This is a genomic window from Kitasatospora sp. NPDC088548 (assembly GCF_044753005.1).
Taxonomy (GTDB): Bacteria; Actinomycetota; Actinomycetes; order Streptomycetales; family Streptomycetaceae; genus Kitasatospora.
Genome location: NZ_JBIVMI010000002.1, coordinates 473,168 through 529,944, shown reverse-complemented (window position 1 = coordinate 529,944; position 56,777 = coordinate 473,168). Strand labels below are relative to the sequence as shown.

General features: G+C 72.2%; 49 protein-coding genes and 4 pseudogenes (1 of these 53 cut by a window edge). 37 read left to right on the top strand and 16 right to left on the bottom strand.

Annotation, left to right across the window (positions count from 1 at the left end; genetic code table 11):
* The 3 genes from ACIP82_RS05235 to ACIP82_RS05225 form a co-directional block, all read right to left on the bottom strand.
* Positions 1–68, bottom strand: partial view of a universal stress protein gene (locus ACIP82_RS05235; RefSeq protein WP_400651052.1) — the start only. The gene continues 793 nt to the left of window position 1, outside the view; only the first 68 of its 861 coding nucleotides appear in the window; its start codon is at positions 66–68; its stop codon lies off the left edge, out of view.
* Positions 65–535, bottom strand: a complete 471-nt coding sequence (locus ACIP82_RS05230; protein WP_400651049.1) for a hypothetical protein — start codon at positions 533–535, stop codon at positions 65–67. Before ACIP82_RS05230 ends, ACIP82_RS05235 begins: the two co-directional genes overlap by 4 nt.
* A 63-nt stretch (positions 536–598) precedes the next feature.
* Positions 599–3,022, bottom strand: a complete 2,424-nt coding sequence (locus ACIP82_RS05225; protein ID WP_400651046.1) for a glycoside hydrolase family 65 protein — start codon at positions 3,020–3,022, stop codon at positions 599–601.
* A gap of 199 nt (positions 3,023–3,221) precedes the next feature.
* Here ACIP82_RS05225 and ACIP82_RS05220 point away from each other — a divergent pair, with 199 nt between their 5' ends.
* Together ACIP82_RS05220 and ACIP82_RS05215 are read left to right on the top strand one after the other, a co-directional pair.
* On the top strand, positions 3,222–3,923 hold the full coding sequence (locus ACIP82_RS05220; protein ID WP_400651043.1) for a response regulator: 702 nt from the start codon (positions 3,222–3,224) through the stop codon (positions 3,921–3,923).
* A 146-nt stretch (positions 3,924–4,069) separates the two neighbouring features.
* Positions 4,070–5,053 (top strand): Acg family FMN-binding oxidoreductase, encoded by a 984-nt coding sequence (locus ACIP82_RS05215; RefSeq protein ID WP_400651040.1) that lies wholly within the window; start codon positions 4,070–4,072, stop codon positions 5,051–5,053.
* Here the strand turns inward: ACIP82_RS05215 and ACIP82_RS05210 are convergent.
* Complete coding sequence (locus tag ACIP82_RS05210; protein WP_400651038.1) at positions 5,050–6,759, bottom strand: GAF domain-containing protein; 1,710 nt, start codon at positions 6,757–6,759, stop codon at positions 5,050–5,052. The two genes, ACIP82_RS05215 and ACIP82_RS05210, sit on opposite strands and share 4 nt — an antisense overlap.
* A 215-nt stretch (positions 6,760–6,974) precedes the next feature.
* Between ACIP82_RS05210 and ACIP82_RS05205 the strand changes: the two genes are divergently transcribed.
* Positions 6,975–7,160, top strand: coding sequence for a hypothetical protein (locus ACIP82_RS05205; RefSeq protein WP_400651035.1), 186 nt, complete (start codon positions 6,975–6,977; stop codon positions 7,158–7,160).
* A 30-nt stretch (positions 7,161–7,190) separates the two neighbouring features.
* Positions 7,191–7,892 carry a pyridoxamine 5'-phosphate oxidase family protein gene (locus tag ACIP82_RS05200; protein WP_400651032.1) on the top strand — a complete coding sequence of 234 codons (702 nt, stop codon included), beginning with the start codon at positions 7,191–7,193 and terminating at the stop codon, positions 7,890–7,892.
* Positions 7,893–8,043: 151 nt separating this feature from the next.
* Here ACIP82_RS05200 and ACIP82_RS05195 read toward each other — a convergent pair whose 3' ends face one another.
* On the bottom strand, positions 8,044–8,565 hold the full coding sequence (locus ACIP82_RS05195; protein ID WP_400651031.1) for a hydrogenase maturation protease: 522 nt from the start codon (positions 8,563–8,565) through the stop codon (positions 8,044–8,046).
* Between the two features lie 176 nt (positions 8,566–8,741).
* Between ACIP82_RS05195 and ACIP82_RS05190 the strand changes: the two genes are divergently transcribed.
* The 5 genes from ACIP82_RS05190 to ACIP82_RS05170 are packed head-to-tail and all read left to right on the top strand — an operon-like array spanning position 8,742 to position 13,326.
* Entirely contained in the window at positions 8,742–9,896 is a 1,155-nt protein-coding gene (locus ACIP82_RS05190; RefSeq protein ID WP_400651028.1) for a 4Fe-4S dicluster domain-containing protein, read from the top strand.
* A complete protein-coding gene (locus tag ACIP82_RS05185) occupies positions 9,893–10,354 on the top strand; it encodes a Crp/Fnr family transcriptional regulator (protein WP_400651026.1) in 462 nt (153 codons plus the stop codon). The genes ACIP82_RS05190 and ACIP82_RS05185 overlap by 4 nt, the downstream gene beginning before the upstream one ends.
* Positions 10,351–11,166, top strand: coding sequence for an FAD/NAD(P)-binding protein (locus ACIP82_RS05180; protein WP_400651024.1), 816 nt, complete (start codon positions 10,351–10,353; stop codon positions 11,164–11,166). The genes ACIP82_RS05185 and ACIP82_RS05180 overlap by 4 nt, the downstream gene beginning before the upstream one ends.
* Before the next feature lies 1 nt (position 11,167).
* Positions 11,168–11,950, top strand: a complete 783-nt coding sequence (locus ACIP82_RS05175) for an oxidoreductase (RefSeq protein ID WP_400651022.1) — start codon at positions 11,168–11,170, stop codon at positions 11,948–11,950.
* Positions 11,947–13,326 (top strand): Ni/Fe hydrogenase subunit alpha, encoded by a 1,380-nt coding sequence (locus ACIP82_RS05170; protein WP_400651019.1) that lies wholly within the window; start codon positions 11,947–11,949, stop codon positions 13,324–13,326. Before ACIP82_RS05175 ends, ACIP82_RS05170 begins: the two co-directional genes overlap by 4 nt.
* A gap of 39 nt (positions 13,327–13,365) precedes the next feature.
* Here the strand turns inward: ACIP82_RS05170 and ACIP82_RS05165 are convergent, their stop codons facing one another.
* Both ACIP82_RS05165 and ACIP82_RS05160 read right to left on the bottom strand, forming a co-directional pair.
* The gene (locus ACIP82_RS05165) at positions 13,366–13,809 is read right to left on the bottom strand and encodes a universal stress protein (protein ID WP_400651016.1); all 444 of its coding nucleotides are present in this window, start codon (positions 13,807–13,809) and stop codon (positions 13,366–13,368) included.
* Positions 13,810–14,221: 412 nt separating this feature from the next.
* Positions 14,222–14,272: pseudogene (locus tag ACIP82_RS05160) on the bottom strand (hypothetical protein); the annotation flags it as partial.
* Positions 14,273–14,711: 439 nt separating this feature from the next.
* Between ACIP82_RS05160 and ACIP82_RS05155 the strand changes: the two are divergent.
* Positions 14,712–15,596 carry an HAD family hydrolase gene (locus ACIP82_RS05155; protein WP_400651014.1) on the top strand — a complete coding sequence of 295 codons (885 nt, stop codon included), beginning with the start codon at positions 14,712–14,714 and terminating at the stop codon, positions 15,594–15,596.
* A gap of 93 nt (positions 15,597–15,689) precedes the next feature.
* On the opposite strand, the pseudogene ACIP82_RS05150 reads toward ACIP82_RS05155, so the two are convergent.
* Positions 15,690–15,902: pseudogene (locus ACIP82_RS05150) on the bottom strand (MBL fold metallo-hydrolase); the annotation flags it as partial.
* An 81-nt stretch (positions 15,903–15,983) separates the two neighbouring features.
* Here ACIP82_RS05150 and ACIP82_RS05145 point away from each other — a divergent pair.
* The 7 genes from ACIP82_RS05145 to ACIP82_RS05115 all read left to right on the top strand — a co-directional run bounded on the left by ACIP82_RS05145 (position 15,984) and on the right by ACIP82_RS05115 (position 22,092).
* Positions 15,984–16,679, top strand: coding sequence for a CBS domain-containing protein (locus tag ACIP82_RS05145; RefSeq protein ID WP_400651011.1), 696 nt, complete (start codon positions 15,984–15,986; stop codon positions 16,677–16,679).
* 219 nt (positions 16,680–16,898) lie between these two features.
* A complete protein-coding gene (locus tag ACIP82_RS05140; RefSeq protein ID WP_363612828.1) occupies positions 16,899–17,144 on the top strand; it encodes a hypothetical protein in 246 nt (81 codons plus the stop codon).
* Positions 17,145–17,146: 2 nt separating this feature from the next.
* Positions 17,147–17,602, top strand: coding sequence for a CBS domain-containing protein (locus tag ACIP82_RS05135; RefSeq protein WP_400651007.1), 456 nt, complete (start codon positions 17,147–17,149; stop codon positions 17,600–17,602).
* Positions 17,603–17,620: 18 nt separating this feature from the next.
* Entirely contained in the window at positions 17,621–18,223 is a 603-nt protein-coding gene (locus tag ACIP82_RS05130; RefSeq protein ID WP_400651004.1) for a CBS domain-containing protein, read from the top strand.
* A gap of 243 nt (positions 18,224–18,466) precedes the next feature.
* Positions 18,467–19,333, top strand: coding sequence for a universal stress protein (locus ACIP82_RS05125; RefSeq protein WP_400651001.1), 867 nt, complete (start codon positions 18,467–18,469; stop codon positions 19,331–19,333).
* A 295-nt stretch (positions 19,334–19,628) separates the two neighbouring features.
* Positions 19,629–21,563: an ATP-dependent zinc metalloprotease FtsH gene (gene ftsH / locus ACIP82_RS05120; protein ID WP_400650998.1), complete on the top strand. Its 1,935-nt coding sequence runs from the start codon at positions 19,629–19,631 to the stop codon at positions 21,561–21,563.
* Positions 21,564–21,711: 148 nt separating this feature from the next.
* Positions 21,712–22,092: a universal stress protein gene (locus ACIP82_RS05115; protein ID WP_400650995.1), complete on the top strand. Its 381-nt coding sequence runs from the start codon at positions 21,712–21,714 to the stop codon at positions 22,090–22,092.
* 175 nt (positions 22,093–22,267) lie between these two features.
* Here the strand turns inward: ACIP82_RS05115 and ACIP82_RS05110 are convergent, their stop codons facing one another.
* The 3 genes from ACIP82_RS05110 to ACIP82_RS05100 form a co-directional block, all read right to left on the bottom strand.
* Entirely contained in the window at positions 22,268–22,762 is a 495-nt protein-coding gene (locus ACIP82_RS05110) for a universal stress protein (RefSeq protein WP_363612838.1), read from the bottom strand.
* Between the two features lie 564 nt (positions 22,763–23,326).
* A complete protein-coding gene (locus ACIP82_RS05105; RefSeq protein ID WP_400650992.1) occupies positions 23,327–23,728 on the bottom strand; it encodes a hypothetical protein in 402 nt (133 codons plus the stop codon).
* A 320-nt stretch (positions 23,729–24,048) separates the two neighbouring features.
* The gene (locus ACIP82_RS05100; RefSeq protein WP_400650991.1) at positions 24,049–24,915 is read right to left on the bottom strand and encodes a universal stress protein; all 867 of its coding nucleotides are present in this window, start codon (positions 24,913–24,915) and stop codon (positions 24,049–24,051) included.
* A gap of 347 nt (positions 24,916–25,262) precedes the next feature.
* Between ACIP82_RS05100 and ACIP82_RS05095 the strand changes: the two genes are divergently transcribed.
* The gene (locus tag ACIP82_RS05095) at positions 25,263–25,901 is read left to right on the top strand and encodes a PhoU domain-containing protein (protein WP_400650988.1); all 639 of its coding nucleotides are present in this window, start codon (positions 25,263–25,265) and stop codon (positions 25,899–25,901) included.
* Positions 25,902–26,027: 126 nt separating this feature from the next.
* Here the strand turns inward: ACIP82_RS05095 and ACIP82_RS05090 are convergent, their stop codons facing one another.
* Complete coding sequence (locus tag ACIP82_RS05090) at positions 26,028–27,188, bottom strand: NAD(P) transhydrogenase subunit alpha (RefSeq protein ID WP_363612846.1); 1,161 nt, start codon at positions 27,186–27,188, stop codon at positions 26,028–26,030.
* A gap of 116 nt (positions 27,189–27,304) precedes the next feature.
* On the opposite strand from ACIP82_RS05090, the gene ACIP82_RS05085 reads away from it, so the two are divergent.
* The gene (locus ACIP82_RS05085; RefSeq protein ID WP_400650986.1) at positions 27,305–30,928 is read left to right on the top strand and encodes a hydantoinase B/oxoprolinase family protein; all 3,624 of its coding nucleotides are present in this window, start codon (positions 27,305–27,307) and stop codon (positions 30,926–30,928) included.
* 129 nt (positions 30,929–31,057) lie between these two features.
* Complete coding sequence (locus ACIP82_RS05080) at positions 31,058–31,234, top strand: universal stress protein (protein ID WP_400651156.1); 177 nt, start codon at positions 31,058–31,060, stop codon at positions 31,232–31,234.
* 36 nt (positions 31,235–31,270) lie between these two features.
* Here ACIP82_RS05080 and ACIP82_RS05075 read toward each other — a convergent pair whose 3' ends face one another.
* Positions 31,271–31,873: a DJ-1/PfpI family protein gene (locus tag ACIP82_RS05075; RefSeq protein WP_400650983.1), complete on the bottom strand. Its 603-nt coding sequence runs from the start codon at positions 31,871–31,873 to the stop codon at positions 31,271–31,273.
* A gap of 341 nt (positions 31,874–32,214) precedes the next feature.
* On the opposite strand from ACIP82_RS05075, the gene ACIP82_RS05070 reads away from it, so the two are divergent.
* From ACIP82_RS05070 to ACIP82_RS05005, 14 genes and pseudogenes are all read left to right on the top strand, one after another.
* Positions 32,215–33,591: a condensation domain-containing protein gene (locus tag ACIP82_RS05070; protein WP_400650981.1), complete on the top strand. Its 1,377-nt coding sequence runs from the start codon at positions 32,215–32,217 to the stop codon at positions 33,589–33,591.
* The gene (locus ACIP82_RS05065) at positions 33,588–35,504 is read left to right on the top strand and encodes an ATP-binding cassette domain-containing protein (protein WP_400650978.1); all 1,917 of its coding nucleotides are present in this window, start codon (positions 33,588–33,590) and stop codon (positions 35,502–35,504) included. Before ACIP82_RS05070 ends, ACIP82_RS05065 begins: the two co-directional genes overlap by 4 nt.
* Entirely contained in the window at positions 35,501–37,393 is a 1,893-nt protein-coding gene (locus ACIP82_RS05060) for an ATP-binding cassette domain-containing protein (protein WP_400650976.1), read from the top strand. Before ACIP82_RS05065 ends, ACIP82_RS05060 begins: the two co-directional genes overlap by 4 nt.
* 13 nt (positions 37,394–37,406) lie before the next feature.
* Positions 37,407–38,804, top strand: coding sequence for a hypothetical protein (locus ACIP82_RS05055; protein WP_400650974.1), 1,398 nt, complete (start codon positions 37,407–37,409; stop codon positions 38,802–38,804).
* Positions 38,801–40,243, top strand: a complete 1,443-nt coding sequence (locus tag ACIP82_RS05050; RefSeq protein ID WP_400650971.1) for a class I adenylate-forming enzyme family protein — start codon at positions 38,801–38,803, stop codon at positions 40,241–40,243. Before ACIP82_RS05055 ends, ACIP82_RS05050 begins: the two co-directional genes overlap by 4 nt.
* 133 nt (positions 40,244–40,376) lie before the next feature.
* On the top strand, positions 40,377–40,658 hold the full coding sequence (locus ACIP82_RS05045) for an acyl carrier protein (RefSeq protein WP_400650968.1): 282 nt from the start codon (positions 40,377–40,379) through the stop codon (positions 40,656–40,658).
* Positions 40,648–41,370, top strand: a complete 723-nt coding sequence (locus ACIP82_RS05040) for a dihydrodipicolinate reductase C-terminal domain-containing protein (protein ID WP_400650966.1) — start codon at positions 40,648–40,650, stop codon at positions 41,368–41,370. The genes ACIP82_RS05045 and ACIP82_RS05040 overlap by 11 nt, the downstream gene beginning before the upstream one ends.
* Positions 41,351–42,127: a class II aldolase/adducin family protein gene (locus ACIP82_RS05035; protein WP_400650963.1), complete on the top strand. Its 777-nt coding sequence runs from the start codon at positions 41,351–41,353 to the stop codon at positions 42,125–42,127. Before ACIP82_RS05040 ends, ACIP82_RS05035 begins: the two co-directional genes overlap by 20 nt.
* On the top strand, positions 42,121–43,260 hold the full coding sequence (locus tag ACIP82_RS05030) for an acyl-CoA dehydrogenase family protein (protein ID WP_400650961.1): 1,140 nt from the start codon (positions 42,121–42,123) through the stop codon (positions 43,258–43,260). The genes ACIP82_RS05035 and ACIP82_RS05030 overlap by 7 nt, the downstream gene beginning before the upstream one ends.
* 49 nt (positions 43,261–43,309) lie before the next feature.
* Positions 43,310–44,506, top strand: a complete 1,197-nt coding sequence (locus ACIP82_RS05025; RefSeq protein ID WP_400650959.1) for an LLM class flavin-dependent oxidoreductase — start codon at positions 43,310–43,312, stop codon at positions 44,504–44,506.
* Between the two features lie 453 nt (positions 44,507–44,959).
* The gene (locus ACIP82_RS05020; RefSeq protein WP_400650957.1) at positions 44,960–45,268 is read left to right on the top strand and encodes a hypothetical protein; all 309 of its coding nucleotides are present in this window, start codon (positions 44,960–44,962) and stop codon (positions 45,266–45,268) included.
* Between the two features lie 235 nt (positions 45,269–45,503).
* Positions 45,504–49,766, top strand: coding sequence for a hypothetical protein (locus ACIP82_RS05015; RefSeq protein WP_400650954.1), 4,263 nt, complete (start codon positions 45,504–45,506; stop codon positions 49,764–49,766).
* A 213-nt stretch (positions 49,767–49,979) separates the two neighbouring features.
* A pseudogene (locus tag ACIP82_RS05010) lies at positions 49,980–50,588 on the top strand (transposase); the annotation flags it as partial.
* Positions 50,589–50,734: 146 nt separating this feature from the next.
* Positions 50,735–50,893: pseudogene (locus tag ACIP82_RS05005) on the top strand (group II intron maturase-specific domain-containing protein); the annotation flags it as partial.
* On the opposite strand, the gene ACIP82_RS05000 reads toward ACIP82_RS05005, so the two are convergent.
* The 3 genes from ACIP82_RS05000 to ACIP82_RS04990 all read right to left on the bottom strand — a co-directional run bounded on the left by ACIP82_RS05000 (position 50,886) and on the right by ACIP82_RS04990 (position 52,829).
* Positions 50,886–51,590: a transposase gene (locus ACIP82_RS05000; protein WP_400651154.1), complete on the bottom strand. Its 705-nt coding sequence runs from the start codon at positions 51,588–51,590 to the stop codon at positions 50,886–50,888. The pseudogene ACIP82_RS05005 and the gene ACIP82_RS05000 overlap by 8 nt on opposite strands.
* A gap of 178 nt (positions 51,591–51,768) precedes the next feature.
* Positions 51,769–51,966 carry a DUF397 domain-containing protein gene (locus tag ACIP82_RS04995; protein WP_400650951.1) on the bottom strand — a complete coding sequence of 66 codons (198 nt, stop codon included), beginning with the start codon at positions 51,964–51,966 and terminating at the stop codon, positions 51,769–51,771.
* Between the two features lie 11 nt (positions 51,967–51,977).
* The gene (locus tag ACIP82_RS04990; RefSeq protein WP_400650948.1) at positions 51,978–52,829 is read right to left on the bottom strand and encodes a helix-turn-helix domain-containing protein; all 852 of its coding nucleotides are present in this window, start codon (positions 52,827–52,829) and stop codon (positions 51,978–51,980) included.
* Between the two features lie 148 nt (positions 52,830–52,977).
* Here ACIP82_RS04990 and ACIP82_RS04985 point away from each other — a divergent pair, with 148 nt between their 5' ends.
* From ACIP82_RS04985 to ACIP82_RS04975, 3 genes are all read left to right on the top strand, one after another.
* Complete coding sequence (locus ACIP82_RS04985; protein WP_400650946.1) at positions 52,978–53,331, top strand: hypothetical protein; 354 nt, start codon at positions 52,978–52,980, stop codon at positions 53,329–53,331.
* 83 nt (positions 53,332–53,414) lie between these two features.
* Entirely contained in the window at positions 53,415–55,292 is a 1,878-nt protein-coding gene (locus tag ACIP82_RS04980) for a DUF4357 domain-containing protein (RefSeq protein WP_400650944.1), read from the top strand.
* On the top strand, positions 55,289–56,494 hold the full coding sequence (locus ACIP82_RS04975; RefSeq protein ID WP_400650942.1) for an McrC family protein: 1,206 nt from the start codon (positions 55,289–55,291) through the stop codon (positions 56,492–56,494). Before ACIP82_RS04980 ends, ACIP82_RS04975 begins: the two co-directional genes overlap by 4 nt.
* Positions 56,495–56,777: the final 283 nt, after the last annotated feature.

The window sequence follows — 56,777 nt, the reverse complement described above, 5'->3', positions numbered from 1 at the left end:
ACCATCCTCCCCGGGGTGAGGGTGTCCACGCCGAGGACGACCGGGCGGCGCTCGCTGGCGGATGTCATGGCTCCTCCACCGGATCGGCCGGCCGGTCCGTGACGACCGGCCCTGCTCCCACGGTAGGGAGACCGGGGCGTTCGGTGCGAGGGCCGTCCGGCCCCATGCGGGAGGGCCGGACCGCACGGGGCACCGGTTGTCCGGCCCGCAGCCGGTTCTCGATCAGCCGCCGGACGTCGCCGGTGTGCCGGCGCAGACGGCCGGAGACGGCCACGGCCGGCGGCTGCGGAGCGTTGATCCGACGTGCACCGGCGGGGAGCCGGGCCAGGTCGGTCTCGAAAGCGGCCCGGGCCCGGGCGAGCGGAGGCCGTGCGGCGGTCCGCTCACCGCCCGACATCACCGTCTCCAGCAGCGGGATGGTGTCCTCGGGCGCGGGCTCGTCCCGCAGTGCGACCGTGTCGGTGCACCCCGGCCCGCGATACACCTGCTCGGCCCCGGGCATCACCGCCAGTGGCGGACCGGACGAGTACGGCATCGACCGGCTGGTCCACGCCGGCGCACCGCACGTCGTACGGTGGACTGCTCCGGTCCGGCCGGCTCACAGACTGAAGGTGTGTCGCTCACCGGGCCGGACGATGGTCGGCGCTCCCCGGAACCGGATCTGGACGGGCTCCTGGCGGCTCTGCCGCAGGCTCACCGTCACCGCCCGCCGGTCGGTGGCGATCACCACACCCCAGTGGCCGCGGTAGCGGAGTTCCAGCTCCAGGCGGCCAAGGGCGGACGGCAGACGGGGATCGAGCCAGAGTGCGTCCTCGCGGATCTCCAGGCCGGTGTAGCAGCGTTGCAGCAGGTCGACCGCGCCGGCCATCGCGCCGAGATGGATGCCCTCGGCGGTGGTGCCGCCCTGGGCGTCCCGGAGGTCGGCCACCAGGGCGTCGCGGAAGTACCGCCAGGAGGCGCGGCGGTCGGAGCGGGTGAGCACCCAGGCATGCACCACGGAGCTGAGCGTCGAGCCGTGGACGGTACGCCGCAGGTAGTACCCGGTGGTGCGGCGCAGCAGCTCGTGCCCGGCAGGGTAGCCGAGCCGCCGGAGCAGGTCGCGGACCTCGCGGGCGGAGAACAGGTACCAGAGCATCAGCACGTCCGCCTGCTTGGACACCCGGTAGCGGTTGACGGTGTCGCCCTCGGCCTCCAGGATCCGGTCGAGCCGGCGCAGGTCGGGGTAGCGGTGCCGGTAGGCCGTCCAGTCGAGTTCGTCGAGCCGTTGGTAACCGTCGAACTGGCTGAGCACCCCGTCGTGGAAGGGGACGTGCAGACGCCGCCCGACGTCCTGCCAGCGGTCGAGCTCGGCGCTGTCCAGCGCCAGTCGTTCCAGCAGTTCGTCGCGGCGGTACTCCGGGAGGATCCGTACGGTGTCCAGGGCGCGGGCCAGCACCCAGGAGGCCAGCACATTGGTGTAGGCGTTGTCGTCCAGGCCGGGACCGGCCGCCCACGGGTAGGCGTCGTGGTACTCGTCCGGGCCGAGCACACCGCGGATCGAATAGCGTTTCCGCCGGGGGTCGTAGGTGGCGGTCGAGCACCAGAACCGGGCGATCTCCAACAGCATCTCGGCTCCGGCCTCGGAGAGGAAGTCCATGTCACCGGTGGCCTGGTAGTACTGCCAGACGTTGTAGGCGACCGCCGAGCCGACGTGCCGCTGGAGGTGGCTGCGGTCGGGCAGCCAGCGGCCGGAGAGCGGGTTCAGGTGCAGCCGCTGGGACTCCTCGCGGCCGTCGCTCGCGCTCTGCCACGGGTACATGGCGCCGCGCAGTCCTGCTTCGCGGGCGCTCTGCCGGGCGGCGCCCAGCCGCCGGTGGCGATAACGCAGGACGGCCCGGGCGAGTTCGGGGAAGCGCGGGTTGAGCAGTTGGAGGACGAACAGTTCGTCCCAGAAGACGTGGCCCCGGTACGCCTCGCCGTGCAGCCCGCGGGCCGGGATGCCGACGTCGAGGTCGGCGGAGTGCTCGGAGTACGTCTGGAGCAGGTGGAACAGGTTCAGGTGCAGCGGGCCGGCGCCGTCGAAGTCCGCCTCGATCCGGCAGCGGCCCCACAACTCCGCCCAGCGCACGGAGTGTTCGGTCAGCAGCCGGTCGAAGGCGGCGGCCTGCGCGGCCAGGAGCCGGGAGGCGGGCAGGGGCGCCTCGATCGCCGGGTCGCGGGAGGTGTGGACCGCGACGGTCTTCTCGATCGTCACCGGGCGGTTCCGCCGGATCTCCACCGCGAGGGTCTGGGCCGCCCGGCCGTCCCGGAACTCCTCGGTGCGGTGGGCCGGGACGGGCGCGCCGCCCGCGTGGTGCAGGCGGGTGCGGGCCGCGAGCGCGATGTGCAGCGGCGACCCGATGGCGGCGACCTCCAGCCAGAGCAGACCGTCCTCGTCCACGCCCTGGCCGACGGGGAGGAGGTGGCGGTCGGCCAGGCCGCGGTAGCGCGCGACTCCGGTGTTGGTGACGGTGCCGTCCAGCTCCGAGCGGATCTCCACCGGACCGGACCAGTTCTCCGCCGTCAGCGTGCACTGCAGGACGAGCAGGTGCGGTTGCGCCTGGCTGGCGATCCGCCGCTGGACAAGCCGGGTCCGGCGCCCGCCGGAGTCCACCACCAGGGCGGTCCGGGTCAGGACACCGCGCCGGAGGTCGAGCTCCAGGGCCTGCTCGGCGGGCGGGCCGGTGAACCACGTGCCGCCGACGGGGCGGAAGGTCAGGGGCAGCCAGTTCGGGGTGTTGATCAGGTCCTCGTTGGTGACCACCCGGCCCGCGACCGTCGAGGCGGCGCGGTCGTAGCAGCCGGCCAGGTAGGTGCCCGGGTAGTGGACGCAGTCGGCGACCGACTCGGGTGCGGCGCCCCGGCTGACGAGGTAGCCGTTGCCGACCGCGCAGAGGACCTCCCGCAGCCCCTCCTCGGCCGGGTCGAAGCCCTGGTAGCACAGGGTCCACGGATCGGGCATCGCGGCGTTGGCCGCCGTCGTCGTGGCGGTGTCCGGTTCCACGCGCGGCCTCCGTGCTGTCGGCGTCCTTCCAGTCTGCGCAACGGGCCGTCGGGCCGCTCCCCGGCCGAGCCGCTCGTCCACCGTTCTCGGTACCCGGTCGGGGCGGAGCCGGACGGCCGGTCCTTCTCCTCCGGTGCGCTGCGGTGGTCCGGCGCGCAGAATCGGTGGGGAGAGGACACCAACACCCGGGGAGCCGGCGATGGACGTGACCGAGCCCGTGCAACCCGCCGAGTCCGCGGGGCCCGTGCGGGTGTTCCTGCTGGACGACCACGAGGTGGTCCGGCGTGGGGTGCGCGATCTGCTGGAAGCGGAAACCGACATCGAGGTCGTCGGTGAGGCGGGCAGCTGCGCGCAGGCGCTCGCCCGTATCCCGGCGCTGCGGCCGCAGGTCGCCGTCCTCGACGTCCGTCTGCCGGACGGTGACGGGGTCACCGTCTGCCGGGAGCTGCGCGACCGGATGCCGGATCTGGTCTGCCTGATGCTGACGTCCTTCGACGACGACGACGCCCTGCTGGACGCGATCATGGCGGGTGCCGCAGGCTATGTGCTGAAGCAGGTCAAGGGCGCCGACCTCGTGGGCGCGGTGCGGACGGTGGCCTCCGGTCAGTCCATGCTCGATCCGGCGACCACGCGCAAGCTCATGGAGAGTCTGCGCCACCACGAGGAGGCCGACACCGGGACGGTCCTGTCCCAGCTGACCCCGCGTGAGCGGGAGATCCTCGCCCTGGTGGGGGAGGGCAAGACCAATCGGCAGATCGGCCAGGAGCTCTACCTGGCCGAGAAGACCGTCAAGAACCACGTCTCGCGGCTGCTCGCCAAGCTGGGCGTGGAACGGCGTCTCCAGGCGGCGGTGCTCGCGGCCCACGCCGACCCGGAACACCGGTCCGACCGTTCGCGCTGAGGCCGACCGGCCCCGCCGACAGAGCCGGTCGGCCCAAGCGCGGAGCCGGGTCCGGGCAGCACGGTGGGGATGAGGCAACCGCCGGGGGACACCGTGCCCCGGCGGCGGACCGCCCTCCTGCTGACGGCACACCCCGGGAGACCGCCATGTCCACGCTCGCCCTCGACGCCACCGCCCTGGAGAAACTGGTCTCCGCCGCGGTCGCCGCCCCCTCGATCCACAACAGCCAGCCCTGGCACTTCCGGCTCCAGCCCGAAACCTCGATCCTGGAGGTGCGCGCCGTGCGGGAGCGTGCCGTACCGGCCGCGGACCCCCAGGGGCGGGCGATGCACATCTCCGTCGGCGCGGCGGTACTCAATCTGCGGGTCGCCGCCCGCCACCTCGGCTGGGCACCCGTGGTGCGCCTGCTGCCCGACCCCGCCGAACCGGACCTGTTCGCCGGCGTCCGGCTGGACGAGGCGTCCCCCGTGCGGCTCCCCGGCACCGAGGAGCTGTACGACGCGATCTGGCACCGCCACTCCATCCGTACCCCGTTCACCGGACGGCCCGTCCCGGCGGACGTCCTGGACCAGTTGGTGGCGGCCGCGCGGGTGGAGGGGGCCACGCTCCAGCTGCCCGACCGGCAGGAGACGGCCCGGCTGCTGGAGATCACCACCGAGGCCGAGCGCCGCAGCACCACCGACCCCGCGCAGCGGGCCGAGAGCCGTAGCTGGATCCGGAGCGGGGACCAGCCGCCGTACGGAATCCCGGTCCGCGCGCTGGGCCCGCAGGACCGGGCCGGCCGGCTGCCGATGCGGGACTTCTCCGCCATCCGTCCCACCGAGCACCAACCGTTCGCGTCGTTCGAACGCGAGCCGCGCATCGCGGTGCTCACCACCGAGCACGACCGCCCCGAGGACTGGCTGCGCACCGGGCTCGCCCTGGAGCACGTCCTGCTGACCGCCACCGTGCACGGTGTCCGGGCCTCGCTCCTGCACCAGGCGATGGAGTGGCCGCACCTGCGCTGGACCACCAGGGAGCCGCACCAGCGGCCGGGGCACGTGCAGATGCTGGTCCGGCTCGGCTACGGCCCCGAGGGCGCGCCCACGCCCCGTCTGGCGGCCGCCGATGTCCTGGACCGGGAAACCTAGGGCAGCGGGACGCGCCAGGCCAGTTCGGTGCCGCCGCCGGGCCGTGCCCGGGCGCTGAACGTGCCGCCGAGCTCGACGGCCCGTTCGGCCAGATTGGCCAGCCCGCTGCGTCGACCGTCCTCGGGGAGGCCCACGCCGTTGTCCGTGACGGTGAGTGTCAGGTCGGATCCTGCCGTCAGCGACACGTCGACCGCGCTCGCGACGGCATGCCGGGCGGCGTTGGACAGCGCCTCCTCCAGCACGGCGACCGTGCCCTCCGCGATCAGCGGTGGCACCGCGACGTCGAGCAGACCGGCCATCCGCAGACCCGGCGCGAAGCCGAGAGTCCGCGCCGCACGCTCGACCACCTGGACCACCTGGGAACGAAGCCCCTTCGACGCGGGGCCGGCTTCGCGGGCGCGCAGGCCGAAGATGGTGGCCCGGATGGTCTTCGCGGTCTCGTCGAGGTCGTCGATCGCCCGCAGGACCCGGTCGGCGGCCTCCGGGTGGTCGATGAAGCGGACGGCACCCTGGAGGGTCATCCCGGTGGCGAACAGCCGCTGGATGGCAAGGTCGTGCAGGTCGCGGGCGATCCTGTCGCGCTCCTGGAGCAGCCCGACCTGTTCGGAGTCCCGACGCCGCTCACCCAGCTCCATGGCCACCGCAGCCTGGCCCGCGAAGCCCAGCAACGGCCCGGACTCGTCCTCACCGAACACGGGCGATCCTGTCGCGCGGGCCAGCATCAGCACCCCGCGCACCCCGTGCCCCGCAATGCCGATCGGTACCGCGACGGCGGGTCCCAAGCCCTCCCAACGCGGCGGACCGACGGTGATCCTCGGGTCGTTCCGTACATCGCAGCTCACCACGAGCCCGCCGGTCCGGGCGGCGGCGCCGACGAAGGAGCCGTCCAGCGGGAGGACCAGGTCGCGGTGCTGCTGTTCCCCGAGTCCGACGGCGGTCCGCACCTTCAGGTCGTCGGAGCCGGGCAGTGGCAGCGCGACCACCGCGAGGTCGGCGCCGGCGATCCCGGCCGCCCGGGCGAGCAGCAGGTCGAGCACCTGCTGCTCGGAACTTCCGGACAGCAGACTGCTGGTGATCTCCGCGTTGGCCGTCAGCCAGCGCTCGCGCAGCCTGGTCTGCGTGTACAGACGGGCGTTGTCGATCGCGACCCCGGCGGCCACGGCCAGAGTGGCGAGCACCGACTCGTCCTCGGCGTCGAACTCGCCGCCGCCCCGCTTCTCGGTCAGGTAGAGGTTGCCGAACACCTTGTCCCTGACCCGGATCGGCACCCCGAGGAAGCTCCGCATCGGCGGATGGTCGGCCGGGAACCCGTAGGACGACGGATGGTCCGAGATCCGGCCGAGCCGCAGTGGCACCGGGTTGCGGATCAGCTCGCCCAGGACCCCGTGACCGGACGGCAGCGCTCCGATCCGCTTCACCTGTTGGTCGGTCATACCGACCGGGATGAACTGGGAGAGCCGCTGGTCCTCACCGATCACCCCGAGTGCGCCGTACCCGGCGTCCACCAGGGTGACCGCCGCCTCGACGATGTGCTGCAGCGCCTGGGTCAGTTCCAGCTCCCGGCCCACCGCCAGGACCGCCTCCAGCAGGCTGTGCACCCGGTCCCGGGTGCCGCGCGCGGCGTTCAGCCTGGTCTGGAGCTCGTCCAGCAGGTCGTCCAGACGCAGGTGCGGCAGAGGAGTCGAACTCTCCGCTTCGCTGCCCACCGGTTCCTCCGAGACTCGCCGGGTGCCACTGCCCAGACTAGACGCGGCGGCCCGGGCGCGTCGTGTCCCGCTGGGCCACCAGGGCCCATCGGCCCCAGCCGCCGGCCCCGCCCGGCCCATGGCGATCACCCGTCGCCCGAGGAACGCTGGAGGGGAGGACGGGACGGCACCGCAGCCGTCGCGCTCCGGCAAGGTGCGACAGGAGTGACCAGGCCATGAAGGCGCTGACCTACCACGGACCGGGCCGTCGGACCTGGGGCGACGTCCCCGACCCCGCGGTGCGCGACCCCATCGAGGCGGTCGGCGTCCCCGCATCCTTCGAGCTGTGCACCCGCGCCTACGACATCTTCGCCGACGCGGGCACCGACGGCGCCCTCAAGGTCGCGCTCTTCCGGACGTGAAACCGACACCGGCGAGCCAAGGAGCACACGGTGAACCAGAACCTCCACAACGAAGCCGTCCGCCGCGTCGATCCCGCAGCCGTCGCGCGCAGGGTCGCCGATCGCTGTTCCCAACTCGGCCTGACCGATGAGGTGCTGGCGAACCAGGCGGCCATGGCGCCGCGCTACCTCAAGTACCTTCTGGAGACCGGACCGGACTTCGACCCGGGTGGCTTCCTGCGGATCGCCGCCGCCCTGCGGCTCACCTACCAGGAACTGGTCGAGGGGCGCGCCGACGCCCCGCCGGGACAGCCGGACGCCGGGCCGCGTCCGCTGCTGGTCCACCTCACCACCGCCGAGTGCTGGGACAGGGTCGGTACCCACGGTGTGGGCCGGATCGCCCTGCCCGTCGAACCGGGCCCCGCGGTCTTCCCGGTCAACTACACCGTGGACGCCGCGACGATCGTCTACCGGACAGCCGCACAAGGCGCCGCGGCGCCGGACGACGGAGCCTCGGTAGCGTTCCAGGTCGACCGGATCGACGATCACCTGAGCCAGGGCTGGAGCGTCCTCATCCTCGGCAGAGCCGAGCACGTCGACGACCCCGACACCGTCCGTCACCTGCGGCGGCTGCCCGGCACCACGCCGTGGGCCGGCGGCGACCGACCGCTCTGGGTACGCGTCCGCACGGAGAAGATCACCGGCCGCCGGGTCGGCAGCGGCAGGTCGCCGACCCTAGCGGGCGACTTCTGACGCGCTGATTCGAAACGTCCGGGGAGACGTGGCGACCACCAGGGCGGGAACGGCAGCCCGGCAACGGGCGATCGGGGACGGCTCTCCGGTTACGGCCGACGCCGCCCCGGGCGCCGGTTCGCTCAGGCCTCAGGGATGGTTCGCCCAGGTCTCAGGGACGGACAGCGCCGTCCCGCGCCGTCGAGGGGGGCACCCGGCACAGCGCGATCTCCGCCGCGATCCGTTCGGCCAGCGGTGCCACGACGGCCGCGACCGGTGCCGACAGACCGGTGCCCAAACTGCCGTCGGCTCCTTCGACGGCGTAGACGACGAGCCGCCGGGGGAGGCGGCCCAGCACCCGGGCGAGTTCGACGGCTTCGCCGAGACCGAGGCCGTGGGAGCTCGTCGCGCCGCCCGGCGTCCGCCGCGCACCCTCCAGCGCCAGACGGTGCACCCGGCCGGGACGCCCGGGGTGCGCGTGTGCGGCGTCCACCACGACGGCGAGCTCGGCGCCCTCCCACAGGGTGATCAGCCGGGCGGGGTCGCCGTCGCACACGCGCAGGACGGTCCCGCCCGGCAGGGGCCGCTGTTCGGCCCGCTTCGCCAGCCGGGCGACGACGGCCCAGCCCACACCGTCGTCGTGGCGGTACTCGTTTCCGACGCCGATGACGGCGATCCGTGCGGTGACATCCATGCGCTTCGCTCTCCCCGCCCGTCGTGGCCCTCAGCCGCGCCACGGTCGTACGGGGGCCGTACGGGTCACGGACACCGCCACCTGGACCACACCGGGTCCGCCGGTCGCTGCCCGGCGCACATACTGGCGAGGACGGCTGCCTGCCGGGACGGCGTGATCTGTGCGGGGAGGTTGACATGGCGGACGGCGCCGTGGTGACGGACAGGGACGGGCTGAACACACTGATCGCGGTCCTCGCCGGGCGCGGTCGCACGGTCGTCGGTCCGACGGTCCGCGACGGGGCGGTCGTCCTCGCCGAGCTCTCCGGTGGCGACGAGCTCCCCTACGGCTGGGGGGTCGAGCTGGAGGCCGGGACGTACCGGCTGCGGGCCCGCGAGGACGGCGCCGCGTTCGCGCACAGCGCCGGCCCGCAGTCCTGGAAGACGTTCCTGCACCCGCCACGGGAGCGGCAGTGGACGGCGGACCGGGATGCCGACGGCGGGCTGGTGGTGACCGAGGACCGGACACCACCGCCGTCGTACGCGTTCCTCGGCGTACGCCCCTGCGATCTGCGGGCCATCGCGATCCAGGACCGGGTGCTGACCGGCGGGAGGCACCGCGATCCGGCCTACCGTGGCCGCCGGGAGCGGGCGTTCCTGGTGGCGGTGGAGTGCACCGAACCGGGGGCGACCTGTTTCTGTGTGTCCATGGGGACCGGGCCGGCCGTCGGGCCGGGCTACGACCTGGCGTTGACCGAGGTGATCGATGCCGAAGGCCACCGCTTCCTGGTGCGGGCCGGGAGCGAGGAGGGGGAGTCGGTCCTGGCCGAGCTGCCATGCCGCCCCGCCGATCAGGCCACCCGGTCGGCCGCCCGCGAGCGGGTCGCCGGGGCGGCCGACCGGATGGGCCGCAGCATGCCGCCGGTGGACCTGCAGGCGCTGATGCGCGGAACCCTCACGGCCGAGCGCTGGGACGACGTCGCGGCACGCTGCCTGACCTGCGGCAACTGCACGATGGTCTGCCCGACCTGCTTCTGTACCACGGCCGAGGACGTCACCGACCTGACCGGTGACCACGCCGAGCGGTGGCGCCGTTGGGAGTCCTGCTTCGACCTGGACTTCTCCCATCTTCAGGCGGGGCCGGTCCGTGACACCCCGCGCAGTCGCTACCGGCAGTGGGCCACCCACAAACTCGGCACCTGGTACGACCAGTTCGGCAGTTCGGGCTGCGTCGGCTGCGGTCGCTGCATCGTGTGGTGCCCGGTGGGCATCGACATCACCGAGGAGGCCCACGCGCTGCACCGGGAACGGGACGGCGGGGCCCCCCGGGCGGGGGCGGAGGGTCCTTCGTGACCGCGGACCGCCACGGCTTCCTCGACGCCCTGCGGCCCGGTCACCGCGACCGCCTGCTGGCCCTCTCCTACGAGGTCTCCTACCCCGCGGGCACCCGGATCTTCGAGGAGGACGGCGTTGCCGACCGGTTCTGGATCATCCGTTCCGGGCTCGTCGCCCTCGACGTCCACGTTCCGGGCCGGCGCGAGGCCGTCGTGGAGACCCTCGGCGACGGCGATCTGCTCGGCTGGTCCTGGTTGTTCGAGCCGTACCGCTGGCATCTCGGTGCGCTGACCCGCGGGATCGTGCTGGCGTCCGAGTTCGACGCGCAGCGCGTCCGCGACGCGTGCCAGGAGGAACCGGCGTTCGGTCTGGCGGTGACGAACTGTGTCGCACAGGTGATCGCCCGGCGGCTGAAGGCCACCCGAACCCGGCTGCTGGACCTCTACGGGCTTCCCGGAGACGGCGGGGCACGATGACCAGAGCGGCGGCGCCTCCCGTCCCGTACCGGGTGGTGGCACGGGACGCCGAGACGCCGGACACCGCCACCATCGTCCTGGAGCCGGTCGGGCCGCCCCTTCAGCCCTTCGCCCCGGGACAGTTCGCGATGGTGTACGCCTTCGGCGCCGGTGACATCCCGCTGTCGGTCTGCGGGATCGACGGGCACCGGCTGAGCCACACCGTCCGCGCGGTCGGGGCGGTCTCCGCCGCGCTGCACGGCCTGCGACCCGGTGAGACGATCGGGGTGCGCGGCCCGTTCGGCACGGGCTGGGAGCTGCCCGCCGCGGCCGGGCTCGATCTGTTGGTGGTCGCCGGCGGCATCGGTCTGGCACCGCTGCGCCCACTCGTACGCGCCGCGCTCACCGAACCCGGGGGGTACGGACGGCTGAACGTCCTGATCGGGGCGCGCACACCCCGCGAGCTGCTCTACCCGGAGGAGGTACGCGACTGGCGGTCGGCCACGAGGGTTCTGACCGCCGTCGACCGCCCCGACACGCGGTGGCAGGGTGAGGTCGGGGTCGTCACGACCCTGCTCGACCGGGCCGCCTTCGACCCCGGGGCCGCGGCGGCGTTCGTCTGCGGCCCCGAGCCGATGATCCGGGCCACCGCCGGCGAACTGGTGCACCGCGGCGTCGCCCCGGACCGGATTCAGGTCTCCCTCGAACGGAACATGCACTGCGGAACCGGCCACTGCGGGCACTGCCAGCTCGGACCGCTCCTGCTCTGTCGCGACGGCCCCGTCGTCGACTGGACCCGTGGCCGACCCCTTCTCATGGTCCGGGAGCTGTGACATGACCGCCGGCGACCGCCCGAAGCTCGCCGTGTGGAAGTTCGCCTCCTGTGACGGCTGCCAGCTCACGCTGCTGGACTGCGAGGACGAACTCCTCGCGATCGCCGAGAAGGTGGAGATCTCCCACTTCCTGGAAGCGTCCAGCGCGACCGACCCCGGCCCGTACGACCTGTCGCTGGTCGAGGGTTCGGTCACCACCCAGCAGGACGTCGACCGGATCCAGCACATCCGCGCCGTCTCACGACGCCTGGTGACCATCGGCGCCTGCGCGACCGCCGGCGGTGTCCAGGCGCTTCGGAACTACGCGGACATCGCCGAGTTCCGGGCCGTCGTCTACGCGAGGCCGGACTACATCGAGACGCTCGCCACCTCCACACCCATCAGCGCCCATGTCACCGTCGACTTCGAACTGCGCGGCTGCCCCATCGACCGCGGCCAACTCGTCGAGGTCATCACCGCCTACCTGGCCGGGCGCAAGCCGGACGTACCCGCGCACAGCGTCTGCTTCGAGTGCAAGCAGCGCGGCACGGTCTGCGTGACCGTGGCCCACGGCACACCCTGCCTCGGCCCGGTCACCCACGCCGGATGCGGAGCGATCTGCCCGACCTACGGGCGCGGCTGCTACGGCTGCTTCGGCCCGGCCGACTCGACCAACTTCCCCTCCTTCATCCCCCTGTTGCGCCGCGACGGCATGGACACCCTCGACATCGTGCGAGTGCTGCGCACCTTCAACACCGCCGCTCCCGAGTTCGACGCGGCCTCCCGGAAGGAACCGGAACGGTGACCCACCGCGGCTCCAGGGTCCTGCACGTCGGATCGCTCGCCCGGGTCGAGGGCGAGACCGCGCTGCACCTGCGCATGGACGGCGAAGAGGTCGCCGAGGCCCGACTGGCGATCTACGAACCTCCGCGCTTCTTCGAGGCGTTCCTGCGCGGACGTTCCTACACCGAGCCGCCCGACATCACCTCCCGGATCTGCGGGATCTGTCCGGTCGCCTACCAGCTGAGCGCCTGCCGGGCCGTCGAGGACGCCTGCGGCGCCGTCGTCGACGGGCAACTGGCGGCCTTGCGGCGGCTGCTCTACTGCGGCGAGTGGATCGAGAGCCAGACGCTGCACATCCACCTCCTGCACGCACCCGACTTCCTCGGCCGCGACAGCGTCATCGACCTGGCCCGTACCCACCGCGCGGACGTCGAACGCGGCCTGCGGCTCAAGCAGGCCGGAAACGCGATCATGGAGATGCTCGGCGGCCGGGCGATCCACCCGGTCAACGTCCGCCTCGGCGGCTTCCACCGCACCCCGACCGCGGCCGAACTACGGCCGCTGGCCGAGCGGTTGCGCCGAGCCCGGGACGACGCGCAGCAGACGGTGCGCTGGGTGGCCGGCTTCGAGTTCCCCGACGCAGGCTGCGACCACGACCTCCTCGCGCTGGCCCGACCCGGCAGCTACGCCATCGAGTCGGGCACCCCGACGGTCATGGCCGCCCCCCGAGCCGCCGGGCTGCCCGCGGGATCCGACCGCAGGCTGCCCACCCGGAGCTTCGAGGTCCACGAGTTCGGCGAGCATGTGGTCGAGAGCCAGGTGTCCCACTCCACCGCCCTCCACTCCCTGCTGGACGGTCGTCGCCATCTCACCGGTTCGCTCGCCCGGTACGCGATCAGTGGCCGCTGGCTCTCCCCGATCGCCCTCCAGGCCGCCTGGGACGCCGGGCTCGGCGACCCCCGCCGGGGCACGGTCTGCCGCAACCCGTTCCGCAGCATCGTCGTCCGGGCGGTCGAGGTGCTCTACGCGGTCGACGAGGCGCTGTGCCTCATCGAGGCCTACGATCCCCCGCCGCGTCCGTACGTCGACGTGCCGGTGCGAGCCGCCACCGGTCACGGAGCCACCGAAGCGCCGCGAGGGCTGCTCTACCACCGCTACGCCATCGACGGCGAAGGGAACGTCACCGAAGCCGCCCTGGTCCCGCCGACCGCGCAGAACCAGGGTGCGATCGAGGAGGACCTGCGCCATGTGGTGCAGGAACGCCTGCGAGCCGGCGCCGCCACCGACGAAGAGCTGACCGCCCTTTGCGAACGGGCGATCCGCAACCACGACCCGTGCATCTCGTGCTCGGCCCACTTCCTCGACCTCACCGTCGAGCGCGTCGGAAAGGGCTCCTGACGTCCCCACGCCGTTCGAGCCCGGGCCTGGAGCGCGCGGTCACCTCGGGTCGCCGCGGACGACAACGACCGGGCACGAGGCGTGCTGCACACAGTGCTGGCCCACCGACCCGAGCAGGGCTCCGGCGAACCCGCCGTGGCCCCGGCTGCCCACCACGAGCAGCTCGGCCCCACGGGACCTCTCCACCAGGATCTCGGCGGCATTGCCGAGTACGGCGCTCTCCCGGATCTCCACCGGCCGGTCGTCGCCGACCGCTTCGGCGACCGCCTGGGCCAGTACCTTCTCGGCGGCATGGCCGAGCTCCCGGTTCACCGACGTCGGGGCGCGCCCGTACATCGGAGGGAGGAGCCAGCAGAGCACCGCCTCCACCTCGGCGCCGGTCAACCGGGCCTGGCCGACCGCCCACCGCAGCGCCTGCCGGGACGACGGCGACCCGTCCACCCCGGCCACGATCCGGCGTGTCGCCGGGATGTTCCGGTCCATCGTGTACCTCGCCTCCCGACCGCGCGCCGGGCGCCGTGCCGCTGTGCGGCGGGGGCCTGCCCGGGGCCGTTGTGAACCCTCTCCCGTCCAACTCTCCGCCCCGCCTCGGCTTCGCGCACGACCGTTCGGGCCTCCCCGAGCGGGGGGACGAGGCCGGCCGGCCGCCGGGCTCCCGATCACCGGCGACCGCACCCCAGACGACGAACGGGAACGGGGCCACGACGGCCGGCTGGGCGGGGCCGGGCGCCGCCGTCCCGAAGACGCGGTGCAGGGGCGGCAGGTGGACGATCGCGGCGGCGAAGGCGAGTGCGAAGCCGATGCCGCCGAGCAGCCGGGGGTTGCTGACGGCCGCGAGGACGGCCGCGAGTGCCAGCAGCAGGGCGAATGGGTGGGTGAACTGCTGCGCGAGCTCGCGGGGCCAACGCGGCCCGCCACGCCGCGAGAGGGTGTCGGGGCCGTACACCGCCCGGCGCCGGGCGGCCTCGCGTCCGGACAGACCCCGGGGTGACGTGCGCGGATCCCGGAAGAGAAACGCGACGGGCTCGCGCGGATCGTGAGCCTCCGAGCGGTCGGGCGACTTTCGGGCCCTGTACCGAACCGTAGGCACCGGCCGGTGCCGGGAGACAGGGCCGGCGGCCCCGGGAACGAGGCGAGCGGCCCTGCCCGGGCACCGGCATCCCTGCGGCAGCAGGCACGGCGCTACGGCCGGGATCACCCAGGAGACCGGTGACGAGTCGCGCTCCCCGGAGCAGGGGCAACGCCGGCCGGACCGTCCGCGGGTCTCAGCGGCCCACTATTCGGGGCCGGCCGGCCCTGGCCGGGGGGAGTCTCGGCGGCGGACGGTTGAGATGTACCCGTTCGGAGTACCCCATCGTCGTCGGACCGGACCGAGGGAGCCCGAGATGTCCACCGCCCAGTACCGGCCCTCCACCGTCGAGGCCCCGCCGGCCGACGGCGCGGTCACGGGGTCGCTCGGCGCGGAGCAGCACGAGCCCGGGACGGATGCCGACCGGGCGTCGGTCCGGCTGGCACCGTGCCTGGTGGGTGCCGTCGTCCTCGACGCGGACCGTGTCCTGACCGACTCCCAGCCGCTGCGCGTCATCGCCTGGCAGGACACCCTCGACGCCTATCTGGCCCAGTACGCGCACGTCACCGGCCGTCCGCAAGGCACCCTCGACGCCACGTCGGACCTGCCCGCCCACCTCACCGGTCGGCTCGACACGGACATCGCCGCCGCACTTCTGGCCGCACGCCCGGTGGCCGCCGACCTGGCGGCCCAGCACCTCGGCCCGTCAGACGAGGACCTGCTGCGCCTGCTGGTCCGCCACGAGGACCAGCGCTTCGAGGAGCTCCTGCGCTCCCAGGGCGCACCGCCGCGCACCGGCGCCGTCCGGTTGCTGCTCGCCCTGCGCGCCGCCGGTATCCGAACGGCGGCGGTCTCCACCAGCCTGCGCGGCGAGCTCCTGCTGCGCCGTGCCGGGCTGGCGGACCTGGTGGACCTCTGCGTGGATGCCGGGGATGCGGCGCACTACGGGCTCGCCGGACCACCCGACCCGGGCCTGTACGAGCTGGCGATGAGACTGTTGCGGACCGCACCGGAGCGCTCGGTGCTGCTGGTCGGCACGCCCCTGGGCACGGCGGCCGGTATGCGGGCCGGCTTCGGCCGCACGGCTGCGGTGACCTTCGCCCACGACACGGTCGCCTTCGAAGGCGAGGAGCCGCCGGTGCCGTGGCCGGGCCCGGAGCCGCTCGTGTGCGGACTGGGCGCGGTCACGGTGGCCGAGTAGCGGATGGGCCTACGACGATCACGGTGTTCCGGGTCGGGCAGCAGTCGGCGCAGGTGGTGGACGACACGCCCGCCGGTGGCCATGCCGGAGGCGGAGACGGGCATGGGTGAGGACCACCGCCCGGACGTCGGCCGGGCCGAGCGGTAGCGGGCGCCAGTTGCGGCGGCGAAGTCCGGCCAGGCCCTGGAACAGGCCGCAGTCGACCATGATCCGGGCGTGGCCGGTCTCCACCAGGAACTTGCCGCCGGTAACCGTTCCGACACCGCCGAGGGAGGTGAGCAGGCCTGGCCGGGTCGGCCCGGGCAGCGGGGCCGAACGGCCCTGTGTCCGGGCCCGCCCGGGGTTGGACAGTGAAGGCGGAGCACCGCTCGCGAAGGAGTGAGGACCATGCAGCACCGCACCGTCCAGGACGTGATGACCCGGGAGGTCGTCACCGCCAGGCCCGACACGTCGTTCAAGGAGGTCGCGGCGCTCTTCCACCGTAACGACATCACCGCGATCCCCGTTCTCGACGACCAGGGCCGCCCGCTCGGCATGGTTTCCGAGGCCGACCTGATCCGCAAGGAGGCCGTGCTCCCGGACCCGGAAGGCCGCTTCCCGGGCCGCTGGCTGGACGCCCACGACCGGGCCCGCGCGGAGGCCGAGACCGCCGGCGGACTGATGACCAGCCCGCCCGTCACCGCGCGGCCCGGCTGGTCCGTGCCGGAGGCCGCCCGTGCCATGGACAAGCACAAGGTCAAGCGGCTGCCCGTGGTCGACGAGGTCGGCAGGCTGGTCGGCATCGTGAGCCGCCGGGACCTGCTCCAGGTGTTCCTCCGCCACGACGCGGCGATCCGCGAGGAGATCACGCACGACGTGCTCGGCCAGACGCTCTGGCTCGCCCCCGGCGACATCCAGGTCGCCGTCCACGAGGGCGTGGTGACCCTCACCGGGCGGGTGCCCCGCCGGAGCCTGGTCCCGATCACCGAGCAGCTGTGCCGAGCGGTGGACGGTGTGGTGGCCGTGCACCAGACGCTCGACTGGACGGACGATGACACCGGCGTCGCCATGGAGCACCCGCACGCCTACCGCGCGGACCGGTGACGCCTCACCGGCCCTCACCGGTGGACGATCGCGGTGGAAGCCGCCTCGGTGGCGGCAGCGGCCCCGAACGGGCGGAGTCCCGTGAACTCCAGCGCATCACCGAGGTACTCGACCCGCCAGGGCCGACCGGCCCACCCGCCCGGTACCGGCCAGCCCTGGCCGCAACGCCGGGCGTGGCGCTTCCCTGGAAGACGAGAAGCATTCCGAGGGAGGCGCACCATGCCGCAGACCGAGGTCCCCTTCGAGCAGAGCCTGATGCACACCCGGAGCGGCCGTACGATCGCGATCTCCCGGTACGCCCCGGAAGTCCTGCCGTTGGACCAGGGCCGCATCGTCCTGGAAACCGCCTGTGAGCCGTACGACCGTGACGCGGTCTGGATCCTGTTGACCCCCGGCGAGGCCGGGGACCTGGCGTCGCTGCTGGTGCGGCAGGCCGCGGCCGTGTCGATCGCCCCGGAGCGGTAGCGATGCGGATCGCTGACGTGATGATCACCCCGCCGGTCACGGTGCTGCCACGGGCGACCGCACGGCAGGCAGCGCGCCGGATGGAGACCGAGGCCGTCGGCTGCGTGCTGGTCGTCGGTGACGACACCTTGCACGGCGTCGTCACCGACCGGGACCTGGCCGTCCGGGTACTGTCCACGGGCACCGACCCGGAGACGCCGGTGTCGGAGTTCATGTCCGCACCTGCCGTCACGGTCGACGCGACCGACGATCTGGAAGCCGCCTACCGGGTCTTCCGCCGTGCCGGGGTCAGGCGTCTGCCGGTACTCGACGGACGACAACGCCCGGTCGGCCTGCTGGCCGTCGACGACCTCTTTCTGGACGTCCTGCAACGCCTGTCGGACCTGCTGGGTCCGGTCTCCTGGAGCGCTCTCCGGGAGGGCGGCACCGGTCCGGGCAGTGCGGGCGTACCCGGCTGACACCTTACGGAGCACACCATGACACACCAGTGGAACACCGTCGGCGAGGTGATGACCCACGCCGTCGTCGCCGTCGGCCGCGACGCGACCTTCCGAGAGGTCCTGGACACACTCCAGCGGTGGAAGGTCAGCGCGGTACCGGTCCTGGCCGGCGACGGCCGGGTGATCGGCGTGGTCTCCGAGGCCGACCTGCTGACCACTCGGGACCGGGAACCCGAGCGCGGCACCGCGTTCACCGCCGGGCAGATGATGTCGGAACCGGCCGTCACGGTGCACGCCGACAGCCCGACGGCGGAGGCCGCCCGGGCCATGGCCCGCGGCCATCTCAAGCGGCTCCCCGTGGTGGACGACGAAGGCTTCCTGATCGGCATCGTCAGCCGCAGCGACCTGCTCAAGATTCACCTCCGGACCGACGAGGAGCTCGCCGACCAGGTGAAACTTGAGATTCTCGCGGTCCTCCACCCCGAACAGGCGTCGGCGGTCGGCGTCAGGGCGGTGGAGGGCCGGATCGTTCTGACCGGCACCCTGCCGGATGCCTCCGTGCTTCCCTTGCTGGAACGTCTGGTCCGGGCCGTGCCCGGAGTGGTGGACGTCGATGTCAGGGCCGTCGCCCCCGTCTGACGCCCCCGGCGGGCAACCGGGCGCTTCGCCGTGGCGGTGCCCACACCGGCGCGTGCCTGTTCTGCGGCTGACCGGACCACTCGGAGCACTCCGCCCCGACCGATGGCGGGCAGGCACGGGGCACGCGAGTCTGGATGGTAGGAGCCGTTGGCATGAGCGGCCCCGGACCGGCGACGTGGGCCCGTCGGCTCAGGAAAACCGGGCACTACGACGTTTCGCCGCGACGATCTGGCAGGAGGAGCGATGAATGATCCGGTGATTGTGGGAGTGGACGGTTCCGGACGGAGCCTGCGCGCCCTCGTGTGGGCGGGAAACGAGGCGGTACTGCACGGCTGTCCGTTGCACATCGTGCATGTGCTGCCCGGCTGGGAGTTCGACGCCCCGTTCTTCCCGCCCGGACGCTCGCAGGGCCTCAGCCGACGGGGTGCGGGCATCCTGAAGGAGGCGGAGGCGATCATCAAGGAGAGCCATCCCGGTCTGGAGGTGGGGTCGGCCCAGTTCCCCGGTTCCCCCGCCGAGATCCTCCGCGCGATGTCCGAGCAGGCGCACAGTGTGGTGCTCGGCGCCCGGGGGGAGGGCGGTTTCTGGAACCTGCTGGTCGGTTCGGTCGGTCTGCAGGTCGCCGGGCACGCGGCGGGCCCGGTGGTGGTGGTCGGGCAGATCACCACGGGCCATCGCAGAGTGGTTGTCGGCACCGACGGTTCCCCGCATTCCGACAGCGCCCTGGAGTTCGGATTCGAGGAGGCGTCGCTGCGTGGGGCGCGTCTCCAGGTGTTGCGGGCGTGGAGCATGCCGAATCCGGCCGGCACCGACGGGGCCGAGGTCGACCCGGACGAGGAGGAGGCCCGGCAGCGGAGCGAAGTGGACGAACAGCTCGGCGACCTCGTCCAGCGGTTCCCCGATGTCGAGGTCGAGCGTGACGTGGTCCGCGGAGGAGCCGCGCCACTGCTGGTCCGTGCCTCCGACCGGGCCGATCTCGCGGTCGTCGGCTCGCGTGGCCGGGGCGGCTTCCACGGTCTTGCTCTCGGATCCGTCAGCCACGCTCTCCTGCACTACGGCATCTGCCCCGTGGCTGTCGTGCGCCCCCGCCCCCACAAGGTGCGGGAGTGACGGAGCGTCTGCGACAGGTTCAGGGCGACCCGATCGCCCGCTGACGTCCACCCGAGGGCTCCGGGTGGTGGGAGGTTCCACCGTCCAGCCCTGCCCGGGGCGCCGGCCGAGAGGTCGCTCCGGCGGCCGACCCGCGCTTGCACCCGCAGGATCGTCCTCCCGTGCCGGGTCGGCGTACGGACCCGGCAACGGTGACCGGATGTCCCGGGCCGGTGGGCCGACCGGCTCCGCCCGTCGCCCGCGCCGTCGACGGACCATGGGACGGGAGGCTCGAATGCATCGGATGATCGCACGCATGCTGGTTCCCGTTCTGCACGCGGCCGGAAAGTCCGGACCCGGGCCCGTGCGGCGGCCGTCGAAGCCTGGGCCGCCGACATCGGCGCCGCAGTCGCCGGGCTGGCGGCGATGGCTGCTGCCGGCCGTCCTCGCCGTCACGGTGCTGGCCCTCCTGCTGACGCACAGCCGTCCCGGAACAGAACCCCGTTACGCCTACAGCGACTTCGCGGGCAGGGTGGACGCAGGCCAGGTCAAGACGGTCGACATCACCGACAAGGGCGCGATCACCGGCACGCTGAAGGACGGGACGAGGTTCACCACCCAGATCCCGACCGCACTGGACAACAGTCAGCTCACCAGACAGCTGCAGACCCAGCACGTCGCGATCACCGCGACCCAGAGCGGAGGCGGCTCGATCCTGTCGACCCTGTTCGTCTTCCTGCCGTTGATCGTCATCGCCGCGCTCTTCCTCTGGTCGGGGCGTGCGGTCTCAAGGACGATGACCGGTGGTCTGAGCGCGATCGGGCGGTCACGGGCGAAGATCATCGAGGCGGAACGGCCGAGTACCCGGTTCATCGATGTCGCGGGCTACGAGGGCGTCAAGCAGGAGGTCAGCGAGGTCGTGGACTTCCTGCGCAGCCCCGAGCGGTACGCCGCAGCCGGGGCCAAGGGACCCCGTGGCGTGATCATGGTCGGCCCGCCCGGCACCGGCAAGACCCTGCTCGCCCGCGCGGTCGCCGGAGAGGCCGAGGTCCCCTTCCTCTCGGTGACCGGCTCGGCTTTCGTCGAGATGTTCGTCGGCGTCGGGGCCTCCCGGGTCCGGGACCTGTTCGACGATGCCCGCAAGCGAGCCCCGTCGATCATCTTCATCGACGAGATCGACGCGGTCGGCGGTCGGCGCGGCGGCGGTAGCAGGCTGGGCGGCAACGACGAACGGGAGCAGACCCTCAACCAGCTGCTCGCCGAGATGGACGGCTTCGACCAGGGCACCGGCATCGTCGTCCTGGCCGCCACCAATCGCCCGGACGCGCTCGACCCGGCGCTGCTGCGGCCCGGCCGGTTCGACCGCCAGGTCACCGTGCCGCTGCCCAGCCAGGCCGAGCGGGCCGCGATCCTCGCGGTCCACGTCCACGGCAAGACGCTGGCCCCCGATGTCGACCTCGACCGCATCGCCCGCGGCACCCCCGGTTTCTCCGGCGCCGACCTGGCCAACCTGGTGAACGAGGCCGCCATCAACGCGGTACGCGCCGAGCGCGCCACCATCAGCGCGCAGGACCTCGACACCGCCCGCGACCGGGTGCTCCTCGGCCGCCGCGAGTCCTCCAACGCGCTGCTCCCGGAGGAACGCCGCTCGGTCGCCGTCCACGAGTCCGGGCACGCCCTGATGGCCGCGTTGTGCGCACACGCGGACCCGGTCGCCAAGGTGACCATCCTGCCCGCCGGCGTCACCCTCGGTGCCACCGAGCAGCTGCCCGAGGCGGAGCGGCACCTGTACAGCGAGAGCTACCTGACCGACCTGCTCACCGTCAAGCTCGGCGGCCGGGCCGCGGAACTGGTGGTCTTCGGGGAGGGATCGACCGGCGCGGCGAACGATCTGGCCAACGCCACCGCGCTCGCCACCCGGATGGTCCGCGAGTTCGGCCTGTCCAGCGAACTCGGGCCGGTGGGATACGCCATCACCACCCCGCAGCACCTCGGCGAGAGCCCGGAGGACCTGCTGCGCCGGCCCTACTCGGAGCAGACCCAGCGCACGGTCGACCAGGAGGTGGCCCGGCTGCTCCGGGAGGCCGAGGCACGGGCGGTCGGGCTGCTGCGCGGTCACCGCCGCGAGCTGGAGGAGCTGGCCGGGCTGCTGGTGGAGCAGGAGACCGTGGACGGCAAGGTCGTTCTCGGCATCGTGAACGGGAGCCCACGGCCGGCGCAGCCCCGCCGGCCGCAGGAAGGTCGGAGGTGACGGGCGGAGCGTCGACGGAGCAACGCCCGCAGTACTCGGTCCGCACGCAGGACCACCATGAGGGAGCGGCGCCCGCTGCCCGAGCCCCGGATTCCGCGAGACTCCCCTCGGGCGGCCCACGAGGGACCCTCGGCAGCCGTACGACGAGGTGCTCGCCTTCGCCTTCGAGGAGGCCTCGGTGTGTTCGGTGCCACTGCGGGTGGTCCATGCCTGGAGCCCGCCGGGTGGCAGGGCACACCTGTCCTTCGGAAGCGGCGGCGGTGAGGAGAAGGACTTGGCGGCTGCCGAGGAGCGGGCCCTCGCGCAGATGCCGGCACCCTGGCGCGAGCGCTGTCCGAACGTGGAGGTCGCGACAGCTTTGGTGTCCGGCAGTCCGGAGGTCGCTCTGGTGGAGTCGGCGTCGCGGGCCGGGCTCCTGGTGGTCGGCCGCCACGTCCGGCGCGTGCCCGTCGGACCGCACCTGGGTGCGGTCGCACATGCGGCGATCCACCATGCGCTCTGCCCCGTCGCGGTCGTGCCGTTCAGCTGACCTGACGCCGGGTTCTGCCGGTCGTTCGACCGGACCGGCATCCGCGCCGCGGTTGCCGGATCTGCCGGTCAACCGGTTGACCGGCGTCCCTGGTCCACAGGCCGCCGCGGCCGGCGGTGCCGATCGGACGGCCTTCCCCGGTCCGGGCGGTCCGCGGGTGGCGTGGTGCGCCGATTCACGCAGCCGAGGCCTCGGGCGCGGGCGGCACGACGACGACGGGAACGTGGGCGTGGTGGATGACCTCGGTGCTGGTCGAGCCGAGCGCGAGGCGACCCCAGATGCCGGCGCCCCGGGTGCCCACCACGAGCAGGCTCGCGTCCCGGCTCGCGTGCAGCAGGACCTGCGTGGGCCGGCCGCGCTCGCAGTGGACCTCGACCTCGACGAACGGCTCGCCGACCTGTCGGCGTAGCTCGTCGACCGAGTCCGTCACCTCGCGCGCGACGATGTCGTGCAGGTGTGTCGGAAACTCGCCGCTCGTGCGGGGCCAGGCAGCCCCGCCCAGATCCGACCGCCCGGTGTGGCTGGAGCCGTAGGCGCAGACGGCCCGCACGGTGACGCCGCGCACCTGTGCCTCGCGGAGGGCGAAGAGCACGGCGCGACGGGCGGGCTCCGAGCCGTCCGTACCGACCACTACCGGGCCGGCGGAACCGTGAGTGGAAACGTTGCCCATGGTGACCTCCGACGGTGTGCGGCCGGTGAGCGGGCCGGCGGACTCCGCGACTCCGGTAGGTCCGAGGGAGGGCGCGGTCGCCGACCTGTCCGCTGTCCTCCATGGTCCTCCGCCTGTCTCGCCGTGGCACGTCCGTCCCCGTCGTGAGCTCGTGCTCCGTCGGATCAGCGGCATCGGGACGGCTCCGAGGGCGCCGTCGTTCGCGCGTGCCCTTGAGGCTCTTGCCCGGCGCCTGCCCGGATCCGGGCACCTTGATCCGGGCACCTTGACAGACGTAGCACAAGCGCGGTGAACCCGGGGGGGAACATCGAGCCCGTGCGTTCGTGGTCGTGCACTGGACGCCTCCGTCGGTGGCCGACCCGTGTACGAGGGCCTGGGAGCACGAGGGCCTGGGAGCACGAGGACTTGGGCGCGGTGTTCAGGATCAGTGCCTGAGCGCCGCGCTCTTCCTTGATGGTGGAAGAGCCCGCCGCCGTTGGCCCGGGAGGTCGCCGTCGCGGCCATGTCGGCCCCCTGGGGGGTCAGTTCGACTTCGAGAGGCCGTCGGATCGGGGGAGCGGTTTTCTAGAGGCCCTGGGCGAGCAGGAGTTCGTGGGCCAGGCGGGCGCTGCGGGCGGCCTGCTCGGGGTCGGGTTCCTGGTCGGGGATCTCCTCCATCCCCTGGACGAGGGTGCGGATCGCCTGCCCGAGGGCCTGGACCTGGGACTCCAGCATTTCCACGCGCTCAATGGCGCTTTCGAGGTCTCGACCGGGCGGGTGGAGGCCGTCGCCGGGTGAGTCGCTGGTGGTGGGGTCGGTGGTGGGGTGGGTCGTCATCGGTTGCTCCTGCGGGGGTGGTTGTGTCGGGGGGCTTGCCCGGCGGGTGGATGAGGCCGTAGCAGCCGTCGTAGCGGTGGCGGACGGGACGGGCCCGGGCGCGGCGACCAGCTCCAGGGCCTTGGTGTCGACCTCGGTTCCGGTTGTCATACGAGCCCTCCTCGGGCGGAACCGTGGCTCTTCGGGGCCGCCACACCGTGATGCAGCGCGGTACACCCGGCTGGAGCGCGAGGCAGGTGCGGCTGCCCGTACGGCTGACGGCATCCGGCGTGCCCACTCGGCCCCGGTACGGTTGCGTCCCGGTTTCCCGGGCCGACCGTGGACCACTCCGTACCCGACGCTAGTCCGGTTCGCGCCCAGAAGCGATGGCCGCGCGGCCCCGCCCGGTGGTCTGCTCCCGGGCGATCGTCAATTTCCGGCCCGCGCCTTGCGCTCGCCGAGATTCTCCGTGCCGGGCGCGGGCCCGGATGTCAGTCGTGCGGGATGACGGCGACGGGGCAGACCGCGTGGTGGATCGCGGCGTGGGCCACCGGGCCGATGCGTGGTCCCAGGCCGGTGCGGTATCCGCCGCGCCCCACTACGAGCAGGCTTGCGCCGGGTGCGATGTCCACGACGGCCCGGCCCGGGCCGTCGTGGCTGAGGTGCTCCACCACGTGGACGGTGGGGAACTTCTCGCGCCATGGGAGCAGCGCCTCGTGCAGTGCCTGCTGGTCCGACTGTTGCAGAGACTCCTTGGGCGGCCGGTCCCAGCTGAGGGCCACTGGCCGGCGAGTGGTGGCGTGGACGGCGAGCAGGGGCGTGCGGCGTCTGGCGGCGGCGCCGAAGGCGAACCCGACCGCGCCCTCGTACCCGGAGCGGAGACTCATGCCAACGGCCACCGCGCCGGGCCGCGCGGCGGGTGTGCGGGTGCCCTCCGGTTCCTCGCAGGCGCGGACCAGCACCACGGGCCGTTCGAACCGGGCGACGGCGTGCAGGGCGAGCGAGCCGAGCAGGTAGCCCTGGACGCTGCCCAGCCCCTGCGAACCGAGCACCAGCATCTCCGCGTTGCGGGCGGCGGGCAGCAGTGCCGTCGGCGTGTCCACGGGCAGGACTTCGCTGATGACGGGCACGTCGGGGTAGCGCTTGAGCAGGTCGCTCTCCGCGTCCTGGAGGATGCGCTGCGCTGCCCGGGCCTGTGGGTGCTCACCGGGGACGTTCTGCGCCGTCATGGAGCGCAGGATCCACAGGTGCAGCAGCCGTACCGGTAGCCCGCGCAGTTGCGCCTCCTGGGCTGCCCAACGGGCGGCGGACAGGCTCTCGGGGGAGCCGTCGAGGCCGACGGTGATCTCCGGTTGCATGGTGGTTGCCTCCGTGTCGTCATTTCTGCCCGATCTCTGCCGGACCGGACGGGCCGTGGCAGCTCAGACGGTGGAGCCGGCTTTCCCGCCCGGTGGGACCATGACGGTCGCGGTGTGCCCCGTGTGGCCGTCGGCTCCTCGCGGTACTGCCGTCCGAGCGCCCCGTGACAGCCTCCCGCACTTCACGGCGGTACCACGTCCAGCCTGGACAACGGCGGCACCGGTCGCACTTCGGGCGGCCGGGGCAGCCGCCTGTGGGAACGGTGAGACTGGGAAGTGATGGACCACTGCACGGCGGTGGTGAAGACGGCGGAGCCGGCCGGCCCGCCGGGAACGGGAGTCGACCGATGGCTGGGAACGGGCGCGACGGACAACGCCGGCTGACCGGCGAGCTGGCCGAGCTGGTCCGGCTGGCGAGCGCGGCAATGAGCGAGGTCATGGACGGGCTGACCGGCTCGGCCGCCGTGGCGGAGGGGGCGACGGCTGCCGACAAGGCGCTGGCAGAGCTGCGTGAGCGGATCGAGGAGGACGCGGCAGGCGTGTTGCCGGGCAGGACCGCACAGAGGTCGGACCGGCACGCGATCGTCGTCGGCGTGCATGTGGGTACCGAGGTGGAATGCCTGGCGGATCTCGCTGAGCAGCTGCTGCGACTGGCCTGGTCGCGCCAGTCGGCCGAGCCGTGGCCGGAGCGGCTGAGGCTGCCCCTGCGCGGAATGGGCGAGGTCGTGCTGGTGATGCTCGCCAAGGCCGCTGACACGCTGGAGGCCGAGGCCGCCGAAGCCCGCGCGGATCTGCTCGCGGAGCAGCACGAGGTCGCCCAGCGGCAGCGCCTGTTGTACGAGCTGCTGCTGTCCGGGGCCGAACCTGCCGGGGCCGGAGACAGCGCCGACGCGACCCTGCTGGCGTGCTACTACCAGCGCTGTGCCGACCACGCCGTCTCCGTCGCGCGCCATGCGGTCCTGTTTTCGGCGGCCGGGGGCCGGTGAGGCGGGCGAGTCTGCCGACCGCCAGTGCCGCGGTGGTGACCGCCGTCAGCGCGGCCTCGTGACCGTGACCGGTGGCCACCGGGGAAGGCCGCCCGTGCCTCCCGTCCGCCGGGGTCGAGTTTCTGGTCATGCGGTGCCGGCGGCGGCGGTGGCGTCGAGGATCAGCTGCCAGGTGGCCTGGTTCAGGACGCTGCCGCGGTGGGTCACCAGCAGGGCGGCCTGGAGCGGGTCGGTCGGATCGATCGCCGGTGGGCCGCCGCCACGGGTCAGATGCCGGAGGAGCGCCGTGACGTTGTGTGCGAAGGCGGTCGATGCGGTGGCGGGTACCTGCGACGGGAGGTTGCCGGCGCCCATCACCGTGACTCCGTCACCGACCGGCGTCGTGGTGTCCGGTTCGGCGCCCTCGACGTTGCCGCCCAGCGGGCCGACTGCCAGGTCGACCACGACCGAGCCGGGGCGCATCGCGCGCACCGCGTCGCCGGTCAGCAGCGTCGGTGGTGGCCTGTCGGGCGGGTCGACGGAGGCGAAGACCAGGTCGAAGCCGGGGAGCGCGGCGGCCAGCCCGTGGCGCAGCTCGTCCTGCTCGGTGTCGAGGGCCTGGGCCAGTCCCGCCGCGCCGGTCACCGGGGGAAGGTTCGGCAGGTCGAGCAGGGTGGCGCCGAGCGCGACGGCCTCCGCCCGCTCGCGGCGCCGCAGCTCATGGACGTGGACGAGCGCGCCGAGGCGGCGGGCCGTGTCGACCGCCTGCAGGCCTGCGGCCCCGGCGCCGACAACCAGGGCCCGGACGGGCTCGAAGGACGCGGTCGTCGAGCCCCAGGGCGGCAGGCAGCGGTCCAGCCGGTCGGCCGCGGTCAGCACGGCCCGGTAGCCGGCGATCCGGGCCTGCGAGGTGCGGGCATCCATGGGGTATCCGTCGCTCATCTTCTCCGGTACCAGGTCGAGACCGATCGCGGTGAGGCCCTGGTCGGCCCATTGGCGGACCAGGAAGGGGATCAGGGTCGGCCGGAGCAGGGCGATCAGCAGCTGACCCGGGCGAAAGCGGTGGGTGAGACCGAGGTTGGGGCTCTGTACGCCGAGCAGGATGTCCGCGCGGCGCAGCAGGTCGGTGCGCGGAACGAGACGCGCGCCGACGGCGGTGTAGGCATCGTCGGGGCACCAGGCGCGGGTGCCGGCGCCGGGCTCCACCAGGACGGTCAGGCCCAGCGCGCCGACGGTGCGGACCAGTTCGGGGACGAGAGCCACCCGCCGCTCACCGGGTGCCGTCTCCCGCAGGACCCCCGCCGTCATAGCCGTCACAGCCGTTGCCACCGCCCTTCGGAGCAGGCCGACATGCCCAGTATGTCGCGTTTTGAGAGGCTGGATCCCCCGGACGGACCACCGGCAGCCGAGGAGTGGACGAGCGGATGACCGGACGACCGGACGAGCGGAGGGAGCCGGCGGTGGCAGGCAGGGGCTGGCAGTTCTGGGTGGACCGGGGCGGTACCTTCACCGACGTGGTCGCGCTCAGCCCGGACGGGCGGGTGCTGACCCACAAGCTGCTCTCGCACGACCCGGCGAGATACCGCGATCCCGCCGTCGCCGGAATCCGCGCGCTGCTGGGTCGCGAGGGCGGCCGGGCCGGTGCCGATCGGATCGAGGCGGTCCGGATGGGCACGACGGTGGCGACCAACGCCCTGCTGGAGCGCAAGGGCGAGCCGACGGCGCTGGTGATCACCCGCGGCTTCGCGGACGCGCTGCGGATCGGCTACCAGAACCGGCCGCACATCTTCGACCGTGAGATCAAGCTGCCCGAGCCGCTGTACGGCCGGGTGATCGAGGTGGACGAGCGGATCACGGCCGAGGGCACCGTACTGCGCGCGCCCGATCTGGAACGGCTCGCCCACGATCTGCGCCGCTGCTACCGGGACGGCATCCGTGCGGTCGCGGTGGTGTGCCTGCACAGCTACCTGCACCCCGCGCACGAGCGGGCGGTCGGTCGGCTCGCCGAGGAGATCGGCTTCCCGCAGGTCTCGCTCTCCAGCGAGGCCAGCCCGCTGATGAAGCTGGTGCCGCGCGGCGACACCGCCGTGGTGGACGCCTACCTGTCGCCGGGGCTGCGCCGCTATGTGCGGGAGGTGGCCGAGGAACTGCGCGGCGTGCGGCTGATGTTCATGCAGTCCAACGGTGGCCTTGCCGAGGCCGGGCACTTCCGCGGCAAGGACGCGATCCTCTCCGGGCCGGCCGGCGGCATCGTCGGCATGGTGCGGATGTCGCAGCTGGCCGGCTTCGACCGGGTGATCGGCTTCGACATGGGCGGCACATCCACCGACGTCTCGCACTACGCGGGCGAGTACGAGCGGGTGCTCACCACCCAGGTGGCAGGCGTGCGACTGCGCGCGCCGATGCTGGCCATCCACACCGTGGCGGCCGGCGGCGGTTCCGTCCTGCACTTCGACGGCAGCCGGCTCCGGGTCGGCCCCGACTCGGCCGGGGCCGACCCGGGACCGGCCGGCTACCGCGGCGGCGGACCACTGACCGTCACCGACGCCAACCTGGAACTCGGGCGGATCCAGCCCGAGTACTTTCCACAGGTCTTCGGCCCCGATGGCGACCGGTCGCTCGACCTCGACCTGGTGCGGCGCCAGTTCGCGCAGCTGGCAGAGGAGATCGGCGCCGCCACCGGAGAACGGCGCTCACCCGAGCAGATCGCCGAGGGGTTCCTGCGGATCGCGGTGGGCAACATCGCCAACGCCGTCAAGCGGATCTCGGTGCAGCAGGGCCGCGACGTCACCCGGTACGCGCTGACCACCTTCGGCGGGGCAGGAGGGCAGCACGCCTGTGCGGTGGCCGACGCGCTGGGCATCCGTACGGTGCTGGTGCCGCCGATGTCCGGGGTGCTCTCCGCGCTGGGTATCGGCCTGGCCGACACCACGGTCCTGCGGGAACGAGCGGTGGAGCGTGCGCTCGAACCCGCCTCGATGCCGGCGGTCCGGGAGATCGCCGGAGAGCTGGAGGCAGCGGCCCGGACCGAACTGCTCGACCAGGGCGCCGCTACCGAGCGGATCCGGGTGACGCACCGGGCACGGCTGCGCTACGACGGTACTGACACCACGCTCGCGGTCGAGCTGGCCGGGCCCACCAGGATGGCCGCCGCGTTCGAGGCCGTGCACCGCGCCACCTACTCGTTCCTGATGGACCGTCCGATCGTCGTCGAGGCCCTGCTGGTGGAGGCCACCGGCCTCAGCGAGCAGCCCGATCTCGGCGCCCTGGGCACACCGGGCGGACTTCCCGGCGAGGCACACACGGTGCGGCTGTACACCGGTGGCGCCTGGCGCGAGGTGCCGCTGCTGGAACGAGAGCGGATGCGTCCGGCACACACCGTCACCGGCCCGGCGGTCATCGCCGAGGCCAACGCCACCACCGTGGTCGACGAGGGCTGGCGGGCGACGCTGGCCCCGACCGGGCACCTGTTGGTGGAACGCTCCGGCGCCCGCGCCGAACCGGGCGTCGGCACCGCAGCCGACCCGGTGCTGCTGGAGATCTTCAACAACCTCTTCATGGCGATCGCCCAGCAGATGGGCGCCCGGCTGGAGTCGACCGCCCAGTCGGTCAACATCAAGGAGCGGCTGGACTTCTCCTGCGCGCTCTTCGACCCCGACGGCAACCTGGTCGCCAACGCCCCGCACATCCCGGTGCACCTGGGCTCGATGGGCACCACCGTGAAGGAGGTGATCCGCCGCCGGGCCGACGCCATGAGGCCGGGCGACGCCTACGCGGTCAACGACCCGTACCACGGTGGCACCCACCTGCCCGACATCACCGTGGTGACACCGGTCTTCGACAGCGATCGCGACGAGATCCTCTTCTTCGTCGCCTCCCGGGGCCACCATGCCGAGCTCGGCGGAATCTCCCCCGGCTCGATGCCGGCGACCAGCCGGGAGATCCACCAGGAGGGCGTGCTCTTCGACAACTGGCTCCTGGTGGCGGACGGCAGACTCCGCGAGGCCGAGACCCGGAAGCTGCTCACGGAGGGACCCCACCCCTCCCGCGACCCCGCCACCAACCTCGCCGACCTGCGCGCGCAGGTGGCCGCCAACCAGAAGGGCGTGGACGAAGTCGCCGCGATGATCGAGCACTTCGGGCTGGACGTGGTGCAGGCTTACATGCGGCACGTGCAGGACAACGCCGAGGAGGCCGTGCGCCGGGTCATCGACTCCCTCCAGGACGGGCAGTACCGGTACGAGACGGACTCCGGCGCGGTGATCGCGGTGCGGGTCGAGGTCGATCGCGCACAGCGCAGCGCCACGATCGACTTCACCGGTACCGCCGCTCAGCTCGACTCCAACCTCAACGCACCGTCGGCCGTCGTCACCGCCGCCGTGCTGTACGTCTTCCGCACCCTGGTCGCCGACGACATCCCGCTCAACGACGGCTGCCTGCGCCCGCTGCGCATCGTCGTACCGCCCGGCTCGATGCTCGCGCCCGTCTACCCGGCGGCGGTGGTCGCGGGGAACGTCGAGACCTCGCAGGCGATCACCGGCGCACTCTACGCCGCACTCGGCGTCCAGGCCGAGGGCTCCGGGACGATGAACAACGTCAGCTTCGGCAACGAGCAGCACCAGTACTACGAGACGGTCGCCTCCGGCTCGGGAGCGGGCGAGGGCTTCGACGGTGCGAACGTGGTGCAGACACACATGACCAACTCCCGCCTCACCGACCCCGAGGTCCTCGAATGGCGCCTGCCGGTCCTGCTGGAGGAGTTCGCCGTGCGCCACGGCAGCGGTGGTGCGGGCCGTTGGCGCGGTGGCGACGGAGCGGTGCGGCGGATCCGGTTCCGCGAGCCGATGACCGTGAGCATCCTGTCCGGGCACCGGCGGGTACCGCCCTACGGCATGGCCGGCGGAAAGCCCGGCACCCTTGGCGCCAACCGGGTGCGCCGGGCCGACGGCAGCACGGTCCGGCTGGCCGGCTGCGACAGCGCCGACCTCGCGGCAGGGGACGTCCTGGAGATCGAGACTCCCGGCGGGGGAGGTTACGGGCCGGCCTGACGCACCGCCCGGTCGGCGAAGGCGTGCCGGATTCGGGCTTCGCCCGGGGCTTTCTCGCGCCCGTCGTGGGCGAAGGGGTTCGCAGGTAGGTGTGCGGGCCGGGGAGGGGCGTGGTGACGCGGCCGACGTCTGATCAGACCACGTCTCACTGCGGGCGTCAGCCGTCGCCCGTTCGTCACGGCGGATGAGCTGATCCAGGCAGCTCGGGGCGCGCGGTTGCTCGTGATGGGCAGCCGGGGCCCGGGCGGCTTCGCCGGGACCGTACTCGGCTCGGTCAGCCGGGCCCGCGTGGAGCACGCGAGCTGAAGCCGCGGGGAAGGATGCGCTGACCCGCCGCCCCGACTACACGGGCGGCTCGGGGTAGTACTGGATGCCGTGGCGCACCTGGCGCGCGCGTTCCACCGAGTGCAGGCGCGTCACGAGGTGCAGTGCCATGTCGATGCCGGCCGAGATGCCGGCCGAGGTGATGACGTCGCCGTCGTCGACGAAGCGGGCGTCCCGGTGGACTTCGGCGGTGGGCTCCAGTTCGGCGAGCAGGTCGAGGGACGCCCAGTGCGTGGTGACGGAACGGCCTTGCAGCAGGCCCGCCTTGGCCAGGACGAGCGCCCCGGTGCAGACACTGGTCGTCAGCGACGCCCGTGCGTCGAGCCGGCGGACCCAGTCGAGATGGTCCTCGTCCTCCAGCAGCGGGCGGGTGCCTTGGCCGCCGGGGTGCAGGACGACGTCGGCGGCCGGCATCCCGTCCCGGGAGAAGTGCGGCAGGACGGTGAGGCCCTTCGCGCACTCCGCCGGAGCGCCGTCCCGGGAGACGCAGTTCACCTGCCAGCCGTCCTCGGGGAACTTGCGCGTCCAATAGGAGAGAACCTCCCAGGGCCCGATGGCGTCCAGCTCCTCGACCTCCGGGAAGAGCAGGATCGCGATCTGACGAAGCCTTCTGTCGCTCATGGGCGCCATCAAAGCAGAGGTCCCGGAGCTGTCGCCAGTGGTACGGGAGCGTTGCGGGACAAACCGGAAGCGCGGGGCGGACGGATTCACCCGGCTGGTCTTACCGGCTTCCTCTGTTGTGTGACGTAGCGTCAAATCTCCTGTGCTTCAAGGTTTCTGACGATATTACAGATCGTTGACTTTGGTATAGACCTCTGAATAGATTGTGCGCCGTGCGGACGGGGTCGCCGTGCGGACCCACCGCCGGGTGTCCCGGTGCCCGCAGGTCGTGACCTTCCCCGATACCGCCGGATGTTTCGCGCCTTTCGCCACCCCTTGTCTCCGACGGAGGATGCTTTCAGGTGCTCGACCAGGAAGAAGTTCACCGACGATCGTTCTCCGCACGGGGCGGAACCGCTCCGCTGACCTGGGGGCAGCTCGCGATCTGGAAGACCATCGCGTGGATGGGGGACGAAGCGCACTATTTCAATGTGCGCCGGCTGATCGACCTCCCCGACGGCACCACGGTGGACCGCGCGGTGGAGGCGGTCCGCGAACTCGTCGTCCGGCACGAGGCGTTGCGGACCCGCTGGGAGGAAGACGAGGAGGAACCCACGCAGACGGTGCGGGCCGAGGGCGCCGTCGAGGTCCTGGTCGTGCCCGTACCCGAGGGGGACGTCCGCGAGGCGGCGGAGGCCCGCACCCTTGCCCAGGCCGCCGAGCGGCTCCCCGGCGCCGAGGGGATGCCGGGCCGCTTCACGGTCTTCACCCGCGGCACCGAGGCGATGTGCGTCGGCCTGGTGGTCACCCACCAGGCCGTGGACGGCTGGTCGATGCGAATCCTGGAACGCCAACTGCGCGCCCTCGCCGCTGGCGAGCAACTCGCCGCCGACCCGTGGCAGCCGCGCGACCAGGCCGGCGTCGAGCGATCACCGGCCGGGCTCGCCCGCAGCCGGGGCGCGCTGCGCTACTGGGAGCGGACCATCGAGAAGGCTCCCCCCGCGATGTTCGGGCCGTCCCCGCAGAGCGCCGCCGACCCGGAGCGCTTCGTCCGGCTGGGGATGGACTCGCCCGCGCTCGCGCTCGCCGCCACCGCACTGGCCGACCACTGCAGGACGTCCGTCTCCACGGTCCTGCTCGCCGCGACGGCCGCCGTCGTGAGCCGCTTCGCGGAGCGCACCTCCGTGGTGCTCCAGCTGATCGCCTTCAACCGGGTCGACCCGCGCACCGACGACCTGGTGGGCTCCATGACGGAGAACGCGCTGTTCACCGTCGACGTGGACGCGGCCGGCTTCCCCTCCCTCGTCCGCGCGACCCACGAACGAGCCGCCATCGCCTACCAGAACGCCCGCTACCACCCCGTCGATCTCGACCGGGTACTGGACGGTGTCGCGCAGCGCCGCGGCGCCCGCCCCGACCTGGGCTGCTTCTTCAACGACGCGCGGTTCCAGGACCGGTGGCCCGACACGCTCGGCACGCTGCCCACCGAGGCCGGCGCCGTCGAGCGGCTCCGGGCCCGCACCCGCCTCCACGTCGAGGGCGCCTGGGCGGCCCAGGACGCGACCTTCTTCGCCCACACCGCCTACTCGCCCGACTCGGTCCGCTTCTTCGTCATGGCGGACACCCTCCTGCTGCCCCGGCCCGTCATCGAGGAGTGCCTGCGAGAGACCGAGCGGGTGGTCCTCGACAGCGCGCTCCGGCTCGCGGCAGCGCCTGTGCCGGGCGGAGAGGGCGCATGACCCCCGGACACCGCAATCCGGTCGCGTCCGTGCGCACCCGGGCGGCCCGGTGGGTGGCCATCGCCCGCCTGCTGCCGGCGGCCGGAGGGCCGCTTGTGACGCTCGCCCTCGCCGTGAACCTCGCACTGGGCCTGCTGCCCGTCGCGTTCATGGTCGCGACGGCCGTCGCGATCTCGCGGCTCCCCCGGGCGGCCGCCGCCGGCGGTGCCTGGGGCGTGGTGCTGCCCGCACTGCTGGTCGGCCTGTCCGCCTTCGTCGTCGCGCAGACACTGCGCCCGTTCCAGACCGCCGTGGCCGAGTCCGTCACCCGGGCCGTGGACGGCTACTGCGTCGACCGGCTGCTGACGGCGACCACCATTGACGCGCCGCCCTCCTCGCTGGACCGGCCGGAGGCGCTGGACCGTCTGGCGGACGCCCGGTCGGCGTTCGACCGCGCCATGCCCAGCCCCGGCGACGCCGTCGCGGGTCTGGTCGGCCTCGTCGCACGCTACGCCCAGCTCGCCGCCGCGCTGGTGGTCCTCGCCGTGGTGCTCCGGCCGTGGGCCGCCGTGCTGGCCGCCGTCACCGCGATCGCCGTCCGCTTCGGTCAGCGCGGCTCCCTCGCCGCCTTCGTCGAGTACTGGAAGGGGATGGCGGGCGAGCGCCGGAAGTCCGCCTACCTGCGGACCGCCGCGATCGAGGCGTCCGGCGGCAAGGAGATCCGTCTGCTCGGCGCCCTGCCCTGGTTCCGCGACCGCTACCGGGCCGAGGCCGTCGGCTACCTGGCGCAACTCTGGAAGGAGCGCCGCCGCCTGCTACTGCTGCCGTTCGTCGGCCTCGCGGCAGTGGCGGCCGTCGGCGGCGGAGGGGTCTTCCTCGCCCTCGCGACCGGAGTCCCCCGCGGTACCGACGGCGCTCTGGCGCTGGCGCTGACCGTGCAGTGCCTGCTCGTCCCGCTGCGCTTCGGCGTCTACTTCCCGGAGAGCGACGTGCAGACCCAGTACGGCATGCTGGCCCACCGGGCGCTCACCGACTTCGAGGCACAGACGGGCCACGAGGCACGGCCGGAGCGGGCCAGGCCGGTACCCCGGCTGAGCGAGGGCATCGCGTTCCGGAAGGTCTCCTTCGGCTACCCCGGCGCGGACCGCCGGGTCTACGAGGAACTCGACCTCCTCCTGCCCGCCAACCGTTCCACGGCCGTCATCGGCCTCAACGGCGCGGGCAAGACGACCCTGGTCAAGCTGCTGGCACGGGTGCACGAACCGGGCTCCGGCCGGATCGAGGCCGACGGCGTGCCGCTGACCGACCTCGAACCGGCCGAGTGGCGCCGCCGACTCGCCGTCGTCTTCCAGGACTTCAACCGCTACGACCTGACCCTCGCGGAGAACGTCGCGCTGGGCGCCGCGCACCGGCCGATGAACCGGGACGCCGTCACCGCGGCCCTCGTTCGGGCCGGCGCCCGGGAGATCCTGGACGCCGTCGGACCGGGCACCGCCCTCTCCGCCGCCTACCAGGGCGGGCGGGACCTCAGCGGTGGGCAGTGGCAGCGAGTGGCCCTCGCCCGCGCCCTCTACGCCGTCGACGCCGGGGCCGAGGTACTCGTCCTCGACGAGCCGACCGCCCAGCTCGACATCCGGGCCGAGGTGGCCTTCTACGACCGCTTCCTCGAACTCACCCGGGGGATCACCAGCGTGGTGATCTCGCACCGGTTCTCCACCGTCCGGCGCGCCGACAACATCGTCGTCATCGAGGACGGCGCCGTGATCGAGAACGGCGACCACGACAGCCTGCTCCGGGCCGGCGGGCGGTACGCGGAACTGTTCCGCCTCCAGGCCGACCGGTTCGACCGGGCCCCGGACGACCCGCAGGCGGACAGCACCGGTGACGGCCGGCCGGACGAGACCGCCCCCGACCGCCAGGAAGCTCTGCGATGAAGGATCTGTGGCTCGCCGTCGCGCACTTCATCCGGTTGTCCTGGCGCATCGACCGGCGCCGGCTGATCACCGGCCTGGGGCTGCTGCTGCTCGGCTGCCTGGCGACACCCGCTCTCGCCGTCGCCCTCAAGCACCTGACCGAGGCGGTGCTGGACGGCCACGGCGGCCCGGCCGTCGGTTTCGCGCTGGCGGCCGCGCTCCTCCTCGTCGGGGAGCAGATGCTGGGCCACTTCGCCCACCTGCACTACTTCGAGCTCGGCGAGCTGGAGGAGGTCGAACTCCAGAGCCGTCTGCTCGACGCCGCCGGTGCCCCGGGCACCCTGGAACGGGTGGGCACCCCGGAGTTCGCCGACACCCTGCACCTCGTCCGCGAGGACGTGGTCAGAACGAGGTCGGCGCTGGAGGCGGTGCTGCAACTGGTCACCATCGGTTTCCAGACCGTGCTCACCATGGTGCTCCTGGCCCAGGTCCAGCCCGTCCTGGCCCTGCTGCCACTGCTCGCCGTGCCGCCGGTGCTGGTCGGCCACCGGGCCCAGGAGGTCGTGGAGCGCGCCAAGAAGCACAGCGCCGAGGACTCCCGGCGCACCCGCGACCTGCTCAGGCTCGCCACCGCACCCGGGCCGGCCGGGGAGATCCGCCTCTCCGGCGCCGGTCCCGAACTCCGCCGCCGGCAGGCCGAGTCCTGGCGGGCGGTGAGCGCGGTCCTGAACCGCGCACAGTGGAGCGCCGCCGCCCTGCGCGCCGTCGGACAGCTTCTGTTCGCGGCCGCCTACGCCGCCGCGCTGCTGATCACCGTCGGCGCGGCCCTCGACGGGCGGATCGGGCTCGGCGACGTCATCCTGGTCATCACCCTGACGGTGCAGATCAGCACCCAGACGGCCACCTTCCTGGGGCTGTTCGGCACGCTCCAGGGGGCCGGCCGGACCGTCCGCCGACTGGCCCGGCTCGGCGCGGAGGGAGACCGGGCGCCGGGCCCCGCCGCCGCTGAAGCCCCCGCGGGCACGGCCGCGGAGCCCGGTCCGGCAGCGGGCGCCGACCCGGCCGGGGCGCCGGGAACGGCCCCGCCCGTCGCCCGGCCCGGCCCGTCGGTCCCCGCACGGCTGCACGGCGGCATCCGCTTCGAACACGTCTCCTTCAGCTACCCCGGGGCGGCCGAGCCCGTCCTGGACGACATCGACCTGGAGATCCCGGCCGGTTCCACCATCGCCCTGGTCGGCGAGAACGGAGCCGGGAAGAGCACCCTGGTCAAGCTGCTCTGCGGCCTCTACCGCCCGACCCGGGGCCGGATCCTGGTCGACGGCACCGACCTCGCCGAGCTCGACCCCGTGGCCTGGCGGGCCCGGGTCGCCGCCCTGCTCCAGGACTTCGCCCGCTACGAACTGCCCCTGCGGCAGACCGTCGGACTCGGCGACCTCCGTCCCGGAGCACAACCCGGCGACGACACCGCCGCCCTCGCCGCCGCGCTGCGCTCGGCAGACGCCGAGAGCGTCGCCGCCGCCCTGCCCCGAGGCGTCGACCACCTGCTCGGCAAGGGCTACGGGGACGGTGCCGAACTCTCCGGCGGTCAGTGGCAGAAGCTGGGCCTCGCCCGCACCCTGCTGCGCCCGGCCCCGCTGCTGCTCATCCTCGACGAGCCGGCCTCGGCCCTGGACGCCGAGGCCGAGCACCTCCTGTTCGACGGATACGGCGCCACCGCCCGAACCAGGGCCCGGGCCCACGGCTCCGTCACGGTCCTGGTCACCCACCGCTTCTCCACCGTGAGCCGCGCCGAGAGAATCCTCGTCCTCACGGAGGGCCGGGTACGCGAATGGGGCACCCATGAGGAGCTCATGGCCCGCCCCGGACTCTACGCGGAGCTCTACACCCTGCAAGCCGCCGCATACGCCTAGAAAGGCAGGTACCTTGCACACCCGTGACCCCATCCACCGGTTCGAAGACCCCGCGACCGCGGAGGACGGCACCGAACTCGCCCGGATCTGGGCCGACCTGATCGCGATCTCGGCCCGTCCCGCACTCGCTGACGACGCCGCACCGGGACCAGGTCTGGCCAGGGCCCTGGCCGTGGTCGACAACGGCATCCTCAGCAGGGGATCCGGCGGTATCCGGTCCGTCCCCTCGGCCGGCGCGATCTTCCCCTACGACGTCCTCGCCCTGGACCGATCCGGCCCGGGCCCCGCCGTCCTCTACCGGCTCGATCTCGACCGCCGGCTCTGCGTCCGCACCGCCGGTGGCGCACCACTGGACGAGATCCTGGCCGAGGACGCCGACGACGAACGGTCCGTTCTCGTCCTGCTCGCCGTCCGCCCCTGGCTGTCGATCCGCAAGTACGGTCCGCGGGGCTACCTCTACGCGCAGATCGACACCGGACACGCGGCGACCAACATGCTGGGTACCGCGCTCGACCACGGCACCGCCCGGTTACGCCTCGCGGTGTCCCGGCAGCGGCTGGCCGCGGCACTCGCCGACCTCCTGCCGTACCGCGAGATCCACTCCGTCCTGGAGCTGGGACTCCCGGAGTCGCCCGACGCGCCCGTCCCGGAGGGCTGGAGCTACCTGTGCCAGGACCGGCCGGTCCCGATGGAGAACACCGGTCACCTGGAGGCGGTCTGCTGGTCCGGCATCCCCGACCTGCTCGCCACCGGGCAGGAACGGGCCCCGGTGGCGGCCCGTACCGTCGTCGACGCCGGCCCGGTGCTCCCGGCCTCGGCGCGGATCCGGCCCGGGGAGTGGACCGGTCTGTCCCGCCGGCGGCGCTCCTCCAAGCACTTCGGGCGCCGACCGCTCGACCCTGCCGTCCTGCTCGACACCGTCGGCACCCTGACGACCACACTGCCCTGCGACTTCGCCGGCGCCGGCCTAGGCGTCACGGTGCTCACCCCGCACGGCCGCCTCCCCGCCGGCCGACCGGAGCACCACGGCGAACCGCGCTTCCTGGGCACCGACTTCGTCACCGACGCCGAGGCGATCGCCCGCGCCTGCATGGGACAGCACCACCTGGCGGGCGCGGACACCTTCGTCCTGCTGCACGCCGACCGCGCCGGCACCCTCGGCAAGGGCCCCGCCCTGCTGCGCGAGGCCATCTTCCGGTCCGCGGCCGCCGCCCACCTGCTCTACCTGGGCGCCGCGCGCAACGCCATCGGGGTCACCGGCGTCGGCGGGTTCGACGCCGCCCGGTGGCGGGCCGCCGCCGAGCTGGACGACACCCGGGAACTGCTCTACATCGTCGCCCTCGGCAGCGACCGCGACGCCGGCCGCAAGCTGGACCGCGCCGAGATCGCCTACGCCCAGGGGGAAGGATGACCGGCCTGCTGTGGGAGCGCCTGCGCGAATCCCTGCACACCCACCGTGACCGGCCCGCCGTCACCGATCCGGACGGGACCGCCAGCTACGGTGAAATCCTCACCAGGGCAGTCGAGTTGAGCGAGAGTCTCGGGCTCGGTATCCGGCCCGGCCAGGACCGCCCCAGGGTCGCCCTGAGCGCCGGCAACTCCGCGCACTACCCCGTCGCGCTGCTCGCCGCTCTGGGGAGCGGAGCGGTGCCCTTCCTCTTCGACCCGCAGTGGGGGGAGACGGAGATCGCCTCCGCCATCCGCAGCTGCGGCATCGACCTGCTGCTCCACGACCGCCCGCTGCCCGCCGGGTCGGCCGGCCCGGCCCGCCCACTGGCCGGGCCGCTACAGGTCAGCGAGGCCACCGGACCGCGCGAGCGCCCGGAGCTGCTGCCGACCACCGAACTGTGCCGCTACACCACCGGGAGCACCGGGTACCCGAGCTGCGTGGAGTTCTCCGGCACCGCCGTGACCGGCGCCGCCACCAGCTGGCTCGCCGGCACCGGTCTGCGGCCCGACGACCGCATCCTCTGCTTCGCGGGCCTCGCCAACGGCCTGGCCTTCAACACCTCGCTCGTCCCCGGCCTGCTCGCGGGCTCCGTCCTCCACCTGGCCGGTGGCCTGCCGACCGCCGGGCACGTGCTGCGGTACGTCCGGCAGACCGGGCCCACCCGGCTGACCGGGTTCCCGGCGCTGTACGCCTCGCTGCTGCGCCGCACCGCCCCCGCCCCGGAGCTCGCCGGAATCCGGGTGGCGATCTCCTCGGGCGCTCCGCTGCCGCCGGACGACGCCCGTGCCCTGATCGACCGGTACGGCCTTCCCGTCGCCAACTACTACGGCATCGCCGAGACCGGTCCGCTCACCTTCGACCGCGAGCCGGTACCGGAGCGCGGCCTCGGCGCACCGCTGCCCGGCGTCGAGTTCCGGATCCCGCCCGGCGCGCGGGCCGGGGAGCCCGCCCCGATCTCGGTCCGCTCCTCGTCCATGGGCTCCCGGTACCTCAACGCACCCGGCCTCCTCGAACACCGCCTCGACCAGGACGGGTTCTACCTCACGGGCGACGAGGGCCACCTGGAGTCCGGGCTGCTGCACCTCTCCGGCCGCTCCGGCAAGCACATCAACGTCGGTGGCCGCAAGGTCGATCCCCACGAGGTGGCGGAAGTCCTGCGCACCGTGCCCGGTGTGACCGACGCCCTGGTCCTGGAGGTCACCAGGTCCGACGGCGACAAGGCGCTCGGCGCCCTGGTGGCCGCGCCGGCGCACGTGGGGACCGATGCCGTGCGCGCCCACTGCCGGGGCCTGCTGGCCCCCTACAAGGTGCCCGAGCGCCTCGCCGTGGTGGACCGGATCCCTGCCTCCAGCATCGGCAAGCCCCGGCTGGCCGCCGCGCGCGCCCTGCTGGAGGGCTGAGACCGGCGCGCCGGGGCGCCGGCCGGCCCGGCCGCCGTCCCGCCGCCTTGTCCGCACGTCCTCGTCCGCACGTCCTCGTCCGCACGCCCTTGTTCGCACGTCCGACCAGACCGTCCCCGCGAAACGGAGTGTCATGACCAACCCGTCCCCGCAGCCCAGCGCCCTGCACGATCGCGTCGCCGATCTCGCGGTGACCGCCTCCGACGGCGGGCTTCCCCTGGACGCCGTCCTGGTCGGCAGCTCCTCCTTCGCGGAGCTCGGCATGTCCTCCCTGTCCTTCCTGCGCCTGATCGACTCCCTGGAGAACGAGTTCGGCGTCTACATCGACCTGGAGGAGGCGGCCGGCACCCTCGGCACCGTGCGCGGCCTCGTGCGGTACATGGAGGACCAGGGAGTCGGCCCGCATGCCGGGTGAGACGTTCCGGGTCGCCCTGGTCGGCGCCCGGGGAAGGCTCGGTACGGCGGTGGCCGAGGCGTGCCGGGACGCCGGACACCACGTGCTGCCGACCGGCCAAGGCGGCGAGCTGCCGACCGGCGGCCGCCCCGACGTCGTGGTGGACGCCGCCCCGGCGGCCGCCACCGAGCGGACCGTCGCCCAGTGCCGGAGCGCCGGCCTGCCGCTGCTCAGCTGCGCCTCGGGGCTGACCCCACGGCACTTCGACGCTCTGCGGACCCTGGCGGCCGAACGGCCGGTCCTGCGGGCCGCCAATCTCTCGCTCGGCCACTGGCTCCAGCGCCGGGCGATCGCGGTGCTGGCCGAGGCCCTGGCCGGACACACCGACCGGCCGGAGGCCGTGGTGCGCGAGCGGCACACGGCGGCCAAGAAGGACAGCCCCAGCGCCTCCGCGCTGGCCCTGGCCGAGCTGTGGACCGCCCGGACCGGCGAGCCACCGACCGAGGTCGCGGCTCTGCGTTCCGGCCTGCCGGTCAGCGACCACACTTTCCAACTCACCTTTGAACAGCAAATTCTGACAATCAATCACGAGGTCAGGTCACTGGCCGCGGCCGGCGCCGGCGCCCTGCTCGGGGTGCGCTGGCTCGCGCGGGCGGACGCCGGGCTGTGGTCGATGGACGACGTCTACGAGGCCGCGGCCCGAAGGAGCAGGCATGCCGATCAGCACCGATGAGACCGCTGCGGCCACGCCCGCGACCGCCGGCCCGCCGGCCCCGACGCCCGCGCTGCTGCGGCTGCGCGGACACCTGGCGATCGGCGCCCGGTCGCTGTCGCTCGGCGGGCACGACGACTTCAACCAGGGCCAGGTCTCGGCCCGCCTCCCCGGCGGCGGGTCCTTCCAGATCAAGGGCGCCCTCACCGGCTTCGACGAGTGCCGGCCCGAGGACATCGTCCCCGCCGAGGTGGACCCAGACGCGCCGCCGCACCGCCTCGCCCCGCCCGAACTCCCCCTGCACCAGGCGGTGTACGCCGCCCGCCCCGACATCAACGCCATCGTGCACAGCCACGCGCCGTACACCCTGGTGTTCGGCGCGACCGACCTGGCGCTGCGCCCCGTCTCCCACGACGGTGCCTGCTTCGAGGACCGGTTGTCCCGCTTCACGGTCACCAGCAACACGATTCTGTCCATCGCCACCGGCCGCGCGGTCGCCGCCGCACTCGGGCCCGACCCGGCGCTGCTGCTCCGCAACCACGGCGGGCTGGTGGTCGGCAAGTCGCTCAAGCACGCCATCGTCCTCGCCCACCTGCTCGAACGGGCCTGCCGGTTGCAGCTCCTGGCGGAGTCGGCGCCCGGGGGCTACCACAGCTCCTCCGCCACCGACGTCGAGGCCAAGCGCGAGTTCATCTACGGCGACCTCGCGGTCCGGTCCTACTGGGAGCACTCCGTACGCGCCGTCGTACGGGCCTGGCCGGAGGCGGCGGGATGGTAAAGGTCGAACGGTCGTTCGCCGACGACACCCAGCGGGAGCTGTTCGCGCTGGTGGAGGAGATCGCGGACAAGGAACTCGCGCCGCGCGCCGCCGCGGAGGAGCGCTCGGGACGCTTCCCGAGGGAGCTGGTCGAACTCCTCGGCCGGGCCGGGCTGGTCGGCCTGCCGTTCCCGGAGCGCTGGGGCGGCGGGGACCAGCCGTACACGCTCTACCTCCAGGTGCTGGAACGGCTCGCGTACCGCTGGTTCGCCGTGGCCGAATCCGTCCACCTCCAGGTCCTCGCCTCGCACGGACTGGCCCGGTTCGGCGGCGACGAGCAGCGGGACAGATGGCTTCCGCGGCTGCTGAGCGGCGAGGTGCTCGGCGCGAACGCGCTGTCCGAGGCCGACGCCGGCTCGGACCTGGAGGGCATCAGGACGGCCGCCGTCCGGGAGGAGGGCGGCTACCGGATCTCCGGCACCAAGTCCTGGGTCAGCCACGGCGGTGTCGCCGGCCTCTACAACGTCTACTGCCGAACCGGCGGCGCCGGCCTGGGCGGGCTGACCTGCCTCATGGTGGACGCGCAGACTCCGGGCGTGCTGCCCCAGCGGCCCGAGCGCAAGATGGCGCTGGCCACCCTGCCGACCGCCCAGGTCGTCCTCCAGGACGTCCGCGTGCCGGAGTCCATGCGGCTCGGCCGCGAGAACCGGGGCATGCTGGTCGCGGCCTCGGTCTTCGACCACGGGCGGCTGGGCATCGCGGCCTGCGCGGTCGGCCTCGCTCAGGCGGCGCTGGACTACGCCGCCGACTACGCCAAAGGGCGAGTCCAGTTCGGCTCGCCGATCATCTCCTTCCAGGGCGTCGGCTTCCTGCTGGCCGACATGGCCACCCAGGTCGCGGCGGCCCGCGCCCTGCTGCTGGAGGCGGCCCTGATCCGGGACTCCGGGCGGCCGTTCGCGACCCAGGCCGCACAGGCCAAGCTCTTCGCGACCGACACCGCCATGCGGGTCACCACCGATGCCGTCCAGGTGCTCGGCGGCCACGGCTACGTCCAGGACCACCCCGTGGAGCGGTGGATGCGGGAGGCGAAGCTCCTGCAGATCATCGAGGGCACCAACCAGATCCAGCGAGCGGCGATCGCAAGGTCGCTGTGACCTCGGCGGGAACCTGCCAGGACCGCACGAACCGACACAGAGGATCACCATGCGCTTCGGCTGTTTCATCTCCCCCCTGCACCCGATCGGAGAGGACCCGACCCTCCTGTACCAGCGCGACCTCGAATTCGCCCAGGTGGTGGACTCGTTGAACTACGAGGAGCTGTGGATCGGGGAGCACCACTCGGCGGGCTGGGGCACCATCCCCGCGCCGGAGCTCCTCATCGCGGCCGCGGCCGAGCGCACCCGGCGAATCAAGTTCGCCACCGGGGTCACCGCGCTGCCGTACCACCACCCCTTCCTGGTCGCCGAACGGGCGATGCACCTCGACCACATGACCCGCGGCCGGTTCATCCTGGGCGGCGGTGCCGGGTCGGTGATCTCGGACATGCACATGTTCGGGATCGCGCCCGAGGACACCCGCGAGCGCACCGCCCAGGCGATGGAGACGATCGTCGCGCTGCTCGCGGGCGAGACGGTCACCCGGGACGAGGGCTGGTTCAGGCTCGTCGACGCCCGGCTGCAGCTGGGTCCGTTCAGCCCGGGCGGCCCGGAGGTCACCGTCGCCAGCGCCGCCACCCCGTTCGGCGTCCAGCTGGCCGGCCGGCTCGGCATCAGCGTGCTGTCCCACGCCGCACCGCCGTGGGGCGCCGTCCGGGCCGGGCACAGCCTGGGCATCGAACGGTTGGCGGACCAGTGGCGCCACCACGAGGAGGCGGCGGCCGAGGCCGGCCGACAGGTGTCCCGGGACGACTGGCGACTGGTCATACCCGTCCACGTGGCGCGGACCAGGGAGGAGGCACTGGAGGACATCCGGGAGGGGTGGCTGCGCCAGCGCGACGAACTCTGGATCGACACCATCGGCCTCCCGATGTCGCGCAACCCGCAGAGCGGCGCCAAGGCCTTCGAGGCCACCGTGGCGGCCAACGGGATCATCGTCGGCGACGTGGAGGACGTCGTCGGCGCGATCACCAAGCTGCAGGAGGTCACCGGCGGGTTCGGCACCCTGCTCATCTCCTGCCAGGACTGGGCGCCGTGGCCGGCCCAACTGCTGAGTGTGGACCTCTTCGCGCGGTTCGTGGTGCCCCGCTTCCGGGGCACGACCGACCGGCTGCGCGCCTCGAACGCGTGGGCGGCGGCCAACCGTACCGCCATGCAGGAAGCCGGTTTCGCGGCGCGGAACAAGGCCATGGCCGAGCACGGTGCGCCGGACGGCGGGGGCCAGGGGGAGCGCGAGCGCGTCTGACGGCGGCTCCGGCACGTTGTGCGCGGTGCTGTCCGGAGTCAACCTGCGCCCGATCGTGGGGCGAGCAATCGAGATCGGCGCGCTCGCCGACTCTGGCCTGGCGTTGGTCGGGGATCTCTGGACTGGGTCGGAGGCGGTCAGCACGGGGACCTGGCGGAACATGCGGACCAGCGGCGGTGTCTGCCCAAGGGCTGGACCGCCGCTGGCCTCGCGACCCCTTCGGGGCTGATGAGCACCAGAAACCTCCCGACCCTATGACGCGCTCGTTGCGAGCCCTCCAGGGCTGACGGCCACGCGCGTACGAGGACACTCAGCATCAACGCTGCCTGTTGTGAGAGGGCGATACGTGAGCTGATGTCCGGTTCGTGATTGGGGCTGGGTGAGGTTCGCTGGTCGGGGGTCCGCGACGGGGGTTGTGGGCGGGGCTGGGTGAACAGGCCGGATTCGGTCTCGGTGAGGACGCCTCTGCTGACCAGGCGTTTCAGCTTGGGGCGGATTCCCTCGGTGTTCTTCGGGACGATCAGCCGGATCGATCTGGTCTTTCCGCCCACCTACGGGTCGTGGCTCAACTGGATCGAGCCCGAGTTCGCCGCGCTTCGTTACTTCGCGCTCAACGGCACCGCTCACCGCAACCGCGACGAGCAGAACGCCGCCATCGGAGCCCACATCCGCTGGCACAACGCCAAGGCCGAACGGAAGACCAGCTTTGCCCCGGACTCACCCGTCCACTCCTGGAGCTATGACCCGGCCAAGGCTGCATGACAAGCCGCTGGAACAAAATGTCTACAAACTCCTTGACCGAACGTCATGAATCGGGTCAAATCTATCAGCGGCGCCCGATTTGTACGCTTTTCATGTTGGTTGGGTGTGCGGGGCGCCGGTCGGACTGTCCTTGAAAGGTGGGTCCCGTATGGACTGGTCGAGAGGGCGGCCGCCGGCCGCCGTGGCTGTGCCCGGAGGAGGGGGGCCACGGTTGTCGCTGATATCCGGGCCCGGAGTGCGCAGAGCGTTATCGCTGGCGCTGGCACTGGCGATGATGCTGACGATGTTCAGCCTGGCAGTGCGGTCGTGGGCGGCGACGGCGCATCAGATCGACGGCAGGTGGGTTCCGGGCACCCCGGCCCAGGTGGCCTCCGGTGAGGTGGTCACCGCCGAGTGGCGGGTCAACCTCAACGACGACGCCGAGGCCCCGGCGAACGGACCCGTGGACGACGTCACCCTCGGCGTCACTCTGGTCAACGGGGTGTTCGACGCGCTGCCGGGTCTGTGCCTGACGGCCGGGGTCGATCCGGCGTCGTCCCTGTCGGCTGACAAGAAGACTCTTACCTGTAACCTCGGCACGCACCAGCAGGGCACATCGGTGGTGTTGCAGGCACCCGTGGTGGTCGACGGGCCGACCGGGGGCCAGGTGACCGCGGTGGGGACCATCGACGGTCAGAGCGCCGCCGTGCCGCCGCTGAGTATCGTCAACCCCTTCACCATGGACATGCGCTGGGGCGTCGGCGCGGCGAACTACAGGCAGGGAGCCGGGTACTTCGAAGTCGACTACGAGTGGACGCTGAGCAAGGGGAGGGGAAGCGACCCTGGACCGCAGACGATCACGTACGACTTGACGATCGGCTCGCAGCAGGGGAGCCAGATCCAGCTCGCTCCCCAGGGGTGCGCGCCGTACTCGATTCCCGCGCCGGCCGGCGGCCACCCGTGGTCGGGCGGCGGCCACCCGGCGAACCAGACGGCGTCCTTCGTGGACAACTGCCAGATCACGCAGACCGGTCCGAACGCGTTCCGGCTCACGATCTCCGGGATCGACTACGCCCCGGCCAGCCCGCCGACCCTGGACTCGACCGGCGCCAGGCTGCCGTCCGATCAGGTGGCTCTGGCCTCCGGTTCGATCTGGGTGCGCGTGCTCACCTCGGCCGAAGGTTCTGCCGCACTGACGGCGAGCGCCCCCACCTACACTTCGACCACCGGGCAGACGGCGCAGGACAACCCCGCGAACAACAGCGAGTCCAAATCGTGGACGACCCCCGGCACATACTCCTCGGGCTGGGGACGGGGCTACACCGGTAGCGGCGGTACCACGTGGGATGACACCTACCGGGTGGCGGCCGGCACGACTGTCGGGCAGTACATGGACACCGCGATGCAACTGCATACCGATCGGCCCGACGACCGCCTGGTCGGGATGTGCTCGGCGCTGGACACCAAGTACGTCACCTTCAACGGTTTCAAGTGGACCACCCCCGCCGGCGGAGTCGACGGCGCAGTGGTCGAGTACTACACCGGGAACGACGCCCACCTGGATCCGACCAGTGCCGCGTACGACCCGAACGGGTTCGACTGCGGCGTGACGGGAGGGTGGACCACCACGCCACCCGCCGATCCGGCGCAGGTGAAGGCAGTCCGGGTCACGGCGACCCAGGGCCAGATGAAGGTGCCTGGCTACACCAACATCAACCAGAACGTGTTCCAGACGATCAAGCCGGGCACCCCGCCCGGTACGGACGTGTGGAGCTTCTTCTCCGGTGTTATGGATGATCCGCTCAACAACTGGTGGAACAAGGCGGGTTGCATCCTGAACACACCCGGTCTCCGGTACCCGTGCACCACCGGCTTCCGTGACGTGCTCCGAGTCGCGACGGCGTCGCCGGCGATCGGCAAGTCGGTCGACCGCGCCGTTGTCACGCCGGGCGTCCCGGCGACCTACACGCTGAAGTACTCGGCGAACGGAGCGGGGGCGATCCCCGCGACGGTGGACGGCTTCAAGATCGTCGACACCCTCCCCGCAGGGGTGACGTACGTTCCGGGATCCGCCGCTCCCGAACCCGTGGTGACGGCCAACGGATCGGGCCGACAGGTGCTGACCTGGACACTCGACGGTGTCGTCACCAACGCGGACCACAAGCTGACTTACCAGGCGGTGGCCGACAGTTCGGTGACGGCGGGTCAGGCCCTGACCAACTCGGCCACGGCCTCGCTCGGCGGGATCACGACCGCGCCGGCAACGGCACAGGTGACGGTTGCGACGGGCGGATACACCACGATCGCCAAGACAGCCGACTCGGCGTTCATTCCGAACGTGAAGGGCGACGGCAGGGGTTCGGGTTCGTGGACGGTGACGCTGAGGTCGTACGACCCTGCCCCGCAGGCGTTCACGGACACGATCGACATCCTGCCGTACAAGGACGACGGTCGCGGAACGTCCTACTCAGGCTCCTACGAACTGGAGTCGGTGACGGCCGTGCCGGGCGCGAAGGTGTACTACACCACCGTCGCGCCGGGTTCGCTGTCCGACGACCCGGACAACAAGTCCAACGGCCGGGCCGGTGACCCCACCGGGAACTCGGTGGGCTGGACGGAGACGTTCACGCCGGACGCGACGGCTGTGCGGGTGATCGGGCCTTCGCTGGCTCCGGGTGCGCGCCAGCAGTTCAAGGTGGCCGTGGCGACCGACGGGGCGGTCGGAGGCGACAAGCTCGTCAACCGGGCGCAGGCACGGGACGGGCACACCGAGCTGGTGATGCGCACGTCGGCTCCGCTGACGGTGGCGAACTACTACTCGGCATCGCTGAAGAAGTTCGTCCAGGGCAAGGACGGACAGTGGCAGGACGCCAATGAGGCCGCCGACTACCCGACCTTCCGCTACGGGGACACCGTCCACTACCGGATCGTGGTCACCAACACCGGCCAGGGCACTCTGACGAACGTCAAGGTCTCGGACGACAAGTTCCCCGAGCTCGGCGCGTTCACCGTCGCCTCGCTCGCCCCCGGGAAGAGCGAGTCCCACGAGTTCAGCACCGTGCTGGACACGTCGGTGCCGGGCACGTTCGTCAACACCGCCTCGGCGACGGCGGACACCCCGCCGGACTCTGGTACCCCGCCGCAGATCCCGTCGGACCCGGCCGGGTTCGAGGTGGCGAACTACCGCGTGGAGAAGGCCGCCGACCCGGTCTCCGGCCAGGCGGTCAGCCCGGGTGAGAAGGTCACCTACACGGTGAAGGTCTCCCAGGAGGGCTCCGCCGCGGCGAACGCCTCCCTCTCCGACGACCTCTCCAAGGTACTGAACAACGCCGACTACAACGGCGACGTGAAGGCCTCGATCGGCACGGCCGAGGTCAAGGACGGGGTGCTGCAGTGGAACGGCACCGTCCCGGTGGGCGGCGAGGCGACGATCACCTACTCGGTCACCGTCAAGGGCGGTGGCAACGGCGAACTCGTCAACGCCGTGCTCTCCCAGGGCTGCGCGGTGGCCGAGGACGGCACCACCCCGGGCTGCACCACGCATCACCCCGTGGGCTCGTACGTCTTCTTCAAGGTCTCGGACCCGAAGTCGGGTTCGACGGTGCAGGTCGGTGAGAAGGTCACCTACACCGTCGCCGTCAATCAGCACGGCAAGGCCGAGGTCAAGGGCGCCACGATCACCGACGACCTGTCCAAGGTCCTGGACGACGCTACCTACAACGGCGATGTGAAGGCCTCGGCGGGCACCGTCGAGGTCAAGGACGGCAAGCTGACCTGGACCGGCGACCTTCCGGTGGACGGCAAGGCCACGATCACCTACTCGGTGACCGTGACCGGCGGCGGCGACACCAAGCTGCACAACGTCGTCACCACCCCCGACACCAAGCGCGGCACCTGCGAGCAGGAGATCGGCTGCGAAACCGACCACGTTTACGGGACCTACGTCTTCTCGAAGGTCTCGGACCCGAAGTCGGGTTCGACGGTGCAGGTCGGTGAGAAGGTCGCCTACACCGTCGCCGTCAATCAGCACGGCAAGGCCGAGGTCAAGGGCGCCACGATCACCGACGACCTGTCCAAGGTCCTGGACGACGCTACCTACAACGGCGATGTGAAGGCCTCGGCGGGCACCGTCGAGGTCAAGGACGGCAAGCTGACCTGGACCGGCGACCTTCCGGTGGACGGCAAGGCCACGATCACCTACTCGGTGACCGTGACCGGCGGCGGCGACACCAAGCTGCACAACGTCGTCACCACCCCCGACACCAAGCGCGGCACCTGCGACGAAGCGGTGGGTTGCGAGACCGACCACACGGTGCCGGCGGGGAACACCCCGCCGCCGCCCACCGACAACAACCCGGCTCCCGACAACCCCGGACCCGCCCAGCCGGCCCCGCAGCCGTCCGGCATCCTCGCCCGCACCGGCACGACTGTGCTCACCGCGGCCGCGATCGGCGGCACGCTGCTGATCCTCGGCGGCCTCGCCCTCGCCCTCAGCAGGCGCCAACGCCGCAACAACTGAGGTAGACGGACCTGAGAAGGGTGTCCGTGGCAGCCAGCCACGGACACCCTTTCGGGTATACGCCACAAAGGGAAAGCGCCGGCTGCAACCGCACTGCGCCCCTGGGGTCTGAGAGGGCAGTATGTGACGTGATGTCGCGTCTTTCGTCACCGGATCGTATGGGACCGCAGCCTCCGCGCTGACCAGAGGGCCCGGTCGTGCTGGAGTGTCCCCGTGAGCGACCGCCAGCCCTGCAAGAGCGACTTATCCGACGAGCGCTGGGCCCTGATCGAGCCCGTGATCACCGCCTGGAAGGCTCGGCATCGCTCGGTCAGCGGCCACGAGGGCAACTGCGACATGCGGGAGATCGTCAACGCCCTGCTGTACCAGTCCCGCACCGGCTGCCAGTGGGACTACCTGACCCACGACCTGCCGCCCGTCGGCACGGTGAAGTACTACTTCTACAAGTGGCGCGACGACGGCACCGACCGGACCATCCACGACCTGCTGCGCTGGCAGGCGCGGGAGAAGAGGGGCCGATTAGCCGACCCGAGCCTGGTGGTGCTCGACACCCGGAGCGTGCACGCCGCCGCCGGAGTCCCGGCCGACACCACGGGGCGGGATGCGAACAAGAAGGTGCCGGGGCGCAAGCGGGGACTGGCCCTTGACGTGCTGGGCCTGGTGATCGCGGTGGTGCTGGCCGCCTCCGTCCACGACAACGCCGTCGGGACCGTGCTGCTGGACAGGGTGGTCGCCGCCACCGAGCCGGGTGCGGTGAAGAAGGCCCTGGTGGACCAGGGGTTCAAGCAGGCCTGGCGGCACCCGCTGGCACGCCTTGGGCTGCGTCGTGATCAGCCCTGGAGGGCTTGCAACCGGTATGGGTGTCCGGAGTGGGCCTCCTCGGGTTTCACCATCCGCTGGTGCGTCATGTTCCGCGCCGGGGCGGCAAGCCCATCACCTTCCTCGCCCGATGGCCCGCAGACAAGGCTATGAGGCACGCGCGGGATCGGCTCTGTGAACTGACGGACCGTTCCCGTCCGCGATTGCCGGTTGAAGTGGTGGTGCAGGAGATGAACTGGTTCCTGTCCGGGTGGGCGGTGTACTTCAAGTATGGAAACTCATCACGCCACTTCGACAAGATCAGGATGTTCGCGAGGATGCGACTGGCGCTGTGGATCGCCAAACGGCACCATCGCAGTCGGTCAGGTCCTCGGCGTTATTCCACCGCGCGAAACGGGAGTCCTTCAGCGCTTCGGTGGCCCAGACGACCACGTGGAAAGCGTCCATCACCCGCAGCGCACCGGGTGCCCGCTGGGCGATGACCTGGGCGGTCCAGGCGGCGCCGTCGGCGCTGATGTGGGTCAGCCGGGCGGTTCGAGCCTGGCCGAGCTGGTCGAAGAAGCGGGTGAGGACGTCGGCGCCGTGGCCGTCGGCCATCCACACCACGCGGGCGGTATCGTGATCGACCACGACTGTCATGTAGCGCTGGCCCCTGCGGTAGGAGATCTCGTCGATCCCGGTCCGGCGCAATCCGGCCAGGCGGTCGGTGTGCCGGTCGCGGTCGGCGGTGCAGCGCTCGACGATCCGGCCGATCGTGCGCCAGGTGCAGCGCAGCAGTTCGGCCGCGGCGCTCTTGGAACACTCGGCGGCCATCCACGCGGCCTGCTGGTCGAAGGCCAGGGTGTGACCGGTGCCGCGCCGGGCGTCGGCCTCCAGGAACACCTGCCGCGTCCCGTGGTCCAGGTCGCGCCATCGGCGTCGGCCGCGTCCGCGGTCGTACAGCGCTGCCGGGCGGCGGCACAGTCCGCACCGTCCACGCCGCCGCGCGTCAGGCCGTACCGACACGACCACGCACTGTTCTGATTTGTCCCAGCGCACCGCCTCGACCACGGTGTTTGCTGAAGGCAGGCGCGCCGTCTCTCTGCTTGATCCAATTTGGGCTTCGACACCTCAAGGATCACAGAGGACGACGTGTTTTACGTCCAGTCGTAAATCAGCGCACCCACACATGCGGCAGGACAGCCTAGTTTGTCAGGTGGTCGAACTCGCCTGCCTTGATGCCGCGCAGGAAGGCGCGGAGCTTGTCGGGGGTGGTGGTGATGATGGTGTCGGGGTCGTCGCTTTCGCGGAGCTTGATGGCGCCGTCGGGGGCTGCGGCGAGACAGATGCAGTTGACCGACTCGGAACTGTAGCTGGACTTCTGCCAGTTGAGAGCTGACATGGCGCTTCCTCTCAGGTGTCCTTTTCGATACGGGCAATGAGATCACGTGACTTCGGGGGGCTGAGGGTGCAGGCTTCCATGAGGTCCAGAACCTTCTGATACTTCACCAGTTGCGCATGGGCGTCAAGGAACTCGGAGCCGTGATACGTATCGAGCTGCACGGTGTCGAGTTGGGGCACGGGTGCGGAGCAGTAGACGATGGACTGCCCGGAGCCGGGGAGCGTGCCCGCACCGAAGGGGATCACGAGAACCGAGACATTCTCGCGGGTGCTCACCTCGATGAGGTGCCTGTGCTGTGCGCGGGCCACTGCCGGCCCGCCGAACCCCATTCGCAGGGCTGCCTCATGGACAATCGCCGTGAGCGGGATCGCCTGTCGGCTGTAGAGGACTGCCTGCCGTTTCATCCGGTACGACACCCGGTGCTCCACGTCGTGCGGCGCCAGAGGCGGTACGGCGTTGCTGGCGAGTGCACGTGCCTGGTCGACGGTCTGGAGCAGGCCGGGGATGTGAATCACCGAGGCGATGCGCATCGCCGTGGTGTGGTGTTCCGTTTCGGCAAGATCGAGCATGTTTGGCGGCAGGATGTTGCGATACTCCTCCCACCACCCTCGGGTCCGCCTGCCGGTCATGCCGGCGAGAGCGTCGATCAGGTTCTGGTCTGTGCATGTGTAGGCGCGAGCGAACGTGCGGACGCGCTCCGCGCTCACCGCGTAGCGGCCCGCTTCGATTCGGCTCATGTGGGCCTGGTTCACTCCGAGGCGTGCGGCGGCGGCAGTTGAGCTGAGCCCGGCGTTCTCGCGGAGTTTGCGCAGCTCAAGTCCGAGCCGCTGCTGTCGCAACGTTGGGGTGCCGCTCGCTGTCATCGTGCTCCCTCTCATCTCTCACTTACAGCACGCAAACCTTCGATTCCCAGCATGGCATTTCTATCATGATGGCGCTACGGTATGACACGGTTCACTTACTGCAAGTGATGAATCTTGACTCAGTCACGCCTCCAGGCAGGAGACTTCCATGACCGCTGCGCCCTCGCAAAACCCCCGCCCTGCCACCCGTCTGTGGGCGACGCCTGTGCCCTTCGACCAGGAGCTGTGCGGGCTCGTGCTCGATACCGCGCCCCGGCTTTTCGCCGTCGTCCAGGTGTGCGGTAACGGCCGCGCGGACGCTGACGGATGGGTCGTGGCGTGGGGGCTCGCCGACGGTGACGGGCCGACCTACGTGGTCGGCGTCGACGGGCAGACGCGGATGACCGTCGCGTCGCCCGAGCGCGCCGTGCACCTGTTCACGGGGCAGCCGGGTATCACCGCGAGACTGGTGTGGCTCGCACAGCCGGCCGCTGCCGCGCTCGACCGGGCCGAAGCCGCCTGACCTCTCGGCCCGCTCGCATACCTGTCGGTGCCAGGCCTTATTGTGCGCACAGGATCTTCGAGGATGAGGGGCGGGAGCGGGCCGTGGAGGACGAGTACCAGGAGTTCAAGCTGCGGTTGGCCGTCGGAGGGCCTGTCGCGCGTGGACGGCTGCTCCCGGAGAAGGGCAGCAACGGCAGTCAGAAGTTCCTGGTGTACGCGGGGGCGCCCGCGCGGGGGAGCGTCATGCCGTCCTACGCGGAGCGGAGGTCGTCCTCCAACCGTCTGCGGACGCAGTTGATCGACGAGGGCAAGCTCCAGCCCTCCGAGCGCTGGCCCGGTCATCTCCAACTGACCGAGGACGTGGAGTGCGGTTCCCCCTCCGCCGCCGCCGAAATCCTCCTGGGCCGCTCGGCCAACGGCTGGACGCGCTGGCAGACGAGCGACGACAGGCCCCTGTCCGAGTTCATGACAGGCGTCTGGGCCGGCCCCAACCGGGCCTGGTTGGTGCGCGGTTCCAATGTCGCCGGCCTCGACCTCGTCCAACGGCTCTGGCTGCCCGAGGGGCGGGTCACCCTGGCCGCGGCCCGACTTCGGCAGGGCGTCGAACAGGGGACGAGCAAGGAGGAGGTGCAGAAGTTCGTCAAGGAGGACTACGAGTCCACCGCGACGTACAGCCAGCAGCCGGCGCTCGTCGAGGAACTTCACGCCTTCCTCTCCCGGATCAAGCCCGGTGACACCGTATGCACCATCTCCGGCGGGCTGCTGTACGTGGGCGAGGTGACCGGGCCGGTGGAGCAGACGGTCGCGGAGGACGGGCGGTCCAACCTGCGCCGGCCGGTGGAGTGGCAGAGTGCCGGGTACGCGTATGCCGACCTGCCTGAGGAGCTTCAGCAGAAGCTCTCCGTGCAGCACGACGTCGTCGATCTCACCTCCGTGCAGGCTCTGATCAAGGGCCTCGGGCTGAGCGACCAGGAACTCGTGGACGAGTCCGAGGCCATAGAGCGAGACCCGAGCGTTGAGATCCCCGCCCTGACCGCCCGGCGCGAACTGGCGCTGCCCGAGCCGACCCCCGAGCTCGCCCGGGAGCTGCTCGTCCACGACGTGACGTGGCTCCAGGAGGTCCGCGACCTCCTTTGGGACGAGCGCCAGCTGGTGCTCTACGGGCCCCCGGGCACGGGCAAGACGTACCTCGCGCAGAAGCTCGCGGAGTTCCTGGGCGGCGGGCCCGAGCAGGTCAAGCTCGTGCAGTTCCACCCCTCCTACGCCTACGAGGACTTCTTCGAGGGGTTCCGCCCCAAGGAGGATCCCGAGACCCGCGAGGTCGCCTTCCGCCTCACCGCCGGCCCGCTGCGCGAACTCGCCGACCTCGCCTCGCGCGAGGGCAACCGGCACGTGCCGCATTTCCTGATCATCGACGAGATCAACCGGGCCAACCTGGCGAAGGTCTTCGGGGAGCTGTACTTCCTCCTGGAGTACCGCAACAAGGCCGTCCGGCTCACGTACTCCGGTGACGACTTCGCCCTCCCGCCGAACCTCTTCGTCATCGGCACCATGAACACCGCCGACCGCTCCATCGCCCTGGTCGACGCGGCGATGCGGCGCCGGTTCGCGTTCGTCGAGCTGTCGCCGCGGACCGAGCCGACCAGCGGTCTGCTGCGACGCTGGCTCACCGCACAGGACCGCGACGGCGAACCGGCGGACCTGCTGGACGCGCTCAACGCCCGGATCGACGAACCGGACTTCCGGATCGGCCCCTCGTACCTGATGAAGCCGGGCGTCTACCGGGAGGGCGGCCTGGACCGTACCTGGCGGACGAAGATCCTCCCCCTGCTGGAGGAACACCACTACGGCGAAGGCGTCGACATCGAGAAGCGCTACGGCCTGGCGGAACTGCAAGCCGAGCTGGCCGCGCAGCCTTCCAGGTTCGTCACGCAGCCGGGCGACATCGTGTGGGACGCTCAGCCCCAGGCGGAGTCGTGACCGTCGTCCAACTGGCCGAGCACGCGCCGGCGGTGTCCGTCCCCCTTCCGGACGCCGCAGGCAGGGCACTCGCCGCCGCACGCATCCTCGAAACCGCCGCCCCCGACCCGTACCGCACGGGCCACTGGACCCTCAGGGCCGGCAGTAAGGTCGGCGTGGTGAGCCTGGCGGTACCAGGGAGTGATTCCGTCACCGTGCGGATCACCCCCAAGGTGCCGATCGCCCGTCTCTTCTTCCTCATCGGGCACAGCCTCGACCCGCGTGGCTGGCGGGAGGGCCAAGTCGAGGTCGGCGACCACCGGGAACTGCTGCCGGCCCTCGCCCACGCCGTGGAACGCCAGGTGGACCGGGCGCTGCGCCAGGGCCTCCTGCAGGGGTACCGGACCGTCGAGGACAGCACCCTCGTGGTCCGCGGCCGGATCCGCGAGGCCGAGCAGATCCGCCGCCGGTTCGGTGCCGCCCTGCCCGTGGAGATCGCGTACGACGAGTTCACCAACGACATCGCGGAGAACCGCATCCTGCGGGCCGCCGTCGAATGCCTGCTCCGCCTGCCCGGCGTACCCCGGGACGTGCGCCGCCGGCTGCTGCACCAGCGGGTACGCCTGGCGGACGTCTCCCCGCTGGTGCGCGGCCAGGAACTTCCCGTCTGGCAGGCCACCCGCCTCAACGCCCGCTACCAGCAGGCTCTCCACCTCGCCCGCGTGGTCCTCGACGGATCGTCGCCCGAGCACACCGCCGGCGGACTGCGCATCGACGGCTTCCTGTTCAACATGAACAGGCTCTTCGAGGACTTCGTGACGGTCGCCCTGCGCGAGGCGTTCCGGGGGACGGACCGCGCCTGCCGGCTCCAGGACCCGCACCATCTAGACGAGGCCGGTGGGATCCGGATGAAGCCCGACCTCGTGCTGTACGGCCCGGCGGGCACTCCGCAGGCCGTGGCCGACGCCAAGTACAAGGCCGAGAAGTCCGGCGGGTACCCGGACGGCGACCTCTACCAGATGCTGGCCTACTGCACCGCCCTCGGCCTGCGGGAGGGCCATCTCGTCTATGCCAAGGGCAACGCTCCGCACGCCGCCCACCGGGTGCGGCACGCCGGCATCGTCCTTCATCAGCACGCGCTGGACCTCAACCAGGGGCCGACCGGCCTGCTCGGCGAAGTCCGGTCCCTGGCCGGCCGGATGGCGCTCGGCACGACGGTATGATCACGACCGGAACGGCCAGCAGGGGTTAGGGAGTCCAGCCGCGGCGCCACGGCCTCCGTCCCACCGTTCGCGGCAGCTCGCAGCAGCACCGCGTCCACAGCCCGGAACGCCCCCACCCCCGGATGCGACTCCGCATGGCCCGCACCCCGGGTGTGGGGGGGGGCCCCGCGGGCCCGCCCCCCCCCGGGGCGGGGGGGGGGGGGGGGGGCGCGGCGGGCGGCGGGGCGGGGGGGGCGCCCCCGCCAGCGGGGGGGGGGGGCGAGGGGGGGCGGGGCGGGGGCCC

What these genes read in the sequence shown, in the direction of transcription:
- ACIP82_RS05230 (WP_400651049.1), bottom strand. Translation starts at nt 535, where the DNA reads ATGCCGTACTCGTCCGGTCCGCCACTGGCGGTGATGCCCGGGGCCGAG.
- ACIP82_RS05220 (WP_400651043.1), top strand. Translation starts at nt 3,222, where the DNA reads ATGGACGTGACCGAGCCCGTGCAACCCGCCGAGTCCGCGGGGCCCGTG.
- ACIP82_RS05215 (WP_400651040.1), top strand. Translation starts at nt 4,070, where the DNA reads ATGTCCACGCTCGCCCTCGACGCCACCGCCCTGGAGAAACTGGTCTCC.
- ACIP82_RS05205 (WP_400651035.1), top strand. Translation starts at nt 6,975, where the DNA reads ATGAAGGCGCTGACCTACCACGGACCGGGCCGTCGGACCTGGGGCGAC.
- ACIP82_RS05195 (WP_400651031.1), bottom strand. Translation starts at nt 8,565, where the DNA reads ATGGATGTCACCGCACGGATCGCCGTCATCGGCGTCGGAAACGAGTAC.
- ACIP82_RS05190 (WP_400651028.1), top strand. Translation starts at nt 8,742, where the DNA reads ATGGCGGACGGCGCCGTGGTGACGGACAGGGACGGGCTGAACACACTG.
- ACIP82_RS05180 (WP_400651024.1), top strand. Translation starts at nt 10,351, where the DNA reads ATGACCAGAGCGGCGGCGCCTCCCGTCCCGTACCGGGTGGTGGCACGG.
- ACIP82_RS05175 (WP_400651022.1), top strand. Translation starts at nt 11,168, where the DNA reads ATGACCGCCGGCGACCGCCCGAAGCTCGCCGTGTGGAAGTTCGCCTCC.
- ACIP82_RS05165 (WP_400651016.1), bottom strand. Translation starts at nt 13,809, where the DNA reads ATGGACCGGAACATCCCGGCGACACGCCGGATCGTGGCCGGGGTGGAC.
- ACIP82_RS05155 (WP_400651014.1), top strand. Translation starts at nt 14,712, where the DNA reads ATGTCCACCGCCCAGTACCGGCCCTCCACCGTCGAGGCCCCGCCGGCC.
- ACIP82_RS05145 (WP_400651011.1), top strand. Translation starts at nt 15,984, where the DNA reads ATGCAGCACCGCACCGTCCAGGACGTGATGACCCGGGAGGTCGTCACC.
- ACIP82_RS05140 (WP_363612828.1), top strand. Translation starts at nt 16,899, where the DNA reads ATGCCGCAGACCGAGGTCCCCTTCGAGCAGAGCCTGATGCACACCCGG.
- ACIP82_RS05135 (WP_400651007.1), top strand. Translation starts at nt 17,147, where the DNA reads ATGCGGATCGCTGACGTGATGATCACCCCGCCGGTCACGGTGCTGCCA.
- ACIP82_RS05130 (WP_400651004.1), top strand. Translation starts at nt 17,621, where the DNA reads ATGACACACCAGTGGAACACCGTCGGCGAGGTGATGACCCACGCCGTC.
- ACIP82_RS05125 (WP_400651001.1), top strand. Translation starts at nt 18,467, where the DNA reads ATGAATGATCCGGTGATTGTGGGAGTGGACGGTTCCGGACGGAGCCTG.
- ftsH (WP_400650998.1), top strand. Translation starts at nt 19,629, where the DNA reads ATGCTGGTTCCCGTTCTGCACGCGGCCGGAAAGTCCGGACCCGGGCCC.
- ACIP82_RS05110 (WP_363612838.1), bottom strand. Translation starts at nt 22,762, where the DNA reads ATGGGCAACGTTTCCACTCACGGTTCCGCCGGCCCGGTAGTGGTCGGT.
- ACIP82_RS05105 (WP_400650992.1), bottom strand. Translation starts at nt 23,728, where the DNA reads ATGACAACCGGAACCGAGGTCGACACCAAGGCCCTGGAGCTGGTCGCC.
- ACIP82_RS05100 (WP_400650991.1), bottom strand. Translation starts at nt 24,915, where the DNA reads ATGCAACCGGAGATCACCGTCGGCCTCGACGGCTCCCCCGAGAGCCTG.
- ACIP82_RS05095 (WP_400650988.1), top strand. Translation starts at nt 25,263, where the DNA reads ATGGCTGGGAACGGGCGCGACGGACAACGCCGGCTGACCGGCGAGCTG.
- ACIP82_RS05090 (WP_363612846.1), bottom strand. Translation starts at nt 27,188, where the DNA reads ATGACGGCGGGGGTCCTGCGGGAGACGGCACCCGGTGAGCGGCGGGTG.
- ACIP82_RS05085 (WP_400650986.1), top strand. Translation starts at nt 27,305, where the DNA reads ATGACCGGACGACCGGACGAGCGGAGGGAGCCGGCGGTGGCAGGCAGG.
- ACIP82_RS05075 (WP_400650983.1), bottom strand. Translation starts at nt 31,873, where the DNA reads ATGAGCGACAGAAGGCTTCGTCAGATCGCGATCCTGCTCTTCCCGGAG.
- ACIP82_RS05065 (WP_400650978.1), top strand. Translation starts at nt 33,588, where the DNA reads ATGACCCCCGGACACCGCAATCCGGTCGCGTCCGTGCGCACCCGGGCG.
- ACIP82_RS05060 (WP_400650976.1), top strand. Translation starts at nt 35,501, where the DNA reads ATGAAGGATCTGTGGCTCGCCGTCGCGCACTTCATCCGGTTGTCCTGG.
- ACIP82_RS05050 (WP_400650971.1), top strand. Translation starts at nt 38,801, where the DNA reads ATGACCGGCCTGCTGTGGGAGCGCCTGCGCGAATCCCTGCACACCCAC.
- ACIP82_RS05045 (WP_400650968.1), top strand. Translation starts at nt 40,377, where the DNA reads ATGACCAACCCGTCCCCGCAGCCCAGCGCCCTGCACGATCGCGTCGCC.
- ACIP82_RS05040 (WP_400650966.1), top strand. Translation starts at nt 40,648, where the DNA reads ATGCCGGGTGAGACGTTCCGGGTCGCCCTGGTCGGCGCCCGGGGAAGG.
- ACIP82_RS05035 (WP_400650963.1), top strand. Translation starts at nt 41,351, where the DNA reads ATGCCGATCAGCACCGATGAGACCGCTGCGGCCACGCCCGCGACCGCC.
- ACIP82_RS05030 (WP_400650961.1), top strand. Translation starts at nt 42,121, where the DNA reads ATGGTAAAGGTCGAACGGTCGTTCGCCGACGACACCCAGCGGGAGCTG.
- ACIP82_RS05025 (WP_400650959.1), top strand. Translation starts at nt 43,310, where the DNA reads ATGCGCTTCGGCTGTTTCATCTCCCCCCTGCACCCGATCGGAGAGGAC.
- ACIP82_RS04995 (WP_400650951.1), bottom strand. Translation starts at nt 51,966, where the DNA reads ATGTCAGCTCTCAACTGGCAGAAGTCCAGCTACAGTTCCGAGTCGGTC.
- ACIP82_RS04990 (WP_400650948.1), bottom strand. Translation starts at nt 52,829, where the DNA reads ATGACAGCGAGCGGCACCCCAACGTTGCGACAGCAGCGGCTCGGACTT.
- ACIP82_RS04985 (WP_400650946.1), top strand. Translation starts at nt 52,978, where the DNA reads ATGACCGCTGCGCCCTCGCAAAACCCCCGCCCTGCCACCCGTCTGTGG.